This window comes from Bifidobacterium leontopitheci (assembly GCF_009193355.1).
Lineage (GTDB): Bacteria > Actinomycetota > Actinomycetes > Actinomycetales > Bifidobacteriaceae > Bifidobacterium > Bifidobacterium leontopitheci.
This window is the reverse complement of the sequence record NZ_WBVT01000010.1, coordinates 1-56,415: the sequence shown is the minus strand read 5'-3', so window position 1 is coordinate 56,415 and position 56,415 is coordinate 1. Positions and strand designations below refer to the sequence as shown.

General features: G+C 64.6%; 50 protein-coding genes and 5 tRNA genes (1 of these 55 only partly in view). 29 read left to right on the top strand and 26 right to left on the bottom strand.

Features of this window, described 5'->3' with window-relative positions; translation table 11 throughout:
• On the bottom strand, positions 1-323 hold the 5' end (the start) of the coding sequence (fucO, locus tag F7D09_RS04905; RefSeq protein WP_152234295.1) for a lactaldehyde reductase. It extends 829 nt beyond the left edge of the window; the window shows 323 of its 1,152 coding nt (coding positions 1-323); the start codon lies at positions 321-323; the stop codon falls past the left edge of the window.
• Between the two features lie 317 nt (positions 324-640).
• Between fucO and F7D09_RS04900 the strand changes: the two genes are divergently transcribed.
• From F7D09_RS04900 to F7D09_RS04875, 6 genes are all read left to right on the top strand, one after another.
• On the top strand, positions 641-1,054 hold the full coding sequence (locus tag F7D09_RS04900; RefSeq protein WP_152234294.1) for a hypothetical protein: 414 nt from the start codon (positions 641-643) through the stop codon (positions 1,052-1,054).
• A gap of 54 nt (positions 1,055-1,108) precedes the next feature.
• Positions 1,109-1,393, top strand: coding sequence for a hypothetical protein (locus F7D09_RS04895; protein WP_152234293.1), 285 nt, complete (start codon positions 1,109-1,111; stop codon positions 1,391-1,393).
• Positions 1,394-1,465: 72 nt separating this feature from the next.
• On the top strand, positions 1,466-1,807 hold the full coding sequence (locus F7D09_RS04890) for a hypothetical protein (protein WP_152234292.1): 342 nt from the start codon (positions 1,466-1,468) through the stop codon (positions 1,805-1,807).
• Positions 1,794-2,039, top strand: a complete 246-nt coding sequence (locus F7D09_RS04885) for a hypothetical protein (protein ID WP_152234291.1) — start codon at positions 1,794-1,796, stop codon at positions 2,037-2,039. Before F7D09_RS04890 ends, F7D09_RS04885 begins: the two co-directional genes overlap by 14 nt.
• 213 nt (positions 2,040-2,252) lie before the next feature.
• Positions 2,253-2,441 carry a hypothetical protein gene (locus tag F7D09_RS04880; RefSeq protein WP_152234290.1) on the top strand — a complete coding sequence of 63 codons (189 nt, stop codon included), beginning with the start codon at positions 2,253-2,255 and terminating at the stop codon, positions 2,439-2,441.
• A 275-nt stretch (positions 2,442-2,716) separates the two neighbouring features.
• On the top strand, positions 2,717-4,126 hold the full coding sequence (locus tag F7D09_RS04875) for a P-loop NTPase family protein (protein WP_152234289.1): 1,410 nt from the start codon (positions 2,717-2,719) through the stop codon (positions 4,124-4,126).
• Positions 4,127-4,504: 378 nt separating this feature from the next.
• Here F7D09_RS04875 and F7D09_RS04870 read toward each other — a convergent pair whose 3' ends face one another.
• The 4 genes from F7D09_RS04870 to F7D09_RS04855 form a co-directional block, all read right to left on the bottom strand.
• Entirely contained in the window at positions 4,505-5,926 is a 1,422-nt protein-coding gene (locus F7D09_RS04870; RefSeq protein WP_152234288.1) for a tyrosine-type recombinase/integrase, read from the bottom strand.
• A gap of 557 nt (positions 5,927-6,483) precedes the next feature.
• Positions 6,484-7,413, bottom strand: a complete 930-nt coding sequence (locus tag F7D09_RS04865; RefSeq protein ID WP_226835966.1) for a sulfite exporter TauE/SafE family protein — start codon at positions 7,411-7,413, stop codon at positions 6,484-6,486.
• 484 nt (positions 7,414-7,897) lie between these two features.
• Positions 7,898-9,052, bottom strand: coding sequence for a site-specific integrase (locus F7D09_RS04860; RefSeq protein WP_152234287.1), 1,155 nt, complete (start codon positions 9,050-9,052; stop codon positions 7,898-7,900).
• A 2-nt stretch (positions 9,053-9,054) separates the two neighbouring features.
• Positions 9,055-9,720 (bottom strand): hypothetical protein, encoded by a 666-nt coding sequence (locus tag F7D09_RS04855; RefSeq protein ID WP_152234286.1) that lies wholly within the window; start codon positions 9,718-9,720, stop codon positions 9,055-9,057.
• Between the two features lie 111 nt (positions 9,721-9,831).
• Here F7D09_RS04855 and F7D09_RS04850 point away from each other — a divergent pair, with 111 nt between their 5' ends.
• The 12 genes from F7D09_RS04850 to F7D09_RS04800 all read left to right on the top strand — a co-directional run bounded on the left by F7D09_RS04850 (position 9,832) and on the right by F7D09_RS04800 (position 16,183).
• A complete protein-coding gene (locus tag F7D09_RS04850) occupies positions 9,832-10,047 on the top strand; it encodes a helix-turn-helix transcriptional regulator (RefSeq protein ID WP_152234285.1) in 216 nt (71 codons plus the stop codon).
• Positions 10,044-10,340, top strand: a complete 297-nt coding sequence (locus F7D09_RS04845; protein WP_152234284.1) for a hypothetical protein — start codon at positions 10,044-10,046, stop codon at positions 10,338-10,340. Before F7D09_RS04850 ends, F7D09_RS04845 begins: the two co-directional genes overlap by 4 nt.
• Positions 10,327-10,545: a hypothetical protein gene (locus F7D09_RS04840; protein ID WP_152234283.1), complete on the top strand. Its 219-nt coding sequence runs from the start codon at positions 10,327-10,329 to the stop codon at positions 10,543-10,545. Before F7D09_RS04845 ends, F7D09_RS04840 begins: the two co-directional genes overlap by 14 nt.
• Positions 10,542-10,946, top strand: coding sequence for a hypothetical protein (locus F7D09_RS04835; RefSeq protein WP_152234282.1), 405 nt, complete (start codon positions 10,542-10,544; stop codon positions 10,944-10,946). The genes F7D09_RS04840 and F7D09_RS04835 overlap by 4 nt, the downstream gene beginning before the upstream one ends.
• A 5-nt stretch (positions 10,947-10,951) precedes the next feature.
• Complete coding sequence (locus F7D09_RS04830) at positions 10,952-12,091, top strand: AAA family ATPase (RefSeq protein ID WP_152234281.1); 1,140 nt, start codon at positions 10,952-10,954, stop codon at positions 12,089-12,091.
• Between the two features lie 361 nt (positions 12,092-12,452).
• Positions 12,453-12,659: a hypothetical protein gene (locus F7D09_RS04825; RefSeq protein WP_152234280.1), complete on the top strand. Its 207-nt coding sequence runs from the start codon at positions 12,453-12,455 to the stop codon at positions 12,657-12,659.
• Positions 12,656-13,063, top strand: a complete 408-nt coding sequence (locus F7D09_RS04820; protein WP_152234279.1) for a hypothetical protein — start codon at positions 12,656-12,658, stop codon at positions 13,061-13,063. The genes F7D09_RS04825 and F7D09_RS04820 overlap by 4 nt, the downstream gene beginning before the upstream one ends.
• 45 nt (positions 13,064-13,108) lie before the next feature.
• The gene (locus F7D09_RS04815; protein WP_152234278.1) at positions 13,109-13,288 is read left to right on the top strand and encodes a hypothetical protein; all 180 of its coding nucleotides are present in this window, start codon (positions 13,109-13,111) and stop codon (positions 13,286-13,288) included.
• Complete coding sequence (locus F7D09_RS11115; protein ID WP_193312333.1) at positions 13,285-13,458, top strand: hypothetical protein; 174 nt, start codon at positions 13,285-13,287, stop codon at positions 13,456-13,458. The genes F7D09_RS04815 and F7D09_RS11115 overlap by 4 nt, the downstream gene beginning before the upstream one ends.
• Positions 13,455-13,943 (top strand): hypothetical protein, encoded by a 489-nt coding sequence (locus F7D09_RS04810; RefSeq protein WP_152234277.1) that lies wholly within the window; start codon positions 13,455-13,457, stop codon positions 13,941-13,943. Before F7D09_RS11115 ends, F7D09_RS04810 begins: the two co-directional genes overlap by 4 nt.
• A 166-nt stretch (positions 13,944-14,109) precedes the next feature.
• Positions 14,110-14,997, top strand: coding sequence for a phage major capsid protein (locus F7D09_RS04805; protein ID WP_152234276.1), 888 nt, complete (start codon positions 14,110-14,112; stop codon positions 14,995-14,997).
• 565 nt (positions 14,998-15,562) lie between these two features.
• Entirely contained in the window at positions 15,563-16,183 is a 621-nt protein-coding gene (locus tag F7D09_RS04800) for a hypothetical protein (protein ID WP_152234275.1), read from the top strand.
• Between the two features lie 121 nt (positions 16,184-16,304).
• On the opposite strand, the gene F7D09_RS04795 is transcribed toward F7D09_RS04800, so the two are convergent.
• The 3 genes from F7D09_RS04795 to F7D09_RS04785 all read right to left on the bottom strand — a co-directional run bounded on the left by F7D09_RS04795 (position 16,305) and on the right by F7D09_RS04785 (position 17,248).
• Positions 16,305-16,380 (bottom strand) — tRNA-Phe (locus F7D09_RS04795).
• A 44-nt stretch (positions 16,381-16,424) separates the two neighbouring features.
• Positions 16,425-16,498, bottom strand: a tRNA-Asp gene (locus F7D09_RS04790).
• Positions 16,499-16,600: 102 nt separating this feature from the next.
• A complete protein-coding gene (locus F7D09_RS04785) occupies positions 16,601-17,248 on the bottom strand; it encodes a DUF4190 domain-containing protein (protein ID WP_226835964.1) in 648 nt (215 codons plus the stop codon).
• A gap of 243 nt (positions 17,249-17,491) precedes the next feature.
• Between F7D09_RS04785 and trmB the strand changes: the two genes are divergently transcribed.
• Positions 17,492-18,373 (top strand): tRNA (guanine(46)-N(7))-methyltransferase TrmB, encoded by an 882-nt coding sequence (gene trmB, locus F7D09_RS04780; RefSeq protein WP_152234274.1) that lies wholly within the window; start codon positions 17,492-17,494, stop codon positions 18,371-18,373.
• 62 nt (positions 18,374-18,435) lie between these two features.
• A tRNA-Glu gene (locus F7D09_RS04775) sits at positions 18,436-18,507 on the top strand.
• A 518-nt stretch (positions 18,508-19,025) separates the two neighbouring features.
• Here the strand turns inward: F7D09_RS04775 and F7D09_RS04770 are convergent.
• From F7D09_RS04770 to F7D09_RS04760, 3 genes are all read right to left on the bottom strand, one after another.
• Positions 19,026-19,547 (bottom strand): low molecular weight protein-tyrosine-phosphatase, encoded by a 522-nt coding sequence (locus tag F7D09_RS04770; protein WP_152234273.1) that lies wholly within the window; start codon positions 19,545-19,547, stop codon positions 19,026-19,028.
• A gap of 157 nt (positions 19,548-19,704) precedes the next feature.
• On the bottom strand, positions 19,705-20,367 hold the full coding sequence (locus tag F7D09_RS04765; protein WP_152234272.1) for a dihydrofolate reductase: 663 nt from the start codon (positions 20,365-20,367) through the stop codon (positions 19,705-19,707).
• 77 nt (positions 20,368-20,444) lie between these two features.
• Positions 20,445-21,245 (bottom strand): thymidylate synthase, encoded by an 801-nt coding sequence (locus F7D09_RS04760; RefSeq protein WP_193312335.1) that lies wholly within the window; start codon positions 21,243-21,245, stop codon positions 20,445-20,447.
• A 289-nt stretch (positions 21,246-21,534) separates the two neighbouring features.
• Between F7D09_RS04760 and F7D09_RS04755 the strand changes: the two genes are divergently transcribed.
• A complete protein-coding gene (locus F7D09_RS04755; protein WP_152234270.1) occupies positions 21,535-21,948 on the top strand; it encodes an OsmC family protein in 414 nt (137 codons plus the stop codon).
• Between the two features lie 188 nt (positions 21,949-22,136).
• Here the strand turns inward: F7D09_RS04755 and F7D09_RS04750 are convergent, their stop codons facing one another.
• The 4 genes from F7D09_RS04750 to F7D09_RS04735 all read right to left on the bottom strand — a co-directional run bounded on the left by F7D09_RS04750 (position 22,137) and on the right by F7D09_RS04735 (position 26,579).
• On the bottom strand, positions 22,137-23,174 hold the full coding sequence (locus F7D09_RS04750; RefSeq protein WP_152234269.1) for a universal stress protein: 1,038 nt from the start codon (positions 23,172-23,174) through the stop codon (positions 22,137-22,139).
• A gap of 310 nt (positions 23,175-23,484) precedes the next feature.
• Entirely contained in the window at positions 23,485-24,258 is a 774-nt protein-coding gene (locus tag F7D09_RS04745) for a C40 family peptidase (RefSeq protein ID WP_193312332.1), read from the bottom strand.
• Between the two features lie 359 nt (positions 24,259-24,617).
• Positions 24,618-25,415, bottom strand: coding sequence for an NlpC/P60 family protein (locus F7D09_RS04740; protein ID WP_152234267.1), 798 nt, complete (start codon positions 25,413-25,415; stop codon positions 24,618-24,620).
• Positions 25,416-25,568: 153 nt separating this feature from the next.
• Entirely contained in the window at positions 25,569-26,579 is a 1,011-nt protein-coding gene (locus F7D09_RS04735) for a CHAP domain-containing protein (protein WP_152234266.1), read from the bottom strand.
• 208 nt (positions 26,580-26,787) lie between these two features.
• Between F7D09_RS04735 and serC the strand changes: the two genes are divergently transcribed.
• Together serC and F7D09_RS04725 are read left to right on the top strand one after the other, a co-directional pair.
• Positions 26,788-27,930 carry a phosphoserine transaminase gene (gene serC / locus F7D09_RS04730; RefSeq protein WP_152234265.1) on the top strand — a complete coding sequence of 381 codons (1,143 nt, stop codon included), beginning with the start codon at positions 26,788-26,790 and terminating at the stop codon, positions 27,928-27,930.
• 45 nt (positions 27,931-27,975) lie between these two features.
• Positions 27,976-28,230 (top strand): hypothetical protein, encoded by a 255-nt coding sequence (locus tag F7D09_RS04725; RefSeq protein ID WP_152234264.1) that lies wholly within the window; start codon positions 27,976-27,978, stop codon positions 28,228-28,230.
• Between the two features lie 174 nt (positions 28,231-28,404).
• Here F7D09_RS04725 and F7D09_RS04720 read toward each other — a convergent pair whose 3' ends face one another.
• Complete coding sequence (locus tag F7D09_RS04720; RefSeq protein WP_152234263.1) at positions 28,405-29,778, bottom strand: sensor histidine kinase; 1,374 nt, start codon at positions 29,776-29,778, stop codon at positions 28,405-28,407.
• A gap of 211 nt (positions 29,779-29,989) precedes the next feature.
• Here F7D09_RS04720 and phoU point away from each other — a divergent pair, with 211 nt between their 5' ends.
• A complete protein-coding gene (gene phoU, locus F7D09_RS04715; RefSeq protein ID WP_152234262.1) occupies positions 29,990-30,670 on the top strand; it encodes a phosphate signaling complex protein PhoU in 681 nt (226 codons plus the stop codon).
• A gap of 457 nt (positions 30,671-31,127) precedes the next feature.
• Here phoU and F7D09_RS04710 read toward each other — a convergent pair whose 3' ends face one another.
• The 3 genes from F7D09_RS04710 to lysS all read right to left on the bottom strand — a co-directional run bounded on the left by F7D09_RS04710 (position 31,128) and on the right by lysS (position 34,855).
• Positions 31,128-31,868: a phosphoglyceromutase gene (locus tag F7D09_RS04710; protein WP_152234261.1), complete on the bottom strand. Its 741-nt coding sequence runs from the start codon at positions 31,866-31,868 to the stop codon at positions 31,128-31,130.
• 168 nt (positions 31,869-32,036) lie between these two features.
• Entirely contained in the window at positions 32,037-33,032 is a 996-nt protein-coding gene (gene menA, locus F7D09_RS04705; protein ID WP_152234260.1) for a 1,4-dihydroxy-2-naphthoate octaprenyltransferase, read from the bottom strand.
• Between the two features lie 125 nt (positions 33,033-33,157).
• On the bottom strand, positions 33,158-34,855 hold the full coding sequence (lysS, locus tag F7D09_RS04700) for a lysine--tRNA ligase (RefSeq protein WP_152234259.1): 1,698 nt from the start codon (positions 34,853-34,855) through the stop codon (positions 33,158-33,160).
• Between the two features lie 152 nt (positions 34,856-35,007).
• Here lysS and F7D09_RS04695 point away from each other — a divergent pair.
• The 4 genes from F7D09_RS04695 (at position 35,008) to F7D09_RS04680 (ending at position 40,158) form a co-directional block, all read left to right on the top strand.
• Positions 35,008-35,081: transfer RNA gene (locus tag F7D09_RS04695), tRNA-Pro, on the top strand.
• 330 nt (positions 35,082-35,411) lie between these two features.
• Positions 35,412-36,599 carry an MFS transporter gene (locus tag F7D09_RS04690; protein ID WP_152234258.1) on the top strand — a complete coding sequence of 396 codons (1,188 nt, stop codon included), beginning with the start codon at positions 35,412-35,414 and terminating at the stop codon, positions 36,597-36,599.
• A 288-nt stretch (positions 36,600-36,887) separates the two neighbouring features.
• Complete coding sequence (locus tag F7D09_RS04685) at positions 36,888-39,425, top strand: DUF4037 domain-containing protein (protein WP_376863463.1); 2,538 nt, start codon at positions 36,888-36,890, stop codon at positions 39,423-39,425.
• Positions 39,426-39,492: 67 nt separating this feature from the next.
• Positions 39,493-40,158, top strand: coding sequence for a DUF4125 family protein (locus tag F7D09_RS04680; RefSeq protein ID WP_376863465.1), 666 nt, complete (start codon positions 39,493-39,495; stop codon positions 40,156-40,158).
• Positions 40,159-40,870: 712 nt separating this feature from the next.
• Here the strand turns inward: F7D09_RS04680 and F7D09_RS04675 are convergent.
• Positions 40,871-41,389 carry a hypothetical protein gene (locus F7D09_RS04675; protein ID WP_152234257.1) on the bottom strand — a complete coding sequence of 173 codons (519 nt, stop codon included), beginning with the start codon at positions 41,387-41,389 and terminating at the stop codon, positions 40,871-40,873.
• A gap of 11 nt (positions 41,390-41,400) precedes the next feature.
• Entirely contained in the window at positions 41,401-42,432 is a 1,032-nt protein-coding gene (locus tag F7D09_RS04670) for a hypothetical protein (RefSeq protein ID WP_152234256.1), read from the bottom strand.
• Positions 42,433-42,560: 128 nt separating this feature from the next.
• On the opposite strand from F7D09_RS04670, the gene gndA reads away from it, so the two are divergent.
• Positions 42,561-44,009, top strand: coding sequence for an NADP-dependent phosphogluconate dehydrogenase (gene gndA, locus F7D09_RS04665; protein ID WP_152234255.1), 1,449 nt, complete (start codon positions 42,561-42,563; stop codon positions 44,007-44,009).
• Between the two features lie 759 nt (positions 44,010-44,768).
• On the opposite strand, the gene pgl is transcribed toward gndA, so the two are convergent.
• The 5 genes from pgl to F7D09_RS04640 all read right to left on the bottom strand — a co-directional run bounded on the left by pgl (position 44,769) and on the right by F7D09_RS04640 (position 56,212).
• On the bottom strand, positions 44,769-45,563 hold the full coding sequence (gene pgl / locus F7D09_RS04660; RefSeq protein ID WP_152234254.1) for a 6-phosphogluconolactonase: 795 nt from the start codon (positions 45,561-45,563) through the stop codon (positions 44,769-44,771).
• A gap of 191 nt (positions 45,564-45,754) precedes the next feature.
• Complete coding sequence (locus F7D09_RS04655) at positions 45,755-46,834, bottom strand: glucose-6-phosphate dehydrogenase assembly protein OpcA (protein ID WP_152234253.1); 1,080 nt, start codon at positions 46,832-46,834, stop codon at positions 45,755-45,757.
• Positions 46,831-48,384: a glucose-6-phosphate dehydrogenase gene (zwf, locus tag F7D09_RS04650; protein ID WP_152234252.1), complete on the bottom strand. Its 1,554-nt coding sequence runs from the start codon at positions 48,382-48,384 to the stop codon at positions 46,831-46,833. The genes F7D09_RS04655 and zwf overlap by 4 nt, the downstream gene beginning before the upstream one ends.
• A 290-nt stretch (positions 48,385-48,674) precedes the next feature.
• On the bottom strand, positions 48,675-54,773 hold the full coding sequence (locus tag F7D09_RS04645) for an alpha-N-acetylglucosaminidase TIM-barrel domain-containing protein (RefSeq protein ID WP_226835962.1): 6,099 nt from the start codon (positions 54,771-54,773) through the stop codon (positions 48,675-48,677).
• A gap of 1,351 nt (positions 54,774-56,124) precedes the next feature.
• Positions 56,125-56,212: transfer RNA gene (locus tag F7D09_RS04640), tRNA-Ser, on the bottom strand.
• Positions 56,213-56,415 lie beyond the last annotated feature (203 nt).

The window sequence follows — 56,415 nt, the reverse complement described above, 5'->3', positions numbered from 1 at the left end:
ATGCCGATGCCCTTGCAGGTGTCCTGCGGGGAGCCGCCGCCCAGGCCGATGAGGAAGTCGGCGCCGGCCTCGGCGAACTTCTTGACGCCGTCCTGGATGCACTCGACCGGCGGGTTCGGCTTGACGTTGTCGAAGACCTCGTACGGCATGCCGGCCTCGTCGAGCACGTCGGTGACCTTCTTGACGGTTCCCGTCTTCAGCAGGATCGGATCGGTGACGATGAACGCCTTGGTGAAGCCGTGGGACTTGGCGACGGTCGGAATCTCCTTGATGGCGCCGCGGCCGAAATACGCGGTCTGGTTGAAGATCATGCGATAGACCATATATATGCTCCTTTGCCTTGTCATTGTTGGGGTTTGCATCGCTTGGCTCGTTCCAAATGACACAATCAATGACACATTTTCTTGTTGTCGGTTCCAGTATAGCGCCGTGCGCGTACCTATCCCAGCATTTGCCATTGTGTGACGTAGCTCACATTTTTCGAGTGTGATGTATCTCACACTTTTCAAATCCGTTCGTCGGAAGGCGGTTTTTCGCGTTTTCCTCGTTGTACCGGGGTTTTCCGGGTTTTGCTCTCCTCGATATAGGGATAGTGACGCACGGGAAAGGCCCGTGAGTAGGTAGACAGAAAGGTTCTGACATGTCTGATGCTGTTTCCGCCGTGGTGTACCCCGGCAAGCTGACCCTCACTGCTGAGCAGTTCGAGCAGATCTTCGGATGGCGTTTCTCATCCAACAACCGTGTGGAGGCCACCAGCCCCGTTGTGGAGTGGGAGAACGGAGAGGCCACGCAGAAGAAGAAGCTTTTCGATGGGGCACCCGCGTATGAGGCTCGCGGCTTGGAAGCGTCCGCGTTGGATCCGACCACCGGTGAATACGAGCGACAGGTGCTGAGCGTCAAGGTGCGGGTGCGTCAGCCGATGACAATCCCCCGGCGTACCGACTTCGTGCCTGAAGGGAACGTCACGGTGACGTTCTCGGTCTACAAGGGCTATTTGAACTGCACGGTGTTGGTGGATGGCCTCGTTCCGGCCCAGAGGCCGCAGGGCAAGTGATGAGGCAAGGGAGGGGGCTGGCTGAGGCTGGCCCCTTCTCGTAGGGGAAAGGCTATGAAAATGGTCGAGTATGTTGCTTTGCCGTTCGATGTGAACAAGATCTACCCGCTGGCCGTCTGCCTCAAAGGCACTGGCGTTTCGGTGTCCGAGTTCGTTGAATGGGCCGATCGGAAGGGGATTGTTTCTCGTTCCTATCAGGCCGATGGCTCGTACATCGAGCGGACGGTTTCCGAGGATGCGTTTCAGGGGCTGTTCGAACCGGTGGGGGTATTGAACGCCGTGGAGCAATTGAAGGAGGAGCGCGGAGCGCGACTGGAAGATGTGGAGATCGAGGAATGACGCTGTTTCTGGTCGGGTTCGTGTGCGGTGCGATAGCCGCGTTGGTCGGTGTCGTTGTGGAAAGGAAGTGCCATGGGAAAACCAAGGCAGGACGGAAAGGAAGCCGTCAAGTTCTGGGTGGACTCGTCCCTGAAGGACGAGCTGTATCGGGACATAGGCCGGGGGCGTCGGTTCGAGACGCTGACGGAGTTGATGATCTGGCTGGTCGAGGGGTACGTGAACGGCCAGGAGGAGCAAGAAGCCCCTCAGCGCCGGGAACGGATGCCTCAGGGGAACCCGAACGGGTTGGAGTCGGTGATGCTCGATTCACCAGAGCTGGTTTCGAGCAGTGGAGAAAGGCCTACCGGGCAAGTACTGCGCAAGCCCCGGCGTCGCATGAGCTTCGGAGAGGAGAACGGCAATGAGTATCGGTGAGTGGCTGACGCACCCGCGTTGGTCCGATGCGTCGTGGTGGACGACGTGGGTCACGGTGCCTGTCCCGGGTTGGGTGCTGGGCCTGATAGCGCTTCTTGTTCTGGCCGTCGTTGTATGGGCTTGCATGGCCGAGTCTGAGAAGACCAAAAGGCTTGAGAAGGAGAACGAGAAGTATTGGGCCGATCGCGAGCGGCTTGAGGCTGAGGGGCGGGAGAAACCCTTCGGCTTGTGAGTCGGCTGGACACCTACGAGACTACGGCACTGCTGGTGGTGCTGTACGTATCCCCGCGCGTAGGTGGAGCGACCCGCTGTGTCGGTTCGCGCGTATTGGGGGAATGAGTTGGAAGGGGCCGGGTCATCGACGCCGGGGCTGTGCTGGTCTTTCGGGATTGGGCTGGTGTCGGGCCGACGTCCGGCCTTCGTCCTTGGAAAGGAGAACGACGGGATGTATGAGATTGACGGGGTGCTGTACTTGTCAGCGGCAAGCTTCGCGAGGCTTCTAGGCCGGGATCCGTCGCGGGTGAAGCAACTGCGGGTCGCGGGGCGTTTCGATGGCTGGTGCATCAAGCGCGGCGGTCGGTGGCTGTACCGGCTGGATGAGGCTCAGGCCTTTGCCCGGGAACGTGGGAAGTGACTACATGGATCCGGGTGGAAGTTGCCACGGAGCCGCCGCCGTGCGGCGGCTGGCCTGAAAGGCCTTGCTACGTGGCAACTTCATACACAAATGCTGAAAACCCTTGTGGGAGTAGGCCTCGCGGGGCATTGGAACTTCATACACATTTGCCCTGAACTTCATACACATTTGCTCAACTTCATACACAAAGAGGCCTCGATATAGGACTGGGCAACACAAGAAAAGCCCCTCGGAGATTGGGTCTCCGAGGGGCAACCAAACAAGAAAGGTTTGACATGAAGAAGTATATCCGGCAGGACGATGGATCAATCGTTGTGAAGCGCGTGGAAGGTCGCGGTAGGGGCAATACGGCATTCCCGGTGCCGTGGGATAGCCCGGAAGATGATTTCGATGATGCGGAGTCCTTGGGCTGGCGCTGGCTATATGCCGAGGGATGCCGTAGCGTATGCGACAAAGCGATGTTTCGTCCATCTGCATCTCAGGCCGCGATCTCGATGCAGAAGGATCTGGATGGCAAGGAAAATCCTCGCTATTTGGGCCGTCAGTGTCAGTCGTTCTTTCTGACTGTCCCGGTATGGACGCTGGGAGGGGCGGATGAGGCATACCCCGAGGATGATGAGCGTCGGTATACAAAGGCTGTTTCAAGGCTGAAGGCCATTCTCGATAGGGGCAAGGATTGGGAATGGGAACTCCAGATCGAGCTTGGGTCGAACGCTGAAGATGGGAAAGCCCCCTATGCTCATGCACAGATGGTTGTATACACGCCACGGATAGACGGCTCCAAGTTCCTGAAGTACTTTCCGTATGACATCTATTGTCGCAAGGTGTCGAAGAAGGAAGCCGCGGATCTGTATTGCCGCAAGGAGACTACACGAGTCGCTGGCCCGTACATGTCGGACGGGTTTGTGATGGGAGGCAAGCAAGGGCAGAGGGAAGACCTCGTGGCTCGTGATGAGGCACGGGAAAAGGCTTTCGAAGGCACGGATCCGGATGAGCTGATAGCTCAAGATCTGTCGCTGACCACCTACGCAAGGGACTTGGATCGGGCATTTGCCGCTGGCATGAAGCATCGGGCATGGAAAAGCGGTATGAGGGACGTGGACATTCTATGCCTAGTGGGGAAGTCGGGTGTGGGAAAGACGTTGTATGCTGGCTGTCTCGCAAAGCGTCGGGGACGGCCATACTTTGAAGCGCAGGGTGAGCATCCGTTCGATGACTATCTCGGTCAGGACACGGTCGTGTGGGATGATTTCGGTCGTGGCTGGGTACCGCCGCTGGGAGATGTTTCAAGATGGTACAACGGGCGACCGGGGACGAAACTCAGCGCGAGGTATCACGACAAATATGCCCTTTTCTCGTTGTTGATCGTTTCGTCCAATGCTCCTATGCGGGATTGGTATTCGGAAGAGGATCTGGCCCATGATGGGGATCGTGTTTTGGAGCGTCGAGTCTCGACGGTGGAAGTGATGCTGGATGACGACTTCGATACGGTGAGGTTCAAGCAGGTTTCGGGGCCGGTCTGGCCTGACCTACCGAAGGCGGAAAGCGTGCTGGGTATGATGCAGGAGCTGGGCTGTTCCGAAAAGCGGCTGGCCGAGCAGGTAGCGAAGCGGGATAGGCAGGTAGCGGATCTGCAAGCGAAACGAGCGAAGGCACAGGCTGATGGAGATTGGGATGAAGTGTGATGCCCGCTCGTAGCGGCTCCGATGTGCTGAGTGCGTTCGGTTTCTGCCTCGCCGGGTGTCGAGGTGCGGGATGCGCCCTCGGGCCGAGGAAAGGAACGAACGGACAAATGAGGTGGCCTTTGCCGGAGTCCTTGTTTGTCCGTTCGTTCCGTCGGCCCGTTTCGGGTGCGTCCGTGGCCTCGGCTGATCCGGGTGTGGCAGGGGCCGGGGTGCTGGTGTGTGGGGGCCGCAGACGAGCGGGGTTGAGGAACGCTGAAATCGAACTATCAACCAAGACCAAGCAGGTGCTTGATGCTGGTGAAGGGTCGGAACGCTGAGAAGCGATTCCGGCCTTTTTCGATACCCCGTACAGACATGAGCTGAAACCGGCTCTCAGGCTCAGGTGGTCTTCCTCCGGATGCGGCTCGTACTTTGCCTTGGCTTGAGACCATCTGCGAGTCTGCGTAGCTCCTTCGCTGTGTCTTTGGGCTGGACCGGTTCGGTGATGCGGATCGGCTGGGGTTTCGGTTTGCGCTGGTCTATCCATTGGGCCGCTATCCTGTCTTTGTTCGGTTCACCGTGGTAGAGCAGTGCGTCATCGACAAGCTCGATGGCTTCGCGTCGTTTCGCTTTCGTCGTCTGGGTATAGCGATCGGTCACGCTTGGCCGGGCATGTCCCAGTAGGTCTTGACGCACGGCAAAGTCGATGCCTTCCATCTCCAAAATCGATGCGAAGATGTGTCGATTGTCGTGCTGTCTCCATCGGTACGGGGTATAGCCTCCTTTGCTCCATTGGGTCTTGTCGAGCGGGTCAGCGGGATTCAATTCGCTGTTGTAGAAGGCTCGCTGGATGATGTTCCATTGCTCCCCCGTATAGCTGGGCTTGAGCGGGGTTCCTCGTTGGGTATGGAAAACGAGGTCGTTCGGGTCTGGATGCGCCGGGCGTATGGCACGTAGTGCATCCTCCACACGTCGGGGAATGTGAATCGTTCGCTGTGACGAGTCGGTCTTGCCGTAGGGCTGTTCTCGACGCTTCCCCCCTACCTCGATGACGGTACCCTCGACACGGATTGATTCGTGCGTGGCCCGCAGATCAACGCACCCCCATCTCAAGCCGCATACCTCACCACGTCTCAAGCCGCATACAAGCTCGATGAGAAAGAACGCATACCAACGTCGGTGGTAGGTATTGTTCGGGTCGCTGAGCCAGTAGAGCAGGTGTCCCGCATGACGGATCCAGTCCTCCACGTATCGCTCTTGGGAATCGCGTATCTTCGGCTTGCTTTCGACCCTGAGATACTGCGCGGGGTTCTTCCCCCTTGGCAACCATCCCATACGCTCGGCATAGCCCCAGATGCCCTGAATGAACCTCGCTATGCTGGGGTGGCCGTCCACGATGGCCTGTAGCTCCTCCGTCGTGTACTCCGCAATGGGCTTGTCTGGACGGTCTGCGTTGGGCCGTAGATGGTTGTCGATCTCGCGCCGGTAGATGTCGCGGCTGGAGTCCGCGATGTTCTTCAGATCCTTCTCGTCCCACCAACCATCAATAGCCTCGGATAGACGGTGCTTCCGGCTACGTACCGGTCGGGGGGTTTCGAGCCGTCGCTGGACGTTCCGTTGTAGGGCAAGGATAGCGGCCTGCCGCGCGGCGTCCTTCTCGATCTGCGGGGCGTCATCCGATGGACGAGGGGCGAACCCTGTGATGAAGCGACGCTGGCCGTTCATGTCGTAGTAGTACCGCACTGCCTTGTACACGGGTCGGTTGTTGTTCGTCGTCTCGATGATGCAGTCGTGCCCCGCGAGGCCATCCTTCTTTCGCATGGTTTGAGCGTACCACAATGACACAATCAATGACACAAAAAAGTTGCGCTTTTGCGCAACGTCAAGAAGAAGAAATGGCTATTTTTCAACGATTCAGTACATGGGATGCAAAATCATGCGATACACCATAATGGCTCTCCTTTGAAACGGTACACGGGAACTCAATCCCCGCTTCGTTGCTGTACGGCTCTTATCTTACCGCGTATGCTGGGAGAACGCTGGGAATGGCATCGCAATCATCTAGGCGTGTCGCCGATGCGGGACGGACCGTCATGACATGCCGCACACCATCATCCGCCTCACCACCCCGTCGTTGTCACAACGTGCACCTACCCGCTGTGACGTATCAGCGAAACCCCAATGATTGCAAGCTATCAGCGCTTGCTGTCACAGCGGGTAGGTGCACGTTGTGACAACAATGAGCCATGGAGGCAGCGCACATCGACCGAACGAGGCTGACCGGACGAGGCTGACCGGACGAGGCTGACCGGACGAGGCTGACCGGACGAGGCTGACCGGACGAGGCTGACCGGACGAGGCTGACTGGCACGACGTCATCAGGCGCCCCTACTCCCCCGTTGCAATGTGAGCGCCGTCCAGATGCCGCGGACAGCGAGCAGCGTCAGCCAGGCGGCGAACAGCAGCGAGCCAGCTCGCGGCGAGATCAGGCCTGCGATCATCGTGCCGAGCGGAGCGGTCACCACCGCGCCACAGCCGACGATCAGTCCGCTGCGCAGGTGCACGATGCCGCGCTTCCAGTTGGCAACGGTGCCGGATATCGCTCCGGGGAACATGACCAGCAGCGACGTGCCGCGGGCCATGAGGTCGCTCGCACCAAACCCGAACGAGAGCGCCGGCATCATGATGGCGCCGCCGCCGATGCCGAGCACACCTGCCAGCGAGCCGACCACCACGCCGAGCAGCACCAGCAGCGCGCCAGACCAGACGTGTAATACCAGATGACCGTCGCGCAGCGGCGTGTAGACGATCTGCTGCACGATGACGAACACCAGGAACGCCACCCATATCCATCGCAGCGCGATCTCCGGCAGCTTGCTGAGCAGCAGGCTGCCGAGCTGACTGCCGCCGATGACGCCGACGGCCAGCAGCGCCGCGGCAAGCCAGTTCACGTTGCCTTCGGTCGCGTATGACACCACGCCGGAGATCGACGTGGGCACGATGGCGGCAAGCGAGGTCGCCGCCGCGTGACGCTGGCTCAAGCCCAGCCAGACCAGCGCAGGGACGATGATCGTGCCGCCGCCGATGCCGAACAGTCCGGACAGGACGCCGCAAGCCAGACCGGTCGCCAGCAGCACCGCAAACTCACGCAGGGAGAACCGCTTGCCGCCGCCATGTCCCGTCGCCGCGTCGTCTACGGCCGGCGTGCCGGCTACGGTCGACGTGCCGTCTGCGGACATCCCATCGCCGCCGGGAGTCGTGTCACCCGCGGATGTCAAGGTCGTCTGTTCATGTTGCTTGGTTGCCATGGGCCCCTACTGTAGTCCGCACGCAGCCGCACCGCCCCCGCCATATCATCTGCCTTATGTCACGCGGGCCGCCCGGGCCACGTGACACACCACCCGCAAACCCACGTATTCCAAGGATTGCGGGAACCGCATCACCCGGGTCGGGCGGTCCGCGTGACACAAGCAAGGCACTGTGCGACGCTTCGCGGCGCGCTGCCTCACCGGCACGTGAAAGCCACGAAGCGTTGAAACCACGAAATCCGAGCACGAAAACCACGAAACCCCGCAAGTCTTGCGACCTGCGGGGTTTCCTTTGGTGGCTCCGAGCGGCATCGATCCGCTGACCTAGCGATTTATCCGAGCTTTTTGTTAACAGTTGTATGTAGATGCAAGTAGATGTACAAACGGCCGTCTTCCGGCGCCTATCCGCCTTCCGGTGATGTATTGGGGTGTAGTTGACTGTATCTAAATGTGGTGAGTTTATGGTTAGTGTGCGGATAGTCGGCTACAGCAACCCGTCGAGCCGTTGCTGGAGGAGCCGCGCGGAATCCGCCGTGCTCCGGCTGCGCTGCATGTACACGTCTTGGGTCATGCTCGGCTTGCTGTGCCCGAGGTAGTCGGCTATCTGCCGCGCGCTCAGGCCTGCGTCGTCCAGCATCGTCGCCACGCACTTGCGTAGCGAGTGGGACGTGACGCCCGGGAACCCGAGAGCGTCCCGCCGTTCCCTCAGCGCGCGCTCCACGTTGTTGGGGTCCACCACGCCGCCGTCCGCGTTGACGAACACCAGACCCAGATCACTCGGCAACCCCAGCGCCCGGCGCTCACGCAGCACGGCCATAACCGAGTCCGGTACCGTGATAGACCTTCTGCTTGCGTGAGTCTTGGGGAACCGCTGCAACACCGCGCCCTTGCCCTTCAGGTACTTGGCCTGCTGTACGGCATGGATCATGTTCTTCTCGAAGTCGATTGCATCCCACGTAATGCCCAATTGCTCGCCCATGCGCATACCGGTGCCGGCCATCATGCGGAACACGTCGGCGTACCCGCTCGCCTTCATGTGTTCGTCCTGGCATACGGCGTGGAGGAACCCGCCCAGCCGTTCCGGTGGTATGGGCGTGCTGCCTGGCCTGCCCGGCTTCTCTATCCGTTCGACCTCGCGCACCGGGTTGCGGTCTAGTGCGCCGTTGCGCACGGCCATGGCCATCATGCCGGATAGGACGCTCCGGCAGTTCTTTGCGGCGCCGTGCCCGTGGTCCTTGGCGACGCGGGTTATGAAGTCGTTCAGCCGTTGCGTGCTGCCGGCCTCGCGGATCGACAGGTCACCCAGCCCGGGTTTGATGTGCGCGTCTATGGCGACCTGGTACGTCTGGACGGTTCCGGGCGCGCGTCGCGCCTTCTTTTCCTCGATGAACAGGTCCGCAAGCCGTCTCATGCGCGTGTTCGGGCTTATCGACGCGCTTGCCGCGTCGTCCAGCTGCCCGAATGCGGCTTGCACCGCCAATCGCGCCTTGATCCTGCTCTTGCGCCATCGCGTGACCTGACCAAGTGTGCCGTTTGCCCTCCGATAGTTCGCCTTGGCGCGGTACATGCCGCGTTCGTCCGGCTGCTCGGTCACGCTGATGTTGCCGAGCGCGCCCAATGGGAGGCGTGGCCGTGCCATGGCTAGCCCCGCTTGCGGCCGGCCGCCACCGGCATGAGGAACAACGCCTTACGCGCAGCCGTCAACCACTTTCTAGCCGTGGATGGCGCGACCCCATTCAGTTCGGCCATCATCGCGCCGACGTCCTCGCCGGCGTGCCGTTCCTCCATAGCGTCGTACTGCCTTCCGACCTTGGCTAGAAACGCCTGGTCTGTGACGCGACCGTTCGGCAACGGCTTCAAGGGGTCTTCGTCAATAGCATTCCCGAGCACAAGGGCACGATTCAAGGCCACCGCGTTGCCTATCTCGCGCTTCGTATACGCGGCGCCTATGGCGGACACCGGCAGCGCGCGAAGCTGCGCCCCTGTGGTCTCCCTTCCATTCTGGAATGGCGAGATCACGGCGGACACGTACGCCTCTCGCGTCCCGTCGCCCTTGAACTGGAGACGCAGCACGAACTCGTCACCGGTATCCCGGTTGCGCAACCTCACCCAGCGGTGGCCCATAGCCCAACGCGCGCGCAACGACCTGGGGAACGACTGCGCGCCGTCTCTCGCCACGTCGTCGTCGGTCAGGTCCTCGTACGCGATCCGCGAACCGACCACGCGCTCCAAGGCGGCCTGTTCGTCGGTCGGCAGACCGTTCTCTAGCTCTTCCCATGGGGCCGGTAGGAAATCTTGATATCTCATGACATCCAATTATAAGACACGCCAACTAGATGCAACAATTTGCATTTTGCTCTATCTGAAGTTATGTTGTTTTACATCAGTATACAAATTGACATAGCTGGAGGTAATTGGATGCATCAGAAGACGGAGACGCTGCTGACCGTGGCGGATATCGCCAAACGCTACGGCAAATCGGTCAACGGCGTCTATCACATGACCTGCTACCGGCCCGGATCGCTGCCGCCCAGCATCAAGGTGGGCCGCGCCCTCCGCTGGAGGCCCGAAGACGTCGAGGCCTGGGAGAAATCACAGCACGCCGCCGACGACAGCGAGGAGGTGGAGCAATGAGCGCCGCATCGCTGTACCCGCCGCTCCCCGACCAGACCGTGGCAGCCCGGACCGTCAACGGCACACGCGGGATCACGGTAAGCAACCCCGAATTCCCCAACCGCCCGTTGCACGCGACGCGCAGCAGGGACGGCCGACACGTGGCGCTCGCCATGGGCGACGACCTGATCACCGCCACCGCGATCCGGCTCGACCCGCCCGCCATCCGCGCGCTGCGCCGCCTGCTCGAAGGCCTCGACCCCGAGACCGGGACCGTCATCGAAGACAAGGACGCCGACCATGAGACGCACTGACCCGCCAACCACGCCGAAACACAGCCCGGAACCGCCCGAGAACGCGCGTATGGCGCTCTCAGGCATCCTCTACCATGTCGCCGCCGTAATCCTGCTGACGGCGCTTCTGCCGCTCTCGGGCGGCGTGTTCCCTCCCGCGCTGCTGCTCGCCGGCACGGCCGCGACGCTCGAACTCATAGCCGGCAGACTGGAGCGGGAACAATGAACGCCATCCCCGCCGTCGAGACCACCATGGAACAGGTCACGGCCGCCCGGCAGCTGCCACGCCGCGCCACCGAGAACGTCGTCGCCGCCGTGCTCGGCCTGCCTCTCTCGACGCTGCGCACCTGGCGGCGCATGGGGCACGGGCCCGACCATGAGAGCCGACCGGACGGCACGCCCGTCTATGAACGCCGCTGCGTCATCGCATGGTGCCGCCGCCACCTCAAGGAGACCACGCTGCAGGACGCCGCCACTGCGGACTCCCCTGCCGTCCTGACCCGTGAGACGCCGGGCGGAGAGTGGCCGCAGGGCACGCGACACCTGTACGCGAACAAGTACACGGCCGCCTACAACGCCGGACTGGCCAAGGCGTTGGCGAAGGCCGCGACCGAAAGAAGGGGGTGAAGGCCATGACGCTCGCCATAGACGCAGGCGCGTACACCAGGCACATGGCCGACCGGATCATGAACGACACGCGACGATACGAGGAGCAGGCGTCACGCCGCCCCATGTTCACGCCCGCCCTGTCGGTGGCGAAACACCGGCCAAGGTTCCTCGACATGCCACTCATACCCGTGGGCATGATCACGCTGATAGCCGGACGCGCAGGCGTGTCAAAAAGCACGTTCAGCCTCTACAAGGCCGCACAGGCCACGCGCGGCACCCTCGCCGGCGACTGGAACGGCAACCCCGTGCATGTCGCCATCAGCTGCATCGAGGACAGCAAGAGCATGGTCCGCATGAGGCTGGAGGCGGCCGGCGCCGACCTCAACCGCGTCATGTTCCTCGACATCTCGTCAGGCACGGAAGGCACCCTTGGCGGCATCCGCATACCTGACGACCTGCACGACATCGAGACCGCCCTGGACGAATCCGACGTGCGCCTCTGGATCATCGACCCCATCACGTCCGCCATGGACGGCGACACCAACAAGAGGGACGACGTGCGCCGCTGCCTCGACCCGCTGGCGGCGCTCGCCGACCGCATGAACATCGCCGTCGTCGGCATCCTGCACTTCAACAAGGGCGCCGGCTACGCGTCCGACAAGATCAGCGGCTCCCATGCGTTCCGCGACGTGATCCGCTCGAGTATCCAGATCGCCAAGGACGACGACAACGGCGACTGCGTGCTCACCCTGGACAAGAGCAGCTACACGACCGCGCAGGGCGACTCGTACAGTTACGGGCTCATGGGCGTGGACGTGGCCGACGACGACGGCAACGTGTTCAGCGTGCCCAAGGTCACCGGCCTCATGCCCACGAAACGCAGCGTCAACGAGGTCATCAACCGCACGCAGACACCGCCGCCGTCCGAACCGAAGGAACGCGGCGAAGCCCTCGAATGGCTCACCGGCTACCTCGAAGAGCACGGGGCGACGCCGTTCCGGCAGATCGCCGACATGGCCGACGAACGCGGGTACACCGTCAAGCAGCTGCAGCGTCTGCGCGAACGGCACCCCGGACTCATAGCCTCGACCCCCGACCCCGAGCACACGGGACGCGGACGCGGCTACCTGTGGAGCCTGACCAGCACGGACGGAAGGGGGTAGTGAACATGCGCCCCGCAGCCCGAAACCGCGACCATGCGAAAACGTTGGAATTCCAACGATATCAAGCACCCGCCGACCGGCGATTACTACCCCGTTCCGGCACCCTGTGGGGTAGTGAACAACGTTGCAATTCCAACGGTTTAAGCCACCTTGGATTACTACCCCCCTGAGCATTCCCCCGCGCGCGCACGCGCGCGCGTGAATACGCGCCGCGGGGTAGTAATCCGAACCCGCGAAAACGTTGCAATACCAACGTTTTTCACTACCCCGGATTACTACCCCACCCAAAACGGCCGATAGCCTGAAAACCCAGTAATACCAACGGTTTAACCGTTACAAGAAAAACCATGGAGACAGCACCATGAACACTCCCCCCATAATCCACCTGGCAGCGCCCCGCACGCACGCCACCCTATGCGGTCTGCCCGTCACACGGCGACAGCACGCCACACGCCACGACCTCGCCGGCGCATGGGTGTCATGCCCGCTGTGCGAAGCCGCCAGCATCCTCTCCGACAGCAGGCTCGGCACCTGGACGCAACCCGACCTTCAGGAGGCCGCATCATGACCACCACCGTCACCACCACGGCAGCAACGACAGCCGGCACGCGGCCGGCGCTCGCGGACGGACGCCCATGGCCCGACCTGCTGCCACCACCGCCACGCCTGCAACTATCGCACACGCCCGGCTGGAGGTTCGAGACATTCGACATGCACGACCCGTCCCTCGTCGTGTTCGACAGCGAGTCCGACGCGTTCGGCCTCTCGTTCTCCCTGGACGTGTTCAGCGACGGGACGCTCTCGAACGGGCTATCCCCGGACGGCTGCGAAATGTACGCGGACATGACGCCGGACGAACTGGCCGACCTCGCCAACGAGACCGACCGTCTGCAAACCTGGCTGGACGACTGCGCGGAAGCGCTCGATTGGACGCGCCGCCACATCAAGGAGATCATCGGCACATGCTTGTGAGGATACCCGCCGCATACCGGCACCGCACAGAAAGGAAAAACAACCATGACAAGACGACGAAGGCACGGCACACGCTCGCCCGCATCCCTCGAAGCCCGATACCTGACGGAACTCGGCAACGGAGCGCAACGCGACGACATGCTCCAAGCACTATGCCGGATCGCCGACGAACTGAAGCGCCGCAACGACCTGACCCAACCACCAACCAAGGAGGAACACCGATGAGAACCATGAAACAGACCGCCGACAGCGGGATCCTGAACCCGTTCCAAGTGGACCCGGCGAACAACCCGACGCCGCGCGACCGGTTCGTCTACGAGGCCATGGCCCGCGCCGTGGACGCGCTCGAACGCATCGCGGACGCGCTCGAAGCACAGAACGGAGGCCAATCGTGAGCGACGAACAGAACCAGACCACGGACGCGCAGACCACGCCACCATCCCCGCCTTCCGAGACGGAAAGCCCGCAGGAGAACGAACGGATCGCCAAGCTCAGCCGTGAGGCGGCGAACTACCGGCGACAGCTGCGCGAAGCGCAGGCCGAACGCGACAGCCTCAAAGAGGCCGTGTCCATCATGCGCCGCGACGGCATCGCCGCCGCGTTGGCCGGCCTCAACCACAACGGCCTCACCAGTGAGGCCGCTCGCGACGTCGCCGCCGCCCTGACCGACGAACAGCTCGCCGAACTGTACCCGACCGGCAGCCCGGACGCCGACGCCGTGGCGGCGCTCGCCGCCGAACAGCTCAAGGCACACCCCTACATGTCCCGCGCCGGATCGCCCTTGGTCAGGTCACGCGCCCGGCCCACTGGCGGCACGGACCCGACCGCCCGCCCGCGCGGTTTCGACGCGGCGCTCGCCGACAGGTTCGGCAGCCTGTAGGATAGGGGGTACAGGCCGCACGCATCCCCGTGGGAGCGTAGGCCGGACTCTTCCGGGCGCTGGACGCCCTGGGCATTGATCCCCGTGGGATCGCCGACAAACGCAATTCATTCGTTTCAGGCGATCCCATAGTCATATCCGGTGGGATCGCGGAAAGGCCAAGACCATGGCAATCATCACCACAGACGACAACAAGGGCCTGTATTCCGACTCGAGCATGTTCCCCGTCGAAGACGTGCTCTCCGACGCGCTCGTGCTCACCCAGAGCACCAAGGGGCCCACCATCGAGGGCGACGAACCCGTCATGCACATCCCGTTCGTCGCCGACAACCCCGAGGCCAAGGTGTACGCGGAAGGCGACACGATCGACGACACGCCGCCGACCGTGAGCGAACTGACCGTGTACACGAAGAAGCTCGCCCTGCTCACCGTCCTATCGAACGAATCCACGAACTACAGCGGCGTGGAAACCCTCATGTCGGACTCGCTCAAGCGCGGCATCGTCAAGAAGGCCGACCAGATGTTCCTCACGAACACCGCCAAGGAGGCGGCCGGCAGCATCGAGGGCGGCCTGTACTCGCCGCCCCACGGCGAACCGGCCGGCCTCGTGAACACGCCCGGCATCGTTGACGGCGGCGCGATCACCTCAAGCATCAACCCGCTTCTGGAGACGCTCGGCACGCTAGGCGACAACGGTGCGACCCCCACCGCCATCATCATGGGATACGGCGCATGGGCCAAGCTGCTGCGCCTCGCCGACGCGAACGGCCGCCCCCTCATCGCCCAGGACATCGCCAACAGCCCGACCCCCGCACTGTACGGCATCCCCGTCGTGCTCAACGCCCAGGCGCCGAAGGATACACTGCTGATCATCGACAAGACCGAGGTGCTGTCCTCGTGCGGCACCGTCAAGCTCGCCACATCGCAGGACGTGTTCTTTGACCGCGACAGCCTCGCCGTGCGCGTGACCTTCCGGTTCGGGTTCGGGGTGCTGCACCCCAACCGCCTCGCCAAGCTCACCATCGGGACGAACGCCACAGGCACGGGCAAGTAGCCATGGGCACTGGCACCACCACGACCAGCGGGACGGATACAGGCGTCACGCGGGACACGTCCCCACGCCGCGTGTCGCCGCCCGACCCGCAACGGTTCGACATCCAGGAACAACAGCAATGCCCGTTCGACACGCTGCACTGCTACATATGGCAAGATGGAACGGTAACGATCCAGAAAGGCGGAGACCAGTCAAGAATCTGGCGGCTCAACAGCGACGAAGCGCAAACGCTCGCCGCCCTGCTAGCAGAGCCGGGGCCCGATACCCCTTTACGGGGGTGGGAGGGGACTCCCCGGCGTAGCCGGTAAGACCGCCGGATAGCACTTCCGGTCATACATACGCCTCAGACCCCTGTTTTCTCAACTGAGGCATTTTCCGTTAGGTTGATTGCGATAGCCCTTGTAGGCGGCGTTTACGCGGCCTACAAGGGCTATCTTCATTCGTGCGACAATCTCCAATTATAGCGTGCGCCACTGTTTTTTTACTGCGTTACAAAACGTGTTTAGCCTTGCAATATCAACACTTTCAAGTTGTTTTAGAGCCTGTTACGTTATAGTATTAGTGTATGAATCTCTGCGAACACTGCCGTAAGCCGCTGCCTGAGCCGCAAGGGCACGGCAGGCCTCGGCGCTACTGTTCCGACGCCTGCCGCATGGCCGCGCACCGGCTGCGCAAGGCAGTCGACTACCCGCTTGAAATGCGGCTTACCGTGCGCTGGTGCCGTTGGGCGAAGACCATGCGCGGCGGCAGCGCGACCAAACGGCCGATCATGGCTAACGGCTCCCCCGCCTCCACCTCCGACCCAACGACGTGGGATTGTCTGGGGAGCGTCGAGGCGTCCCGCGCTGGCGACGGAACCGGCTTCATGCTCGGTGACGGGTTCGCGTGCATCGACCTCGACCACTGCTATGACAATCGGCACCACCTGACGCCCTGGGCGAAAATGCTCATAGCCCCCGTCGCCGGCACTGCCTACATCGAGATCAGCCCGTCCGGCGACGGCCTGCACATCTGGGGGCGGATGGATGAACGCCCCGGCCTGAAGATCAGAAACGAACTTGGCATGAACATCGAGGCCTACAGCGTCGGCCGGTACATGACCGTCACCGGCAGACGCCACCCGTCCAGCGGCCGGCAGCTCCCTGATTTGGCGTTTCTTTGGAACGTCATCGAGCGACTCCGATAGCCGACCGGTTTATGTATCTAAATGTGGTGAGTTTATGGTGAGTCAACGGGTTTATGGTGAGTAAGTCAGGAGGGGAAAAACCACGAAACCCCGCAAGTCTTGCGACCTACGGGGTTTCCTTTGGTGGCTCCGAGCGGCATCGATCCGCTGACCTAGCGATTTTCAGTCGCTCGCTCTACCAACTGAGCTACAGAGCCAGTGAACACAAAAATCCAGCAAAAACCGAATCTTCACATTCAAGCGACCCCGGCCGGACTTGAACCGGTGACCTCCGCCGTGACAGGGCGGCGCTCTAACCAACTGAGCTACGGGGCCGTGTGCTTGTTTGAAGCAACGAATGAATATATTACAGGTTTCCAGCGGTTACGCAACTCGCGGCGTGTCGCCTGTGATTCCAACGATTTTGACCCACCACCATCAGAACGGCAGCACCGTGCGCAATGCCGTCAGACCGGCGAACGCAGCACTGAAATCGCTGTCCCCATAGTCCTTGTAGTGACAGTCGCCGTTCACGCAGTACGATCCGCTCCAGCTTTCCGGATGGTTCGCCACATAGATAACCGCAATCACCGCGATCACAATGGCAATCACCATGATGACCACGGCGATCGCACTGATGACGATGCCCGCGATGGCGAACGCCTTGCCCTGCTCACGGGTGCGGTTGATCTCACGCAGCGCGATGATAGAGAGAATCAGCCCCGCGGGAGCGAACACGAACGACAGCACGAACCCGATGATGGACATCGTGTTCCACTTGTTCACCGGCGCATAGTACGCCGGCTGCTGGTACTGGCCATACTGCGGATACCCGGCCGCCCCATAGCCGGCCGGACCGCCCGCATACGGAGCGGAGCCGTTGGCGCCGCCATAGCCGTAGGGCGGCACGTCACCCTGCTGGGGATACGGCCGCCCGCCGTATGGCGCACCCTGCCCCGAGCCGTCGGCCGCCCCATAGGACTGGGCCGCATAGTCCTGCGGGCCATACGGCGTCTGCCCCTGCGGCTGCGACTCCTGCGCTCCCCCATCGTCCGGCATGGGATTGAAATCGTTCGATGACATCATCGACCCCCTTGTGCGATTCGCTGACACGCCGCACGCATATCGGGCGGCGTGACGCGATGACAACTTCTACCGATACCATGGTATCCGCCGCGCCGTACCATGCCATCGCGCGCAACGCCGCAATACGACGCAGGCTCACGCGGCGGACCGGCGCATGCGGCACAATGGACGGCATACACAACGAACGCCGCCGCACCGTCCGGCGGGCGCGGCACACAGGAACCAGGGAGAAACGAGGAGACGATGTCACAGGAGTCAGACCAGCTGCACGAAACGGCACAGGACACGCCGACGCAGCCGGCGGAGAGCGCCGCCGCCCAAGCCGAAGAAACGACGCCGACGTTCACCCCGCGACCGGTCCTTTCGTTCGTGCGCCGCTCCGGCCGTCTCGACGCACGCCTGCAGCGCGCCTGGGACAACTTCGCCGACCACTATCTGCTGCGCCTTGACGAGCGCGAGGGCTCGCTCGACGTGGCCGACGGCTTCACGCTGGACGCCGATTTTGTTCGACGCACGTGGGGCAACGGCAATCCGCTCGTCATCGAAATCGGCTCCGGGCAGGGCGAGAACGTGGCGGCGGCAGCGGCGGCGCACCCCGACACGAACTTCCTTGCGCTGGAGGTGTACGATCCCGGCGTCGCGCACACGCTGCTGCTCGCCGGCAAGCACGAACTGGGCAATCTGCGCATCGCACAGGTGAACGCACCCGAGTTGTTCCTGCATTGCGCGCCGGGCGTGGCGGCCGAAGTGTGGACGTTCTTCCCTGATCCGTGGCCGAAGATGAAGCATCACAAGCGCCGCATCGTCCAACCGCAGCTCGCCGCGTCGATCCGCCGCACGCTTGTCGACGGCGGAGCGTGGCGCATCGCCACCGACATCGAGGATTACGCACTGCACGTGCATGAGGTGATGGACGGACTCGACGGCTGGCGCAACGCCGGCACGCTGACCGTCAGCCTGCCGACCGGTCACGTGGGCAAAGGCAACGCCGAGCTCGCCGCCGACATGCCGCATGCGGATTTCATGGAATCCGAGCGGTTTGACGGCCGCGTGCTCACCAATTTCGAGCGTAAGGGGCTCGAGGCGGGGCGCACGATCCACGATTTCACGTATGTGACATGCTGAGCCTCGCGACACGCCGATTTGCACATCAGTGACAACTCGCGTATTGTATATCAAGTTGTCACGCCCCCATCGTCTAACGGTTAGGACACCAGACTTTCAATCTGACAACGAGAGTTCGACTCTCTCTGGGGGTACTAATAAGAAAAGCCGGCCTTGGGGTCGGCTTTTTTCGTTACACCACGCCTCGAATATGGGGTTAAGGGGTTAAGGGTCAAAAACGTGGGTCTTATCCGCGTGTGTCGTCGGCACGGACGACCAATTTGAGCATCCGCCCCCGCTTTTCCACATGTCGGGTTCCTCGGGAAAGGGCGTCGCCAGCCTGTTCCGCGGCCGTTTGCCGCTAGAAGACAGCCGCTCTTAATCGAAAACGGACGCAAAACGGGCTTTCCGCGGCCGTTTCCCACTAGGAGACGACATGTCCTAGTCATAAAAGGCCGCCAGCCGGTCGATTTGCGTCCGTTTGCGACCAAGACCGGCCGGATTCTGGCCGCAAACGGACGCCGCCGCCTCCCGCAACTGCCGCTCCGCACCACGAGCAGCGGCATGGCATCCCATCCGAAATACGACAACGGGATGAAACCACCCCCAGGCTATTCTCCCGTGGCGGTTTCATCCCGTTTGCAGGCTTGCGGTCGCGGACTCGCTCGAAGGCTCACTCGCCGATCTTCTTGAGCACCCAGTCGACGATGTACGGCGCGACGTCCTGAATCTGGTCGATGGCGACCTGGAATTCGCGCGGGCCCCCATACCAAGGATCCACGAGGTCGATTTCGTCCTCGCGACCCGCCGCCGGCTTGGGCAGGTTCGGATCGAAGCTGCGGTACATGTGCACTTCCGTACGCTTCGCCGGCGGCAGCTGGCGCAGCAGCGCGCGCATGTGCGAGGCGGTCATAGGCAGGAACAGGTCGGTCTGCGCTATCTCGTCACGGGTGATGCGGTGCGCGAAGTGGTGCGCGGGAATCGCGTACCCGTCGGCCTTCAGCACGCGCACGGCGCGCGGATCGATCGGGTGGCTGTACTCCTCGTCGCTCACGCCGCTGGACATCACGAGGACCTGATCCTCGCCGACGCCACGCGACTCGAATTCGGCGCGCAGGATGATCTCCGCCATGGGCGAACGGCAGATGTTGCCGGTGCACACGGTCATCACCGTGTAGGGATGCTGCTGCGTCATGGTTGCCTTTCCGTAGGTTCTTGTGATTGGTTCTTGCGATTGATTCTTGTGCCCGATGACCTGCCGTGCCGGGCCTGGCCCGAACGTCGAACGGCCGGAGGCGGGCGGTGGCTGGGCATCCGCCCGCCTGTCGTCCGGCTCCGGCCGTCTCTCGCGTTCAGCCGATCTTGTGATAGGTGACGAAACGGTACCGCTTGATGGGACCGTCACTGTCACTCTTCGTGCGCATCCAATGACCAGGATCCGCGATCTCCCACAGTCCGGCGTCAACCAGCGCGTCCATGTCGGGCGCGTACGTATCGGCATCGACTTCGGCCTGTACCTTGGTGACGAACGCCTTGGTGGCGAACGGCATGGCCTCCTTGAAGATCTGCGCACCGCCAATCACCCAGATCTCGCTGCGGTCGAGACCGTCATCGGGAATGGCCTCCTGGCGGGCGATGTCGAGCGCGGCGTCAAGATCGGTGACCACGGTGGCGCCAAGCGCCACATACTGCGGATTATGCGAGATGACGATGTTGTCGCGGTTGGGCAGCGGACGGTACTTCACGTCCAGCGACTCCCAGGTCCGCCTTCCCATGATCACCGGGTGCGAGACGGTAAGCTCCTTGAAATGCTTCAGATCCTCCGACAGATGCCAGGGCATCCCGCCTTCGAATCCTATGGCGCCCGGTCGGCCTTCCTTGTCGTCGGCCTGCGCCCAGATGAGATTCACCGAAAACGTCTTGGGAAAGTCATCACCCCAATCATCGGCTTTCTCTTGCCCGGAAAACCCGGGCTCCGGTTCGTGATAGCCACTGCGGCTACTATCATGCTCCATTTCATTCACTCCTTGAATCGGACTGCGGTCAAGTGTATCGTCCGGTTCCGACCGTCACGCACGTTTTGGGGCGAAAGTCACACCGCCACCGGCGCCTTGATCGTCGGATGATGCCGGTAGTCCAGAATATGGAAGTCCTCATACCGGTAATCGAACAGAGAATCGGCCTTGTCGATCTCGATGCGCGGGTACGGGTACGGCTCGCGTCCCAGCTGCTCGAGCACCTGCTCGACGTGGTTGTCGTAGACATGGCAGTCGCCGCCGGTCCATACGAACTCGCCGGGCTGCAATCCTGTCTGCTGGGCCATCATCAGCGTGAGCAGCGAATACGAGGCGATGTTGAACGGCACGCCGAGGAACATGTCGCACGAACGCTGGTACAGCTGGCAGCTCAGACGCCCGTCCGCCACATAGAACTGGAACAGCGCGTGGCAGGGAGGCAACGCCATCTGCTCGACCTCGGCCGGATTCCATGCGGAGACGACCATGCGCCGCGAGTCGGGATGGTTGCGGATCAGGTCGAGCACGTTCGCGATCTGATCGATGGTGCGGTTAGGATCATCCGGGGTCGGCGCGGGCCAGCTGCGCCACTGCACGCCGTAGACCGGGCCGAGGTCGCCGTTCTCGTCGGCCCACTCGTCCCAGATGTGCACGTTGTGCTCCTGCAGCCAACGCACGTTGCTACTGCCCTTGAGGAACCACAGCAGCTCATAGGCAAGCCCCTTGAAGAACACGGTCTTCGTGGTGAGCAGCGGGAAGCTTTCGGACAGGTCGAAACGCATCTGCTGGCCGAACAGCGAAATCGTGCCGGTGCCGGTACGATCCGATTTCAGCGTGCCTTCGGTCATGATCCTGCGCACGAGGTCCTCGTACGGCATGGGGATGTCGGTCTTCGGGCGCGCCGGGATGCGGCGGCGGATGTCTGCAAGTTCTTCGGGTGTCAAAGCCATGCACCCAGTGTAACGTGCGATGCTCCGGGCGAACCATATGCGCCGGTTTTCGCACGGGCGGCGCAGTCCGCCGGCGTGTCGCGGGGCCGAGGCGACCGCGATGACCGGCGCGACGCGGTACCGACGGCGAAATTGGTCTACTGTAGACAGTGGGATTCCACGGCGCTCAACGGCACCGGTGGGTCACCGACCAACGACGACTATCGAGGGAGTGCATATGGGCAAGCGACTGTGGGTCGAGCGTAACAAGGATGGTTCGTGGGACGCGTTCAGCGAGGATGGCGCCCACATCAAGTTCGGCAAGGGCCGTGGCGTGTTCACGCCCGGCGACCTGATGAAGATCGCGCTGGCCGGCTGCGCGGCGCTGTCCAGCCAGTTCGCCGTCGAGCATGCGCTCGGTGACGGCAAGGGCGCGCGCATCGTGGTCGACGGCACGTATGACGCCGACGACGACGCCTACATCAACTTCAACGAGCAGGTCGTCGTCGACGCGCTGGACGCCGGTCTGAGCGACGCTGACGCCGACAAGCTCAAGGAGCGCGTCACACGGCACATCGACAAGGGCTGCACCGTCAAGCACACCTATGAGCAGGTGACGCCGGTGCGCATGGATGTGACGATCCGCCACTGATTCGCGGCTTACGAAGCGGGGGTGATGTCACAGCGGGTAGCTACCCGCTGTGACACCACCCCCGCTTTCGTCTGCATTCCAAGGATTTCGCCCATACGTCACAGCGGGTAGGTACCCGCTGTGACATGAAAGACGCGACAGCGCACGGCGCGGCGGCGAACCGCGGAGATACCGCGCGGCGGCCGGCGCTACTTGTGCTCGGGGTCGATGACCGCGTCAATCTGGTCGGCGACGTCCGGCGCGGCCGAAGCCACCGGCAGCTCCTCGACGCCGCCGATCTTCTCCAGCGGCTTCGGCTGCACGTCGGCGGGCGAACCGGGCACCGTGTCGAGCCGGGATTCGGCGGCCTCCACGTACTTGCGCGGCACCACGTAGACCGGTCCGACGGCGTGCTGGATCAGGCCCTGGCTGGTGGAGCCGAGCAGCAGGCCGGTGAAGCCGCCGCGGCCGCGGGAGCCGACGACGACGACATCGTGGTCGTAGCTGGCCTTGGTGAGCGTCTGCACGGCGTTGCCGGGCACGACCGTCTTCGTGATCTTCAGCGTGGGGTACGCCTCCTCGATCGGCTTGATGCGCACCTCAAGATCCTCCATGTAGGAGTCCATGACGGCCTTGTCGCCGTCGGCGCCCTGCACCTTCGGCACTGCGGAGATGACGTCGAGCTCGGCGCCCCACATATCGGCGAACTTGGCGGCGATGTCAAGCGCCTTGAGACCCCACTTCGACTCGTCCGAGCCGACCGCCACCTTGGTGATCGTGTTGTTGAGGTGCATGAGGTTGCCGTCGTCGTCGGTGTACGGCACCACGACGATCGGGCAGTATGCGTAGGCCGGCAGCGACGACGAGGTGGTGCCGAGCAGGCGCTCGGCGAGTCCGCCCTTGCCGCGGTTGCCGATGACGATGAGATTGTAGTTGCGGCTCAGTTCGACGAACACCGACGCCGGGTCGCCGGTGACGATCAGCGTGGTCGATTCGACGCCCTGTTCGTCGGCGATGGCCTTGGCCTTGGACAGGATCTCCTGGGCGTCGCTGTGCGCGGCGTTGTCGTCGCCCATGGCCGTATATGTGGCGTCGAACGACACCGCGGCGTAGCTGGGCAGCGAATATGCGCATACGATCTGCAGCGTCAGTCCTGCGTGCTTGGCGAAATTAGCGGCCCACCATGTGGCCTTGTAGCTCGCGTGCGAGCCATCAACCCCCACCAGAATGGCCTTCTCGTTGATCATGGCAACCTCCTTGCATGGTTCCCGATGCAGCGGCGCATCGGGTCGTACATTCAAGAATACCCCGGTTCGGCGGCAATGCATGGTCACGAATGCGGGTTTTTCTGTATGGCGGCGTAAGCCGTGTCACATTGGGCGGGCGCGAAACGGTGCGTCGCCATGCCAGACTGCGGACATGCACAGGCGACGTCGGCCATAACAGAAAACGCGCCGACCCCTTACGGAGCCGACGCGTCGCGTCTTGTTCACGGTATGTGCTGTGCGTCGCGCGCACAGGGGCCGACCGGTAACCGGCCGGCTGAATGACTGGCTATCAGTCGGAGAGGATGTGGTAGTACTCGAAGGACGACGAGTAGACCGGCACGATGGACACGCTCTTGCCGGGACGCGGCGCGTGGATCATCAGGCCGTTGCCCACGTAGATGCCCACATGGCCGGGCAGCCACATGAGGTCGCCGGGCTGCGGGTTGCTGACCCGGGTGCCGTGGGACTGCGCCCACGTACGCTGGTCGTTGTCGACGCGCGGCAGGCTGATGCCAAACTTCGCGTACACGAACTGCGTGAATCCGGAGCAGTCGAAACCGGCGGGCGTGGTGCCGCCGATCACGTACGGCACGCCCTGGAACTCGGCGGCGTACGAGACGACCGCGGAACCGCTGGCGGCGGCCGGAAGGTCAACGCCCTGCGACTGCGTGGTCGTCAGTGATGTTCTGCTGGACGAGCGAGACGCCGCCTGAGCCTCCGCAAGACGAGCCGCCTCCTGACGGGCCGCCTCCTCAGCGGCCTTGCGCTCCTCCTCCGCCTTCTTCGCCGCGGCCTCCGCATCACGCTCCGCCTGCGACTTCGTCTGCGGCACATCCAGGGAATCCACGCCACCCCACGACGCGCCGTCGCCATCGGTCGACACCGACTCCTTCAACACATCACGACGAGCCGTGTTCACCTTCGGGAACGAACGGGACGACGTGATCGTCACCCCCGAGGACGCAGCGGAACCAGCCGACGCGGCAGGAACCCCCACCACCGACAAACCGGCAGCCACCACACCAGCCACCAACACCGAAACAAAACTCTTTGATCTAATCATCGCATTCCACCGTACCATAAGGAACTTACCGCAGTATGCCGCGGTCCGCCACGAGCCGAACCGCCACGCGCGTCTGTGAACCATCTCACAGCCGTGCCGCCGTGCGTCCGTCGTCTGATATCGTGCGCGTCACACCCCACCGACTTGCGTCACTCCCCCACCGACCTGCGTCGTCCCCACTGTCGCGCGTCACACCGTCCGCGACAGTGCGTCACGCTGCCGCCCTTGCTCGGTGACGCACCGACGGAAACCGTTGCAAACATTGGGGTGAAACAAGAACGTCACGCTGCCCGGGCGAGCATCGTGACGTAAATGGACACCGAGATGCGCAGAACGGTGACGTATTGGGCAACCGCCGGTCAGATGATCGGACCGCCGCCCATGAAGTAGCCGCCGGACGTGACCGGGCGGATGGCGACGCCGCCATCGGGGGCGGAGTCCAGCATCACGCCGTTGCCGAGGTAGATGCCGACGTGGCCGGGGCTACGGCCGTCGTACTTGCCGAACACGAGATCGCCGTAGTTCAGGTCGGCGACGTCCATCTTGAGGTTGCTGCCGACTTCGGCGTAGAGGCTTTCCGGCCAGCTGGAGTTGGTGGAACGTCCCAGCGCATAGTCGACGACGCCGGAGCAGGTGAACGATGACGTGGACGGGTCGCCGGTCCACACGTAACCGGACACGCGGTATGCGGAACCCTGTACGGACAGCGCCTTCTTGACGAACGCGGCGACATCCGTGGGCGTGTCGGCCGACGCGGCCGGAGCCGTGGTCGTCAGTGATGTTCTGCTGGACGAGCGAGACGCCGCCTGAGCCTCCGCAAGACGAGCCGCCTCCTGACGGGCCGCCTCCTCAGCGGCCTTGCGCTCCTCCTCCGCCTTCTTCGCCGCGGCCTCCGCATCACGCTCCGCCTGCGACTTCGTCTGCGGCACATCCAGGGAATCCACGCCACCCCACGACGCGCCGTCGCCATCGGTCGACACCGACTCCTTCAACACATCACGACGAGCCGTGTTCACCTTCGGGAACGAACGGGACGACGTGATCGTCACCCCCGAGGACGCAGCGGAACCAGCCGACGCGGCAGGAACCCCCACCACCGACAAACCGGCAGCCACCACACCAGCCACCAACACCGAAACAAAACTCTTACGCATCATCAACAAGCAATGGTAACACAGGCGACATAGCCGAACCTGAGAAAATGCCATGAAAACGCCTGCGCCCCCTCCTCTTCAGAACAGCGATGCGCAGGCACACGAACGACGCGCCGCATAGGCCGGGCTCCCCCGGCGTGCGGCGGCAACGGCGAATCAGTAGTGGATGTAGCGGAAGTCGCTCACATTGGTGAACGTACGGTGGGCGATCTTGCCGTTCAGCGCGGCGCCGCACTCCGAAACGTACACGGAGCCGTCGGGGTTGATGCGCTCCACGATGGCGACGTGGCCGTACAGGGAGCTGGCGCCCTCCTGACCGGTGCGGAAGACCATGATGTCGCCGACGTGACGCGGCGTGTTGTCCACCCAATAGCCCATGGCGGCGGCGGAATCCGCCCACTGCGCGCCGTTGCCGAAGTACGAGCCGACCGGCAGGCCGAGCTGGTGACGACGGGTGTACGCCCACCACGTGCACTGGCTGAACGCGTACGCGAGGCCGCTGTCGCCGGTGGCGTGGTTCGGGTTGAAGTTCGCGGGCAGCTGGTCGCTGTCCTTGTCGACGAGCACGGCGACCTTCGGATTGTCGGCGAGGGAACGGGCGAGCTGGCTGACGTCGATGGTCGAGTTCTCGTCGTTGAGCTGCCACGAGCCGCTGTTCGACGACTGGGTTGCCGTCTGATTGTTTTCGGATGACGCCGCGGCGGTCGAATCGGACGTGGAGGACTGCGTGCCGTACGTGTCGGTCAGCGCGGTGCGCGACTCGGAACGGGAGACGGTGGAGCCCTGGATACGGGCCATCTGCGTGGTGGTCGTCGCGGGGTCCTGGGCGATGACGCCGGTGCCGCTGGCCTGCCGCATGTTGGCGGAGAACGCCAGCGCGGTGGCGGCGGTGCCCACCAGCGCCGCAAGGGACGCGGAGGACATCACGGCGGAACGACGCTGCGCGGCCTTCGCGGTCTGACGGATGGCGCGCCTCGTCAGCGGGGCGACTTCGTTCAGACGCGCGGCAAGCGCGGGATCGATGGCAAGCGCCACGGCATCGCCGTTGGCCGCCTGCACGGCGCGAACCACGCCTACGCTGTGGGATCCTCGTGAAGAGCGGAACAAATCCGCCAATCCGGTACGCTGAGCGGAACCTTTATTGGCTTTATGGGCCGCATGCTTCATAGATCCACTCCTTTTGATTGCGTACAAATCCAGTGCGGCGTATAACCATACACCACACTCACAATCCACCAGTCTACCTTAGGGCTAGGTCATCGGCAAAAACCGGCCGTTTCCCGGGTGTTCGCCTCCGCGCGCGCATCCGACACGCGCAGTCCAGCAACCGGGCGAAGCCACGCACCCGGCAACCGCACGAACTAGGCTGAAGGGCATGACAAACATCGTGAACATCCCCGAATCCCTGTTGCCCGAGGACGGACGCTTCGGCTCCGGCCCCAGCAAGATCCGCCCCGCGCAGGTCGAGGCGCTGGAACGCGGCGGCCGCACGCTGCTCGGCACATCGCATCGTCAGGCACCGGTCAAGGCGCTTGTAGCGTCAATCCGCGAAGGCCTCTCCTCGTTCTTCCGTCTTCCTGACGGCTATGAGATCGCGCTGGGCAACGGCGGCGCCAGCGCCTTCTGGGACATGGCGTGCGCGTCGCTGATCAGCCGCAAGGCGGCGTTCGGCACTTATGGGTCGTTCAGCACGAAGTTCTCCGCGTCGGCCGCAGGCGCGCCGTTCCTCGAGGAGCCCGTGCTCTTCAAGGGCGAGCCGGGAACCTACCGTCTCCCCGAACTCACCGAAGGCGTAGACGCCTATGCGTGGGCGCACAACGAGACCTCCACCGGCGTGTCGGCTCCGGTGCGACGCATACCCGGCAGCGAGGAGCAGGACGCGATCGTCCTGGTGGACGGCACGAGCGCCGCCGGCGCGCTGCCGGTCGACGTCTCGCAGACCGACGCCTATTATTTCTCGCCGCAGAAGGCGTTCGGCTCCGACGGCGGCCTGTGGCTCGCCGTGCTGTCGCCGCGCGCCATCGCCCGAGCCGAGGCGGTGGAGCACAGCGCGCGGCTTGAGGGGGCGCGCCGCTGGGTGCCGCCGTTCCTGTCGCTGACCTCGGCGCTGGCCAACGCGCGCAAGGATCAGACGCTCAACACGCCGTCCGTGGCGACGCTCGTCATGCTGGAGAACCAGGTGCGTTGGCTCAACGAGAACGGCGGCATGGACTGGGCGACGGCCCGCTGCGCCAAGTCGGCGTCCATCCTGTACGGCTGGGCGGAACGCAGCGACTACGCCAAGCCGTTCGTCACCGATTCGGACGCGCGCTCGCACTCGGTGGTCACCATCGACCTGGACGATGCGGTCAGCGCCCAGCAGGTCGTCGGCGCGCTGCGCGAGAACGGCATCGTCGACACCGCCGGATACCGCAAGCTGGGGCGCAACCAGCTGCGCGTCGGCGTGTTCCCGTCGGTGGAGCCCGCGGACGTGGAGGCGTTCACGCAGTGCGTCGACTACGTTGTGGAGCATCTGTGAACGCCCGGAGACGGTTCCGTCCGAGCACGCGGTACAGTAACTGATATGAAATTCGCGGCGATTCTGAACCCCGAGGTGCGCAAGCCGGCCCCCAAGCCGGTGCGCGTGGACCTGCGCAAGACGTTCCTGATCGGCGTGACGCTGTGGGTCGTCGCGCTGATCGTCTGCGCCATCCTGCTGGCATGCGGGATGCATGTGCTCAAGCTGACGATCATGTGCGCCTGCGGGGTGGTCATCGGCCTGATGATGCTCGTCTGGGAGCATTTCGACCGTTGGGACTACCGCCGTCTCGGCAAGTGAGATTCGCAGCCTGATGCGTATGCCGGGCGGCGAGTCCGGATGGTTGGGGGTGGATGTCTGTGGTCACGATAGGCCTGACGACGACCACCCCCAGTCAGCTACGCTGACAGCCCCCGACAGCGGGGGCGAGATATATGATCGGTCATGCTTCCCGGCAGCGGGGCGGGAAGCTGATCAGCTGACCGGGGCCGCGTCATCGCACGGCAGGCTGAACGTGAACGTGCACCCCTGACCGGGGGCGCTCCACACGGTCACGTCACCATGATGGGCAAGCGCCACATGCTTGACGATGGCCAAACCCAGGCCGATGCCGTCCTCGGTGCGTTCGCTTTGGTTGGTTCCACGGTAGAACCGCTCGAAAATACGCGGCAGCTCCTTCTTCGACACGCCTACGCCATGGTCGATGACGCGGACCATGGCGCGTCCCCCATCCGCCGAGCGCGACACCGATACGCCGACCGCACCGCCGCGCGGCGAATACAGGATCGCGTTCTCGACCAGTTTGCGCACGGCAAGACGAAGCTGGTCGTCCTCGCCGTGCACCATCACCGCCGCGTCGCCGCCGACACGCACGGTAACGCCGCAACGGTCCGCCAACGGTCCAAGACCATCGACGGCGGAAGTCACCTGATCATACAACGGGCAACGGTTCGCCGCGGAGGCGGTCACCGGCTCCTGCGCCTTGATGAGCATGAGCAGGTCGGAGACCATGCGGTTCAGCTTCGTGCAGGCGTGCCGCACCTTGCCGGCGTCATCACGGACCTGCGCCTCGCTCACGCCGGGCTGCTCGAGCGAATCGGCCAGCTGCTCCAACGCCTTCGTCGGCTGCAACAGCTGCTCGGAGACGTTGGAGATAAAGGAATCACGGATCTGCGCGAACCGGATCGACTCGCTGACGTCATCGATGAGCACGACGACAAGGTGACGGTCGATCCTGCCGACCGTCACCTTCAGCCAGTTCGGGCGTGACAGCGGACGGGAACCGGCACCCTCGACGTCGCGTCGCCCATCGTCCTCGCCGCCATGCGCCGCATCCCCATCCGGACGTGACGGCGGGACCGCAGCACCCGCCAGACTGCCGGACTTCACGCCGAACCCGGCGCCGGGCTCCCCCAGACCGGCGTACTGCTCGGGCGTATCGGTCATCAGGTCGAACGAACGCCGCGAACCGTCGGCCATGACCGCGCGCACCGCCTGCAGCACACGGTCATCGACGATCGCCTCGTCGCGCACCAAGCCAAGCCGGTAGGAGGCAGGGTTCGCACGCAGCACCTCGTCGTTGTCCCCCACGACGATCGAAGCGAGCGGCAGCATGGACAGCAGCACCTGCGTGCGGTCGTCAAGATCGTCGCCGTCATCGTCGTCGTCATGCGATTTCCTACGCATCGAAGCCAGCCGCGCAGACAACGTACGCACCAGCATGCTGCCGTTCCACATCCTGACGATCACCGGCTGAAGACGGTCGAACAGCAGAAATCCGACCCACACCAGCACCGCGAGCGCCAGCAGCAGGAACACCACGAAAATCCAGAGAGACGGTTCAGGCATGTCTTCCATTGTCTCACAGCCTGCCCGTAGCGCCGTGCGACATGCCGGCAGAGCGACAACAACGTGAATGGATGGTAAACGGGGCAATGAATTTTAAGCCAATTCCAAGCCGCGCCCCGCCGCGTTACTGGTCAAACCGCTGTAAGGAAGATTACACTAGAGTGAGGTTCCTTGATAGGGGTCCAACTACATAGCAGGAAAGGCTACAACAATGCGCGTAATTTTTGACGAGGAGCTCAAGGCTGTCGCTGACGACCTCGACCGCATGGTGCAGGACGTGCGCAAGGCCATCAACGGTGCTGGCGAGGCCCTGCTCAAGCAGGATGTCGAGGCGGCCCAGAGCGTGATCGACGGGGACATCGAGATCGACGCCCTCGAATCCAGCATCATCGACCAGTGCGTCCGTCTGCTGGCCAAGCAGAACCCGGTCGCCACCGACCTGCGCGTGGTCGTCTCCACGCTGCGTCTGGCCGCGACGTTCGAGCGTATGGGCGACCTGGCCAAGCACATCGCCGAGTCGGCCCGCCGGGCGTACCCGGAGTCCCCGCTGCCGGACGAGGCGAAGGAGCTGTTCGGCGAGATGTACCAGTTCCTCTCCAAGACCGCCGACCGTCTGGTCGCCATGCTGCAGGACCGCGACGCGAAGACCGCCGAGCAGATCATCCTCGACGACGACGTGCTCGACAACCTGCACCACAAGACCTTCGAGCTGGCGCTCTCTGACCAGTGGACCGGCACCCGCCAGCAGCTCATTGACGTGGTGCTGCTCGGCCGCTTCCTGGAGCGTCTCGGCGACCATGCCGTCTCCGCTTCCCGCCGCGTGGTCTACATCGTCTCCGGCTTCGACCCTTCCAAGGCGCCTACTCGCGACGAGGATGGCGCAGTCGAGTGACACCGATGCCGGACGTCCGCGCGTTTGACTGACGTTGCCGCCGGACGGTTTGGCGCACCAGTAACTCCGATATGTTTGGGGCCTTCCGTGACGATCTCACGGAAGGCCCCAAACATATCTTGTCACTTCTCAACGGAACGTACTCGTAGAGCTTTGTCCGGGTACGTTCCGTCATTTTTCCACAACGGACCGTACCCGTAGCACCCCGTTCGAGTACGGTCCGTTGAAATTTCCCGACCGACCGTACCCGTATCATCACGTCCGGGTACGGTCCGTTGACATTTCCCAACCGACCGTACCCGGACGACGGGGTACGGGTACGGTTCGTCAGCGATGACGACCGCGCGCGGCACAAGGCCGCCGACAAACCCACAGCACCGTCAAATCCCCAGCACCGACAAAAAACGGGGGACGTACATGACGTACGTCCCCCGAAAACAGCCGATGAAGGCTCAGATCACTTCTGGCCCTGGGCGGCGACGGCGGCGGCACCGGCGGCGGCGGCCTCCGGGTCCAGGTACTCGCCACGCGGCTTGACCGGCTTGAAATCGTCGTCCAGCTCGTAGAGCAGCGGGATGGCGGTCGGGATGTTGACCTTGGCGATCTCCTCTTCGGTCAGGTTGTCAAGCATCTTGACGATGGCGCGCAGGGAGTTGCCGTGAGCGGCGATCAGGACGGTCTTGCCGGCCTTGAGCTGCGGCTCGATGTCGGACTTGAAGTACGGCTCGACGCGCTTGACGACGTCGGCCAGGCACTCGGCTTCCGGAACCGGGTCGCCGGTGTAGCGCGGATCATGGTTCTGCGCGTACTGGTCGTCCGGATCGATCTCGGGCGGCGGGGTCGCGTAGGAGCGACGCCACAGCATGAACTTCTCGTCGCCGTACTCCTCGCGGATCTCGGTCTTGTTCTTGCCCTGCAGAGCGCCGTAGTGACGCTCGTTGAGACGCCAGCTACGCTCGACCGGAATCCACAGACGATCCGCGGCATCCAGCGCGAGGTTGGCGGTGTTGATGGCACGACGCAGCAGCGAGGTGAAGACGATGTCCGGAAGGACGTTCTTCTCCTTGAGCAGCTCGCCGCCGTGCTTGGCTTCCTCTTCACCCTTCTCGGTCAGCGGGACGTCGACCCAGCCGGTGAACTGGTTGGTTTTGTTCCATGCGCTCTGTCCGTGACGGAGCAGTACTAGTTTGTAAGTCATACCTCGCAGTTTAGCGCCCAGCACGGCCAAAATCGAGCATTTCCGCGCCGCGGGTTCCGGCAGATGGGACAACCGCCGGCGGAAGGCCGTCCTTACCCCGGTTTTCTCCCGCCAGAAACCTCGCGAATGGGAGAAAACCGGGGATGAGGCCACGCCGCGTCAGCAGGCTCACACCATCAGCGAAATCAGCAGCACCACGGCGAAATACGGCGGCTGGAAGCAGGCGTCGGACAGCGCCGTGCGGAACCGCTTGCCGGACTCCTCGTCGTCACGGCCGGCGGCGGCGAACACGCTGGAGATCATACGCCATGTCACGCCGAGCCCCGACAGCAGGAGCACGCCGCCCCACGGCAGCCACAGCATCATCACCAGCCATGCGGCGATCAGGTAGGCGACCACGCAGCACACGACGAGCAGCACACGCGCCGCACGCGGCCCCATGCGCACGGCGAGCGTCTTCTTGCCGTGCGCCGCGTCGTCACGCACGTCACGCAGGTTGTTCACCATGAGCAGCTGGCAGCACAGCAGGCCGGAGACGACCGCGCACAACGCGCCGAACAGGCTCGTCGTGCCGCACAGCGCGTACTGGGTGCCGAGCACCGCGGCAAGGCCGAAGAACAGGAACACCGCAAGCTCGCCGAAACCGGCGTATCCGTACGGATGCCGGCCACCCGTGTAGAACCAGGCGGCGAGCAGGCATGCCGCGCCGACCGCGAGCAGCCACCACGCCTGTGTGATCAGCACCACCGCCAGACCGCTGGCGCAGGCGAGCGCCGCGCAGACGATGGCGGCGGTCAGCACCTGACGGGGCGTGGCTAGGCCGGCGGCGACGAGACGCTGCGGCTTGCCGGTGACCTTCTCCTTGCCGCCGCGGCCGGCATCGGCGCCGCGCACGCCGTCGGCATAGTCGTTCGCGAAGTTGGCCGCCGCCTGCAGCAGCACGCCGACAGCCAGGCACAGCAGAACGACCAGCCAGAAACGGGACATCATCGTCTGCGCCTGCGCCTCGACCGCCGGGCACTGCGAGGTGTCGGTGCGCACCTTCGTGCAGTACAGGCCTCCGGAGATGACGGGGTACGCGCTGCAGGCGCCGACGATCACCGATGACACGGACAGCCACAACGTCTTCGGGCGGGCGCCCTGAATCCACTTGTTCACACTCATGGGTCTTCAGTGTAGTCGGGCGGGTGCCGACGAGCGCATATGCGAGCGGGCCCGCTCCCCCATGCAGGGGTCGGGCCCGCGATTCGTCCGGATGGACCTGATACGCCGGACAGGCCGGCGGAGGGTCAGCCGACGAGCGGCTTGACGAGCGGGAACGTGATGGTCTCGCGGATCGTCGCGCCGGTCAGCGCGATGAGCAGTCGGTCGATGCCCATGCCCATGCCGCCTGCCGGGGGCATGCCCACGCCGAGCGCCTCGAGGAAGTCCTCGTCGATGTCGCACGCCTCCTCGTCGCCGGCCATGGCGTCCTTGGCCTGGGCGACGAAGCGCTCGCGCTGCACGACCGGGTCGTTGAGCTCGGAGTAGCCGGTGGCCAGCTCGAAGCCGCGCACGTAGAGGTCCCACTTCTCCACGACGCCGGGCTTGGTGCGGTGGCCCTTGACCAGCGGGGAGGTCTCGACCGGGAAGTCGCGCACGAAGGTCGGCTCGTAGAGCTTGTCCTCGTAGAAGTGCTCCCACAGGTGCTCGACGAGCTTGCCGTGGTTCTCCACCTCGTCGCGCTCGACGCCCAGCTTGTCGGCGATCTCGCCCAGATGCTCGACGGAGGTGCCCGGGTTGTCGGGGCCGCCGTTGGGGATGATCTCCTCGCCGAGGGCTTCGGAGAGGGAGCCGTACATGCTCATGGTCTTCCATTCGCCGCCGAAGTCGTATTCGGTGCCGTCGAGCAGCGTGACCTTGTGCGAGCCGTAGACGTCCATGGCGGTCTTCTGCACGAGCTCCTTGACGAGCTGGCCGATGGTGTCGTACGTGCCGTATGCCTGGTACGCCTCGACCATGGTGAACTCGGGGGCGTGCGTGGCGTCGACGCCCTCGTTGCGGAAGTCGCGGTTGATCTCGAACACGCGCTCGATGCCGCCGACGAGGCAGCGCTTGAGGAACAGTTCCGGCGCGATGCGCAGGTAGAGGTCAAGGTCGAACGCGTTCATGTGCGTGGTGAACGGACGTGCCGCGGCGCCGCCGTGGATGGTCTGCAGCATCGGCGTCTCGACCTCGAGGAAGCCGTGGTCGTCGAACGTGCGGCGCAGCGAGGCGACGGCCTTGGAGCGGTTGCGCACCATGTTGCGCACTTTCTCGTCGGCGATCATGCCGATGTACGGCTTGCGGGTGCGGGTGTCGTCGTTGAGGTCCTTGTGCAGGGCCGGCAGCGGCTGGAGCGCCTTCGAGGCGATCGCCCATTCGGTGGCGAACACGGAGAGCTCGCCCGTCTTGGAGGCGATCACGCGGCCGCGCAGGTACAGGTGGTCGCCGAGGTCGACGAGCTGCTTGAACTTCTTGAGCGACTCGGCGCCGATCTCCTTCTTGGAGATCATGCCCTGCAGCTTGGTGCCGTCGCCGGCGGCCAGCTGCACGAAGCACAGGCCGCCGCCGTTGCGCAGGAACAGCACGCGGCCGGCCACGCCGACCACATCCTCGGTCTCCTGGCCGGGCTCGAGCTTGCCGTCGTACTTGGCGCGCACCTGCTCGATGGTGTCGGTCACGTCGAGGTGCACCGGATAGGGCTGCATGCCTTCCTTGAGCATGATGGCGCGCTTGGCGACGCGCATCTGCACCTGCTCGGGGTGCGCGAGCGGACCGAACTCCTTGTTGGACGGGTCCACGGTCTCCTCCAGCGTGGCGCCCTCGTTGATGCGCGCGCGGATGGCCTCGTCCTGCCGCAGCAGCATCTCGGCATGCTCGACCGTGGTCATCGCCGTGGGGGCGGACTGGGCCTCCTCCGCGGTGGTTTCGTTGAGAGATTGGGTGTCTTCTTGCGTCTGACTCATAGTCCTTCAGTGTACCGAGGTGCCGATACAGTCACGGGCGATAATAACGACACGCCGATAAACCTTATGCTTTCCAACGGTTTTCACCCCGTTAACCACCCTCGGTTTGCATTGCCGACGGAATCGTCGTAATATTTCCGTCGTTGCCAAAACGGGCTGTAGCGCAGCTTGGTAGCGCGCTTCGTTCGGGACGAAGAGGCCGCGGGTTCAAATCCCGCCAGCCCGACGCAATATAAAGGTATCGCTGGTTTCCAGCGGTACCTTTTTCTTTTTCTCGGCGCCGCACGCCTCACTCTCCTGGCATCCCCACTAACGAAACGTACCCGAACAACCTCTACGAGTACGTTCCGTCACGATTTATCGACGGACCGTACTCGGACACTTCCTACGAGTACGGTCCGTCAACCGCCCGCCAACGGAACGCACCCGAACGGCCCGTCACGAGTACGGTCCGTCAGCGAGAGGGCCTTACATGGTCGACACGGGCTGCTGTTAGGGTTAACAACCGGTACGGCGCCCGTCCGGGCGCACGTTCATGCAGAGAACAAGGGGAACCATGAAGAAAAGCCTGCTCGCCCTGGCGTCAGGGGCGTTCATCCTCGGCGCCGCCGAATTCGTGATGATGGGCATCCTGCCCGAAGCCGCGGCGGCGATGCACGTCAGCATCCCGACCGCCGGCCATTTCATCTCCGCATACGCGATCGGCGTGTGCGTGGGCACGCTGATCCTCGTGTTCGGCCGACGCATCCCGCCGAAAAAGCTCATCATCATCTTCATGGTCATCGCGTTCGCCGGCAACGCGCTGTCGGCCGCATCCGTCAGCGCGCCGATGCTGCTGGCCGCACGGTTCATCTCCGGACTGCCGCACGGCGCGTTCTTCGGCACGGCGACGCTCATCGCGAAGACGGTGGCCGACAAAGGCAAGGAGGCGCAGTCCGTCTCCGTCATGGTGACCGGCCAGACGGTCGCGAACATGCTGGGCGTGCCGGCCGGCACGCTGATGGCCGAGTTCATGTCGTGGCGGCTCGCGTTCATGGTGCTGAGCCTGTGGGCGGCGGCGACCGTGCTGCTGTCGCTCGCGTGGATCCCGCAGATCGCCCCGGTCAAGGACGTCGGCCTCGCCGGGCAGTTCCGTTTTCTGAAAAAGCCCGGTCCGTGGATGATCCTCGGCGCCGTGTTCACCGGCAACGCCGGCGTGTTCTGCTGGTGGAGCTACGTTTCGCCGTGGCTGCAGCATACCGGCGGATACTCGTCCGACATGGTGCCGTTCCTGATGATGCTGGCCGGCTTCGGCATGGTGGTCGGCGGCATCATCGGCGGCCGCATCACCGACAACTGGCGGCACGCCGGCACAGCCGCGCTCGGTCAGGCGATATCCGGCATCGGCCTGCTGATGGTGTTCCTGGTGCCCGGTTCGACCGTCAGCTGCGCGATCTTCACGTTCTGGATCGCGTTCGGCCTGTTCTTCATCTCCGCGCCGCAGCAGCTGCTGATGACCGAATCCGGCAAGGGCGGCGGCGAGCTGCTGGCCGGCGCCGCCGTACAGGTGGCGTTCAACTTCGGCAACGCGGTCGGCTCGGTCGTCGGCGGCACGATGCTGACGATGTCCGGCATGAACTATCATTTCACAGCGCTGGGCGGCCTGCCGCTGGCGGTCGCCGCCGTGCTGCTGCTCACGTTCTACTCACTGCGTCACGAGACCCACACGGATGCGCTGGAACGCATGCGCGAAGTCACGGTCTGACCTCGGTGTGTCACACGGTCCGGGCGGGCCACGTGACACACCCCGCAAAAACCGCAACATTCCAACCATTTCGAGCGACACGTCACACGGGCCGGGCGGACCGCGTGCCGCACTCCACGAAAACCGTCATATTCCGCCAGACTTGAGTCATGTGTTATATGGGCCGGGCGGACCGCGTGACGTGTCGGGAGACGTGCATGCCGCGTGTCACGGCCGCGGACGCCAGCCGGGCCGATGCGGCTAGACTGTCATAGTGGAACCGGCACGGTCTTACAGGCGGGAGATGGCATGGATACGGACGCATTGATGGCGAAGCTGATGGCGACGTTCGGCGACGGGGCCGACGCGGAACCGCTGACGGACGCAGAAACGGATCTCGACACGGCCGGCGACGACCAAGGTGCCGTTGCCGCCGGTGACGTCACAGCCGATAACGCCGCCACCGACACCATGGATGGCGACCAGAACGCGCAGACGTTCGACGTCGACAAGTTCCTCGCCGGACTCGACGCGATCTTCGACGCGCATCAGGCCGCCACCAAGGCCGGACCGTATCTGGAACAGGCCATGGTCGATGCCGAGAACGCCGGCGACGCCGCCGGACTGCTCACCGTGCTCAACGAGACCATGGGATTCTACCGATCGCAGGGCCGGCACAAGGAGAACCAGTGGATCGTGCAGCGCGCGCTGGAACTCGCCGCGCGCATGGGCATCGAGGGCACCGACGCCTGGACGACCACGCTCATCAACGCGGCGACCGCGATGCGCGCCGCGAAACAGTACGATCAGGCCGAAGACCTGTACCGTCAGGCCTTGGATTCCAGCGAGCGCACGCTCGAACCGACCGACAGGCGACTCGCCGCCCTGCACAACAACCTGTCGATGGTGTACAGCGAGACCGGACGGCAGCGACGCGCGGAAGACGAGCTGCGTACGGCCTTGCGGATCCTTGAGCAGTCCAGCCCGGACCCGGAGTCGGACCTCGACGTGGCGTCCACGCACACGAACCTGGCACTGGTGCTGCTGGACGAAGCCGGCGAGACCGCTGCCGCGCAGGGCGGCGGCACGGCTGCCTGCGGCCATGATGCTCCTGCGTCCGTCCAGCCGGCGGCGACGGACGACGACAAGCCCGGAGCCACGCAGACCGACGCCGACCGCGCAAGCCTCATCGACCAAGCCGACCGTCATGCGGCGAAGGCGCTGGAGATCTACCGCAACGGACATCTGGAGCACAGCGCGCATTACGCCTCGGCGCTGGCCGGCTACGCGCAGGTGCGGTTCCGCGCGGGCGACTACGCGCGCGCCGTGGCGCTGTACCGGCAGTCGCTGGCGGTGATCGCCGAATGCTACGGCACCGACACCGACTACTACCGCATCACCGAGCAGAACCTGCGCGAAGCGGAACGCCGGGCACGGGAGGCCGGCATCGACGTTGGCGAGACGAATGGCGGCGGTGTGCGTCTCCCTGGCGCGGCGGCATCCGGTATGACGGCATCGTCCAGCACGACGACGTCCGATATCACGACGTCCGATATCACGACGTCCGATATCACGACGTCCGGTATCACAGCGTCCGACACGGCAACATCGTCGTCCGAAACGGCGTCGCGGCCTGCCGCAACACCGCAGCCGGCAACACCGCAGCCGACAACGACGCAGCCAGCAACGACGTCGGGTGCAACGCCGGCAGCCGCAACGCAGCCGTCCGACGTTCCCCACACCCCCTCACATGTTTCACGGAATGTTTCACGCGAAGATGCGGCGGCCTCCCCGCGCACGCCGATGACCGGGCTGAAACTCGCCCGCGCCTACTGGGAGGCGTTCGGCAAGCCGATGATCGCCGAACGATACCCGAAATACCGGGGCCGCATCGCCGCCGGTCTTGTGGGCCACGGGTCGGAATGCTACGGATTCGACGACGCGACCTCGCAGGACCATGACTTCGGACCACGCTTCTGCCTGTGGCTCACCGACGAGGACTATGCCGCGATCGGCGCGCAGCTGCAGGCCGACTACGAGGCGCTCCCCCGTGAGTTCATGGGGTACGTGCGCGGCGACGCGGACCGCACGACGCCGCGCGCGCAGGGCAGTCAGGCCTCCGCCGGCAACGCCGGTGGCCGCCGCGACGGCGTGTTCGCCATCGGCGACTTCTTCGAGTCGATTACCGGGTATCGCAGCGCACCGGCCGCCGACAGTCCGCACGAATGGCTGATGCTTGACGAGGCGACGCTCGCGGCCGCCACGAACGGCGCGGTGTTCGCCGATCCGCTGGGCGCGTTCCTCGCGGCGCGGCAAGGGTTCAAGCAGATGCCGGATGACGTCCGGCTCTCGCTCATCTCACGCCGTCTCGGCATGATGGCGCAGGCCGGGCAGTACAACGTGCCGCGCATGCTGGACCGCGGCGACGGAGCGGCCGCATGGCTGTCGATCGACGAGTTCGTCAACGCCGCCGCCTCGCTCGTGTTCCTGTTCAACGATCCGCTCACCGCCGGGTACCTGCCGTACTACAAGTGGCGGTTCGCCGCGTTGCGCCGGTTGTCGGGCCGCATGGCGACCAGGCTTGCCGACGTGTGCGGCCAACTGGAGACGCTGTTGCGGCTCAGCTCGGCGGCCTGCTTCGGCGGGGCCGGCTTCGGCGAGGGCGGCAAGGGCGCGGCTCCGGCCGTCCGGCAGGTCGAGGCAACCATCGAGACGATCTGCGGCGAGGTGGTGGCCGAGCTCACACGTGACGGCCTCACCCGCAGCGACGAGACGTTCCTCGAATGGCAGCGGCCGTACGTGGAGGAGCATATCGTCGGCGACGCGGCCTGCCTGCGTTCGCTGTAGGCGTCACGTTCGCCGTACACGTTCACCGTGGCCGGCACAATGGATGATACGAGACACAGGGAGGTCGATGATGACTGGGCAGACGACGGATCAGACGGACGGCGGCAGCGCGAACGACACTGCACGTGCCACGGTGAGAGACATCGTGCGCAAGGAGTGGAGCCAGTTCCAGCGCACCAACAACGAAGGCGGACGCGCCGCCTGCCAAGGCAACTGGCCGATGTTCGAGCAGATGCGCTCCAGCCAGTTCCTCACCTGGCCGCAGCCGCTGCTGGACAGTTACAGCCATGACCTTGACGAGGCGGAGCGCGTCGGCCGCAACCTCATCACCGAAAAGTACGGCCGTATGATGGCGTCCACCGCGCCAACCGAGTTCCACGCGAACATCGAACCGTACATTCCGCGGCTGTCTGGCGAGCGGATCGCGTTGCAGGAGCGCATCATCGCCATGCAGGTGGCGTGGGCGGTGGACTTCCGCGAGCGGTATCCGAAGCTGGGACGTGCGATGCGCGTGCTGCGCACCGGCGAGGACATGGCGACGGCGACATCGTTCGAGACGTATCTGCGCGGCGAGCTGGGCACGTATTCGGCCCGCACGCTCGACCTGTACGCCGGGTTCGTGGATGGGCTGGCGGCGCAGGGTCGCAACCTCACCGAGGAGACGATCGGCAACACGGTGCGGCTGGGCGGGTTCGCGGACCTTGCCGAGGCGGAGACCGCGCAGGCCGCCTAGGGAGAGGCAGGGGGATTTCGGGGTTTCTCCCGTTCGACGGGGCCGGGAGGGATTGCCTCGGATGGTGCATAACCGGCATCTTCGCGTCACTCTGCTCGCCCGAGCACAGTGACGCAAGTGCGAAAACCCAGTGTTTGCAAGGGGTTTCGGCGGTGCGTCACTGTGCTCGGGCGAGCAGAGTGACACGGCGTACGCCACGGCCCTTGGCAGCCGTATCCCACGCGCTCCTGTACACACCCCGGGATGGGAGAAAACCCGGAGTCGGGGTGCGTCCGGCGTCCGTTTTCGACTGGCCCGGCTGCCGGATTGGTCGGAAACGGACGCAAAACGGCTCCGCAGCGTCCGTTTCCGACCAAGAACGGCGGGCTGCTTGTTGCAAACGACCGCGAATCGGGCTTGTGGCGTCCGTTTTCGACTGGGAGTCGGCGGCTACAGGTCGAAAACGGACGCGGAACCACCCCCACCCGTTGCACGGGAGCCCCCGCCAGCGGGGGCGGCGCTCCCGCAGGACGATCCGCTCATCGCCGACCATGCGCAAGTTGCACGGGAGCCCCGCCAGCGGGGGCGGCGTTCCTCGAGCCAGCTACGTTGGCGGTCCCTCCACCGAGGAGGCCAGCGGCCGCGACCGTCGCCCGGTTCGCCCGCGTCAGGAACGCGGCGCCGGGTGCCACGGGTGCGGATGTCGCGCTGGTCGGCATGCGGTTCGCCCGCGTCAGGGTTCCGGCGTCGGGTGCGTCATGTTGTAGATGATCGTCGCCACCGACCAGATGACGGCGATGATGATGACCACGACGCTGACGAGCGAGAGGATCACTACGCCCAATATGCGCGGATCGGACCGCATCCAAGTCAGCGCAAGGTCAGGGAACGGCAAGCCGATCATCACCGCGACGCCGCCCACCACGAACAGGCATGCGGCGAGCGCGATGGTGCCGACGCTGGGGCCGCGCGGACGGCGCGAAGCCGGAGCGTCGGCGACCGCTGTGCCGACATCGCCGGGCTTTGCGTCGCCGGGCATCATGCTGCCGGCGACTGTATCGCCGCGGCCTCCGGCGTCGTCAGGCACCGCGGCATCACCGCCGGTCATGACGCCGACGCCGGGAACCTCGGCCGGCGCCGATGCCGGCGACGCACCACCGGATGCCGCTGCCGGCAGCATACCTCCCGACGCCATGTCGCCCGACGCCACGCCGTCAGTCATCACACCGTCAGTCATCACACCGTCAGTCATCGCATCCCCCGTCATCGTATGACCCATTCCACCGGGCATGGTCTCACCTCCTCGGGCGCGTATCGAACGGCGACCTGGCCGTCGACGGTGTACGGCACGTCGATCATCAGCTCGGGACCATTGACCGGCGTGTTCGCATTCGACATCATCATGCCGGACGCATCGTTGCCGCACAGCGCATCATCCGAGCTGAACGTGCCGTCATGGATGCCCCACCGCAGGTCCGTGACGCCGAATTCGCTGAGATTGCGGCTGATCCCGTATCGTCCGCCGATGCTGTTGGCGCCGGTCAGGACATACTCGTCGCGCTCGCCGAAGCCGAACGTGCACCCATACGGCACGGTGATGATGACGCGCGACTGCCGGGCGGTGATCCGCAGCTGCTCGACCGGACAGGTGGAATTGCGTAGCGTCTCGTTGCCGTCCTCGTCATACACCGCCACGTTGTGCTGTTTGCGCCACACGTCGCCGGTCAGGTCGATGGTGACGATGTCGTCGTAGCGGCTCCCCACGAACCGCACGCCCGAGCGCAGCCGCTGCCGCTGCAGCTTGGTGACGCCGTACGTCCGCCCGCCGCTCGCCTGCTCGATCACACCGCTTTCGGCGACGGTATCGAGAAGGAACGCGTACGACACGTCGACCAGCAGAATTCCGCCCGCCGCGAACGCCGCAAGCCAGGCCAGCGGCATCAGGCCCCCCGACCGGCGGCCCATGAGGCCAAGCGTGAGGATCACCGTGCCCAGCGTCAGGCACACGCCGGCAATCCAGAATGTGGACAGTCGGATGAGCGGCGTGAGCGACAGGGACGGCGCCATCAGCAGCATGGCCAGCGCGGACGCCGTCACCAGGCCGACCACCGTCGCCACCAGCGGTTTGCCGGCAGGGCGTCGGCGCGCGGCTTTCGAGCGCACGGGCCTAGGCAGACGGGGCACAGCGGCAACGGACTCAGCCGGCGGCATGGCGGCGGCTTGCGGCTCGGCGGCAGGCGGCCGTCCGCCCGACTGCGCGGGAGGGCGCTCGGTTCCGTCATCGTGATGCATCATGGGTTCCATTACAGCAGCGCGGCGGGAAAACGGCCATCCGTCGCGTGGATGATTGGCCGGCTTCCGTAGACCGTTCTCCCTACACTGGTACACGAATGATTGTTTTTCCGATTTTGGAAGGAAGCAGCATGACCGCAGAAGCAAACGTCGGCGTGGTCGGTCTGGCCGCCATGGGTGCCAGCCTTGCACGGAACCTCGCCCGTCACGGCAACAAGGTGGCGGTGTTCAACCGTCACTACTCGCGCACCGAGAAGCTCATCACCGAGCATGGTGACGAGGGCCAGTTCTTCCCGGCGAAGACGATGGCCGAGTTCGTGGCGTCGCTGAAGAAGCCGCGCACGGCGATCATCATGGTGAAGGCCGGCGAACCGACCGACGACATGATCAACCAGCTGGCCGACCTCATGGAACCGGGCGACATCATCGTCGACGCGGGCAACGCGCACTTCCCCGACACGATCCGCCGCGAGAAGGCGATTTCGGCGCGCGGCATGCATTTCGTGGGCTGCGGTGTGTCCGGCGGCGAGGAAGGCGCGCTGCTTGGACCCTCGATGATGCCGGGCGGCTCCGAGGAGTCGTGGCAGACGCTCAAGCCGATCTTCGAGTCGATCGCCGCGAAGGCCGAAGGCGAGCCGTGCGTGACGCACATCGGCGAGAACGGCGCCGGACATTTCGTGAAGATGGTGCACAACGGCATCGAGTATTCCGACATGCAGCTCATTTCGGAAAGCTACGACCTGATGCGTCGCGCGCTGGGCATGACGCCGGCCGAGATCGGCGACGTGTTCGAGGAGTGGAACAAGACCGAGCTGGAGTCGTACCTCATCGAGATCACCGCCGACGTGCTGCATCAGGTCGACAAGAAGACCGGCAAGCCGCTGGTCGACGTGATCGTGGACCATGCCGGCATGAAGGGCACCGGTACGTGGACCGTGCAGTCTGCGCTCGACCTGGCCGTGCCGGTGACCGGCATCGCCGAAGCCGTGTTCGCCCGTGGCCTGTCCGGCCAGACCGAGCTGCGCGCCGAAGCCCAGAAGCAGGACTTCGAGGGGCCGAGCGGCGTGGTGCCGATGGCCGAAGAGGACAAGATCGCGTTCATCAACGACATCCGCGAGGCGCTGTACGCGTCCAAGATCGTCGCGTACGCGCAGGGCTTCAACGAGATCACCGAAGCGGCGAAGCACTACGACTGGAAGATCGACCTGGCTGCGGTGGCCCGCATCTGGCGTGGCGGCTGCATCATCCGCGCGAAGTTCCTCAACCGCATCTCCGACGCGTTCGAGTCCGGCGAGGCGAACATTTCGCTGCTGTTCGCCCCGTACTTCAAGGATGCGATCGAGACGGCCGAGAAGTCGTGGCGCCGCGTGGTCTCCCGCGCGATCACGTTCGGCATCCCGGTGCCGGTGTTCGCCTCCTCGCTCGAGTACTTCGACGGCCTGCGCTCGCCGCGCCTTCCCGCCGCCCTGATCCAGGGCCAGCGCGACTACTTCGGCGCCCACACCTACCAGCGTGTCGACATGCCCGGCGCATTCCACACGTTGTGGGCCGAAGACGGTCGCCCGGAGATTGAAGCGTAGCGGAAATCGCAGGGCGAGGGCACAGCCCAGTGGGCTGTGCCCAGTCTTCGGCCTGAGCGAGCCGGTAGGCGAGCGAAGGCAGCATTGAGCCTCGCGCGTAGCGCGAGTCCGTAATTGCAGGACCCGAAGGCGAGCCTGGTAGCCATCAGCACGCATATATACGTGAGTGCCCCTGAGATGTTCATCGCATCTCAGGGGCACTCACGTTTTCAGACTCTGCTCACACACTTCGTTCTCAACGGAACGTACTCTCAGCGCTCCTTCGAGTACGGTCAGTCAGGAAAATCCAACGGACCGTACTCGTAGGGGGCACTTAGAGTACGATCGGTCGCGTATGAAATCCCAACCGAGCCCGACCCGCTCTCGCCCCCTCGGTGGAGGGGGCTGTCGGCGAAGCCGACTGGGGGAGCGCCCCCGCTAGCACAACGGAACGTACTCGTATCGACCGGCCCGAGTACGGTTCGTCAGGAAAATCCAGCAAACCGTACTCTCAGCGTCTCTACGAGTACGGTCGGTCGAAGGAAACACAACGGAACGTACTCAAGAAACGTAGGTGGTTCCGGATCCATGATCGACGGAAGCGCCGTCGCTCCCCCAGTCTTCGCTCCGCTCAGACAGCCCCCTCCACCGAGGGGGCCAGGGCACCGGGTCAACCGCTGCCGCAGCATCCCTCCGGCCCCACCGAGGGGCCGGGGTGCCGGGCCAATGCTGCCGCCGTCTCCGAACTCAGTCTCCACCGTGGCCGGAGGCGGCGAAGTGTCACAGCTTGTCGGGGGAGGCGGCTTCGTCGAGGAACCAGATGAGCTCCTCGCCGTCGGCGAACGAGCTGGGCGCCTGCGGGTTGCGTGGCTTGGCGAAGGCGGCGGTCACCGCGTCCGCCTTGCGCTGGCCGGAAGTGAACACCCACGTGTGCCGCGACCGGGCGATCATCGGCACGGTCAAGGTCACACGCAGCGGCGGCGGCTTCGGCGAATCGCGCACGCCGGCGGTCAGCACATGCGGATCGTCGATCAGGACCTGCGGCAGGCCGGGGAACAGCGACGCGAAGTGCGCGTCCGGTCCGACGCCGAACATCGCGATGTCGAGCGTCGGCTCCTCCCCCAGCTGGTCGTGCAGTTCCTGCTGGTAGCGCGCGGCGGCTTCGGCCAGCACGGCGTCGTTCTCCTCGGGGGTGGCGGCGGCGACCTGTGCGGCGCTGCGCGTGTCAGCCGGCATCTCGTGGATGTTCGCCTCGGGCAGCAGGCCTTTGCCGACGAGTTCGTCGAGCAGCGCCTCACGCGCCTGCTTGGCGTTGCGGTCGTCGCTGTCAGCGGGGACGAACCGTTCGTCGCCCCACCAGATGTGCACGCGCGAACAGTCGATGTCGTCGGACAGCGGATCGTTGCCGATGGCCCGCAGCACGCGGTTGCCGTCGGTGCCGCCGGTGAGCGCGATGTCAACGCGCGTGCGGCCCGGATGGTCGAGCAGGGTTTTCACAGTGGTCAGCGTGCGCACGGCGACGGCCTGCGCAAGCACCTCCGGATTCGGATAGGTGATGGTTTTTCTTTCGGACATCAGACCACTCCTTGGGTTGGTTTCGTGTGATTCCCATACGGAATCACGCACATGTATGTCATGGTACGGCTTGGGACTGCCATGCGATGTCGGGTGACGCCCCCGCCGTCAACGTCCTGCAACCGAGGACGGCCGGACGGCCCGCTCCATGCGAGACCGTCCGGCCGTCAGACGCGATACTGCAGCCGCGTTCAGCCTTGCGGGTGGATGAGGTCCCAGCCGCGGCTGAGCACTTCGGCGTACACCTCATCGGGGTCGAGGCGGCGCAGCTCCTCGCTCAGGCACTCCTCGAGCGTGCGCGCGGGCACCGAAATCGACTGCGGCGTCTGGCCGGGCGTACTGATGACGGCGATGGCCTGCTGCGTGCTCGGACGTTCCAGCGACAGCACGCCGTCGGCGCGCGTCAGGTACACGCCGGTGACCGCATCCGCGTTCGGATCGTCCTCGATGGCGACGGACACGCCGAGCTTGAGGCGCAGCCATGCGGCGAGCATGTCCATCGGCAGGAAGTCCTTCGGCCCGGTCACCTTGGCGGCGATGATCGGCAGGTGCGGCGGCTGGTCGAGCATCGTGGCGAGCATGGCGCGCCAGACGGTCAGTCGAGTCCACGACATGTCGATGTTCTTCGGCGAGCGGTTGCGGCGCAGGTCCTCGATGGTGCGCAGCGGATTGCTGGAGCGCATCGCGTCTGTGATGCGGCTGCGGGCCATGGCGCCGAGCAGGTCCTTCGACGGGTTGGCGGGCGCTTCGGTCGGCCACCAGGCCACGACCGGCGCGTCGGGCACGAGCAGCGGGATCACCAGCGTGTCCGGATGGTGGACAAGTCCGCCGTGGGGGCGCAGCACGATGATCTCGCCTGCGCCCGCGTCGGCGCCGAAGCGCACTTCAGCGTCCAGGTTGGAGGCCGCCGGCTCGCTGGCCAGGTCGGCCGCCATGCCGCCGTTCGGGTCGACGGCCGCAAGCTGAGCCGCGGTCAGGCCGGTCTTGTCCTCGGCGGCCTTGTCGGCCTCGGATTCGACCGGAGCGGCCGGAGTCCCGGCTTTCGCGCCGGCGTTCTTGCTGCCGGACTGCGGCACGATGGCGATCACGCGGCACGGATGCTCACGGCTGGCGCTGTTGGCGACCTCGAGCGCATGCTCGAGTTCGTCCTCGGTGGTGGAGATGAGCAGGGTGAGCACGCGGCCGGTCGCCGACTCGCCGCGCTCCTCGTGCAGTTCGTCGATCTTGCGCGAAATCTCGCGGGTTCGGGTGTTGGGCAGTTCGATGATCATGGCATCCTCCATTGGCGTCCGTCACGGGCCAGCATCTCGTCGGCCTCCTCCGGCCCCCACGTGCCGGCGCGATACGGCTGCGGCTGGCCGAGCGTGGACCAGAACTCCTCGATCGGGTCGAGGATCTTCCAGCTGAGGTTCACTTCCTCGGTGGTGGGGAACAGCGGCGGGTCGCCGAGCAGCACGTCGAGGATCAGCCGTTCGTAGGCTTCCGGCGAGCTTTCGGTGAAGGACCGGCCATAGCTGAAGTCCATGGAGACGTCGCGCACCTCCATGGACGTGCCGCCCGGCACCTTTGCGCCGAAGCGAATGGTCACGCCCTCGTCCGGCTGCACGCGGATGACGATCGCGTTCTTGCCGAGCTCGCGCGTGGCGGTCGACTCGAACGGCAGGTGCGGGGCGCGCTTGAACACGACGGCGATCTCGGTGACGCGCTTGCCGAGGCGCTTGCCGGTGCGCAGGTAGAACGGCACGCCGGCCCAGCGCCGGGTGTCGATGTCAAGACGGATGGCCGCATACGTTTCAGTGGTCGAGGCGGGGTCGATGCCTTTCTCGTCCAGATAGCCGACCACATCGTGAGAACCCTGCCAGCCGGCGGCGTACTGTCCGCGGGCGGTGTGCGCGGCCAAATCCTTGGGCAGACGCACGGCGGAGAGGATCTTGGTCTTCTCGGCGGTCAGGTCGGAGGCGGTGAAGCTCACCGGCTCCTCCATGGCGGTCAGCGCGAGCAGCTGGAGCAGGTGGTTCTGGATGATGTCGCGCGCCGCGCCGATGCCGTCGTAGTATCCGGCTCGGCCGGCCACGCCGATATCCTCGGCCATGGTGATCTGCACATGGTCGACGTAGTTGGCGTTCCAGATCGGCTCGTACATGGCGTTCGCGAACCGCAGCGCCATGATGTTCTGCACGGTCTCCTTGCCAAGATAATGGTCGATGCGGAACACGCTCGACGGGTCGAACACTTCGGAGACCACGCGGTCAAGCTCCTTGGCGCTGGCGAGGTCGTGGCCGAACGGCTTCTCGATGATCACACGACGCCACGCGCCCTCCTTGGACTTCGCCAGGCCGCAGTCGGCGAGCTGACGGGAGACCTGCGGGAACGCACGCGGCGGCACCGACATGTAGAACGCGTGGTTGCCGCGCGTGCCGCGGTCGCGGTCGAGCTCGGCGACCGTGTCGCTCAGCCGGGCGAACGCCGCAGGATCGTCGAACGTGCCCTGCACGAAGCGGATGCCGGCCGCAAGTTGCGTCCACGTGCTCTCACGGAACGGCGTGCGGCAGTGCAGCTGCACGTTCTCTTTGACGAAGTCCTTGAAATGGTCCTCGCTCCAGTCACGGCGGGCGAAACCGGTCAGGCCGAAGCTCGGCGGCAGTAGGCCGCGGTTCGCGAGGTCGTAGATGGCGGGAAGCAGCTTCTTGCGCGACAGGTCGCCGGTCACGCCGAAAATCACGATGCTGCACGGCCCGGCAATGCGCGGAAGCCGCAGATCGCGCGGGTCTCGCAGGGGATTGACCCATGCTCCGCCCGTGTTGGAATCGAAATCAGTCATACCACCATACTAATGGCCGCCGAAACCGTCGCGCCGATTCCTCTCATAACGAAACCCCGGCGGCGGCCGGAGTGTGGCGTATGCCGCACGGCCGTGTGCGTGAAACACATCCGAGGAATCCGGCATTCCTTGGATTCCGCACTCTTGTCCGCCGTCCTTTGTCACAGCGGGTAGGTACCCGCTGTGACGCGCAGTCGAAAAACCATGATATTGCAAGCGTTATGACGTCCTCTGTCACAGCGGGTAGGTACCCGCTGTGACAGAAAGAGGGCAGCGGAGGATTCGAGATATCAGAGGAGCCGGCGACGGCGTGCGAGGGCGAGGGCGGCGCCGGCGAGCAGTAGACCTGTTGCGGCAACGGTCAGCGCGAGCGTTTCGGCACCGGTGTGTGACAGGCCGGGGATGGGCGACGGGCGGTCGTCCGGCTTCGGCGTGGGCGGAACGACGCCGGCGCCGGAGCCGTTGCCGGAACCATTGCCACCCGGCTGGCCGGAGCCGTTGCCGTTGCCGCCGTCACCGCCCGGCTGATCTGAGCCATTGCCGCCGCCAGGCTGGTTGCCGCCGTCACCGTCACCGCCGCCCGGGTTCTCGCCGGAACCCGGCTTATCGGGGTCCGGCTTATCGGGGTCCGGCTTATCGGGGTCCGGCTTATCCGGATCCGGCGTCTCGCCGCCGCCCGGCTGCTTGCGTTCCAGCCCCTCGCGCGCCTCAGCAAGCACCGCAGCGGCGTGGTCGAGCTCGCCCTGCGTGGTGGAGACCTTGGCGTGCGCGTCCACGGCGGCGGCGAGCGCCTCGGCGAACGGTTTCCACGTTTCGGCCGTGTAGTCGCCCTCCTGCAGCTTCTGCGCGGAGGCGATGGCCTCGCCCAAAGTCGCCCGGTCGAGTCGCGCGTCATCCAACGCCGCAACGGCATCGTTCAGCGTGCGAGCGGTCGCATCGAGGTCGGCCTGCGAGATGTGCGTGACGTCGACTGCCTTCGCCGCGGCGAGCGCGCGCTGCATGGCCGCCCACGCGTCGCGGTCGTACTGGGATTCCTCGAGTCCGGCGGCCTGGTCGATCGCGGATTCGAGCGCGCTCGCGTCGATGTGCACGACCGTCTCGTTGAACGTGGTGGTCGCCTTGCGCAACGTCTCGGCGGCGGCGTCCACGGCGTCAGCGTCGCCGGCGGCCGCGTCGTGCGCGGCTTCGGCGGCGGCGATCGCCTTGTTCAGCGCGTCGACGGCGGCTTGCGGATGCTGGCCTTCGTATTCGCCGATCGTTCCGGCGTCGGCCGCGTCGCTCAGCGTCTTGCGTGCCGCCTCGAGCACCACTTGGTACCGTTCTTCGGCGTCGAGCTGGTCGAGCGCCTTGTCGATGGCGGCGGTGAGCGTCGCGGCGGCCTCGTCGACGTCGCTCTGCGTGACCGTGCGGTAGGCGTCGGCGGTCTGCTTGGCGGCGGCGCGTGCGGTGGCGAGCGTCGTTGCCGGCGTGGTCAGGCCGTGTCCGCGCAGCGAGTCGATGAGTCCGGTGGCATCGTCGAGGGCGACGAGCAGCTCGTTGCGGTCGACCGACACGTAGCCGTCGCGGTAGAACGCGGCGAGCGCGTCGGCGACCTTCGCGGTCCACTGTGCGACCTCACGCGAGTTGAGTCCGGTCTCTGCCGCCTTGCGTGCCTTGGCGAGCACCGCGTCGAGCGTGGCCTTGGCGGCGGCCGTGTAGTCGCCGTCGACCTCGCCGATGGTGAGTTTGGCGAGCGCCGCGTCGACCGACGTCAGGTACGTCTCCAGCGTGGAGCCGGCGTCCGTGCGGTACAGGTAGATCTCGTTGATGGCCGTATCGCCGTCGTTGAGCACGGTGAAACGCACCGCATCGGTGAACACGGCGGAGGCGAGCCGCTTGACGAGCTCCGGTTTCATCTGCGTGTTGCCGGTGAAGTCGGCGAGCGTACGCCACTGGTCGGCCGTGTCAGCCGCACCGTCAGCACTGTCAGCCGCGCCGCCGTCAGCCGCGCCGCCGTCCTCCGGCACGACCCGGTATTCGGCCTTGAACCGCAGCGGCTCGCTGTTCTCGCCGCCGAGCACGCCGAGGATGCCGATGTCGGCGGCCTTGCCGAGCGCGACCGTGAACGTCTTGTCGCCGGCGTTCTTCAATGTCACGCCGCTGTCGCGTTTGCCGTCGACGAGCCGCTTCAGGTCGTCTGCGCTTGCGGACGCGCCGTCGCCGGCGGTGACTGTCGCCCCGGCCGCGGCGTTCTCGGGCGTTGCGTACACCTCGATTTCGGAGACGAGCGGCCATGCTGGATCCCCGCTGGAGGGGATGCGCGCGGCGGCGATGTCCATGCGGATGCGTGTGACCGCCATGCCGACCGGCACGTCCATGGTGATGCCCTGCTGTTTGGCGAGGTCCGCTTCGGTGCGTTCGGCCACCGTGTGCTCCTTGCCGTCCGCGTCGGTCACCTTGAGGGTGAACTGCATGCTGCGGTCGGGCTGGCCCTCCTCGAACTTGAGGCGGATGGAGTCGACGTCGCGCGCCTTCACATAGTCGAGCTGGAACCATGCGGGCGCGGCGCCGTCGCGCGACACCCATGCGGTGGCCTTGCCGTCGACGAGCGCGCCGGCGTCCTCGGGCGCGTCCTTGGTGGGCGACGAGGTGATGGTCGCGGCCGGCGCGATGTTCGTGCCTTCGATGGTGTCGCTCGCCTCCTGCAGGAGTTCGAGTTCGGCGAGCGCCGGCCATGCGGTGCCGCCGACCGAGCCGGTGAACTCGACCTTCACGTAGTTCACTTCGGCGCCGAGGTTCGCGGCGTACACCTGCTCGAGCGGCCCCTGGTTGCCGGTTTCGTCGACGAGCGTGCGTTCGGTGCCGTCGGCGAGGCCGGCGACGATGCGGAACTGGAAGAGACGGCCGGCGGTCTCGAAGACGAGCCGGACACGGTCGACGCGCTGCGCGGAGGCGAGGTCGAGCCGGTACCAGTTGGGTTCGCTGCCGTAGCCGACCCACAGGGTGCCATCGTCGCCGTCGTTGCCGTTCGTGGCCGGACGTTCGCTGTCGCCGGCGCTCGGCGTGGCGCCCAACGCGAGGTTCGTGTAGTCGGGTTGCGGCTGTGCGGCGCCCCACACGGCGAGCTCGTAGATGCCGGTCAGGTCCTTGCCGTTCGTGGAGTGCAGCCTGAAGCGCACTTTGGAGGCGAGAATGTCGGCGTCGATCTCGTTTTTGGAGCTGACCGTGTCGGCTTCGCTGCGGCCGATCTCCACCCAGCCGGTGCCGTTGTACGCTTCGATCTCGTATTTGAGCGGGAAGTCGGCGGCGATCTGCTGGAGGGTGATGCCGGCGCCGGTGACCGAGTAGGTGCCGCCGAGGTCGATGACCAGGCTGGCGTCGGTCTTGCCGGTGTCGGTCCAGCCGGTGTCGGTGTTGCCGTCGGTCATGTTCGGCAGGGTCGCGCCGGTCTGCTCGTCGGTGACGTCACGGCCGAGCGCAAGGTTGGTGCGCTCGCTGCTGCCGCCGCCGTCCGTGTACTCGCCCATCGCGGTGACCGAGTACTTGTCGAGGATGGTCTTGCCGAGCGCCTTCTGGTCGACGCTCGTGTCGGCCTTGGTCGCGAAGCCGTAGCCGTCCTCGTCGCTCTTGCGGTTGGCCCACTGCCAGCCGTAGTCGAACCAGTCGGGGTCCTGGAAGTCGGTGCCGTGCTCCAGCTTGTTCAGCCGGTTCTTCACATAGGTCTCCCAGCGGTGATAGTAGTAGTCGCCGGTCAGGCCTGCCCACTGGCGGTTGGAATAGTCGATGAGCGAGCCGTTCTTGTTGAGTCCCCACGTGGTGATGAGCGCGCGGGCGTTGAGCTCGAACAGGTCGGCGGTCCAGTCGTCGGCGTCGTCGAGCATGGTGCGGGCGTCCTCGATCCACGTGCCGACGAGGAAGTCGTCACTGCTGGAAAGCAGCTTGTCCTGTGCCTTGATGATGGCGAGCATCTGGCTTGACAGCGTGCGGAACGACTCCAGGTCGCCCGTCTTGTACGCGTTGCCGGCGAGCGGCTGGTACTCCTGGAAGCTGTTGGCGAGCACCTGGCGCATCACGTCCACGTAGTCGTAGCGGAAGCCTGCGGAATCCTTGTACGTGTCGTAGGCCTGCTCGAACAGCGCGGCAGCCTTCTCGAACTGCGTCTTGCTGTAGTCGATGTCGCTGTGGCCCCACGTGGAGGCCGAGCCGATCGCGTTGTCGGAAGGCCGCGCGTTGATGATCGACTCGCTGGCACCCTGATAGTATTCGCCGTCGGTGTGCTTGTACGCGGTGTCGAGCAGGATGTCCCACGCCTTCTCGATGGTCTTGTCGGTGCCGCCGTAGCGACGCTCGGCGTACTCCTGCGTCCACTCACGCCAGTCGAGCGGCGCCTGCTCCCAAGTCATGTCGAACAGCATCTCGTAGACGACCGGAGAATTGTCGATCGCTTCGGGCGTGATGCCGATGCCGCGCATGTACCGGCTGTTGTTGTACGCGTCGGTGATCTGCTGGGCGATGACCTCGGGGACGCCGTCCATGCCCATGCGGCCGCCGAAGTTGTGGAGCATGTTCCACACCCACGGCACGCCCTGGTTCTCCATCGGGCCGGACTGCGAGCGCAGGTCGCTCTGCAGGTCGAGCACGAGCGCCTTGCTTTTGTCCGCGAGCCCCGAAAGCTTCGTCTCGTCGATGCCCCACTGCCACTGCTGCATGACCCACACGGCGTCCGCGTCGTAGTCGAGCATCTTCTGCTGCACGGTGCGGTAGATGTCGACGATGTTGAAGCCGTCGGGGATCGTGCCGCCCTCGTGGAACGGGTCGACCGCGTAATAGTGCGACACGTTGCCGAACACGCGCTCCTGCGCCGCGTAGAACGAGTCGCCGACCTTCTGGAAGTAGTCCTCCTTGCCTGCCGCCTTGTCGGCGTCGGTCAGGTACGTCTTGATCATGTACGGACGGTCGAAGCCGGACCATGTGCCGCTCGAGGCGGCCACGGACTTCGGGTTCTTGGTCTGGAAGTCGGTCGGCACCTGGCCGCCGAAACCCTGGATGACGGGCGTGATGCCGTACGCCTGCATGCGGTCGTGGATGCGGCGGCCGAGTTCGACGCGCTGCTCGAACCATTTGGCCGGCAGCGGGCCGCCCACCGAATACAGGTTCTGCATGTAGAACCATGCGTAGTATCCCGGTCCGGACAGGTATTCGCGCACTTCGTCGTCACTGTAGCCGTACTGGGTGAGCGTCTCGCGCAGCACCTCCTCCTGGCCGACGATGTCGAGCATGAGATTGACGCCGTTCATGGCCGCCCAGTCGAGGAACTGCTCGTAGTTCTTCCAGTTCCAGAACGCCATCGTGTACGAGTACGTGCAGAAGTTGAGCGCGTAGCGGTACTCGTACTGCGTGTACTTGAGAATCTTTTTGCCGACCGCCGGCAGGCTCTTCGGCATGGTCAGCTGGGAGCCGAACAGCGGATTGTAGTCGACCTTGCACCAGTGGCGCAGATAGTAATTCAGCCCGGAGGCGAGCGAGACGCCGTTGTTGCCGCGGATGAGGATACGGCCCTCGCCGGCGTCGGCAATCTCGAACACGTCCTTGCCGTCGGCCTTGCCGCGCAGCTGGAAGTCGAACTTGCCCGCCCACTGCTCGCCGATCACGCGCTTGACGAGGTTCTTCACCTCGGTGACGGTCTTCTGCCGCGCGTACTCCTCGTCGGTTTCGACGCGGTTCCACTCCTTGCCCCAGCTGCTGGACGCGAAGTCGGTCACGTCGATCTTGCCGGGCTTGGGCTGGGCGTCGGAGACCTTGGTGCCGTGGAACGTGACTTCGGCGAGGTTCACCTGCTGGGCGGCGGAGTTGTAGCTCACGTTGATGCGCGCGTAGGCGGCTTCAGTGGCGTCGATGGCATGCTCGTCCGGCTTGGCCGGGTTGGCTGCGGCGTCGTCGGCCTTGTAGGCGACCTTGTTGTAGTTCGCGCCGTCCTTGGACAGGTAGACCTCGTAATGGTAGTAGGCGTTGCCCTGCGCGAGGTTGGCGACGTCGATCTGCGTGATCTTGTAGGTGCCGTGCAGGTCGAAGTCAAGGAAGCGACGGTAGTCCTGCATGGACGAGTCGGCGGGCGACTGCCAGTAGGTGGCGGTGTCGCCGTCGACCGCGGCCGCGGCGGCGTGGGCGCTTGAGGCCGACGCGCCGGACGCGGTGACGCCGGCGATGGCAGGTTCGACTGCGCGGGCCATCGTGGCGCTGGTGATCATGCCGCACAGCAGGGTCGCCATCGCGGCGAACAGGGCGATGAGGGCCTGCATGGCGCGCTTGGAGGTGTGGGCGATGGTGTCGGATGCGGGGCGGGTGGCGTGCGCGTGCCGCGGCTCGGTTAGGGATGGGGCGTCGTCGCGGCGCCGGGATGGAACCGTCATTGGTCTGTCCTTCGTTCTCTTCATAGGCCGGCTGGGGCCGGTCTGGGCTTCTCGGGGGAACTGCGTTGATTACGAGAGGCTGACAGGTGCGCGGCCGTCTGCCGTCATTGCGGATGGCTGCGCCCCGTATTTGTTAACTATATTTACATAAGATAGTCAGGCAAGACGACATCATCGGGGATGCGGGAAGCGGGTGCGGATGCCGAATCGGCAGCGGGTCGGAGCTGGTGCGGGAGTTGGAGCGGGGTCGGGAGGCGGAGCGGGAGCAGGCGAGAGCCGGGTGAAGATCGGATGGAAGCCGGACGCGGGAAGCTGCCAAAGCGGTCGTTTCGTTGCCGACAGCAGTTGATCCTCGTAGGAAACGGACGAGTATCGGCCGTTCAGAGGTCGTTTTCCGCCAAGCGCCCCGCGGTCCTTGTTGAAAACGGACGCAAAACACCCCGAAAGCGGCCGTTCCCGACCAAGAGGCTTGCGGTCCTTGTCGAAAACGGACGCAAAACGGTCATCCAGCGGTCGTTTCCGACAAAGTGCGCCGCGGCCCTTGTCGAAAACGGACGCATATGGGACCATCCCGTTCCGGTGTAGCAGGCGTTTTCCTGCTACACGGTCACCATCACCGCCCGTGTTCCCATCATGCCCCGCACAGTCTTCGACATTGCTTCACAGGTGCAACGGCCGTATGGGATGGTCACAAGTCGACCACATGGCCCTTCCGGTCGACTTGTGATACAGCGGCAGATGAACGAGGACCGATTTCGGGGTGGTGTTATGCCACAACTTGCGCAGACAGCCCTTCTAGCCGACTTGTGATGCAGCGGATGGACGGCAACCGGCACCGCACCCGCCCTTGAACGTGCATGACACCGTATCTGCGGAATAGCCTTGTGCCATATCTGATTCGCGGTTTCCCTGTTCGTTCCCAGCGGACGCGACATCTCGCATGCCGCGGTATCCCCTACGTCACTCTGCTCGCCCGTGCACAGTGACGCATCAGTGGAACACACTGCAAACACTGGGGTTTCAGGTGTGCGTCACTGTGCTCGGGCGAGCAGCGTGACGCGGAGTACGCCCAACCCTTGACAGCCGTACCCCATTACGCCCCTTTACGTACCCCATTACGTACCCCATTACGAACCCCTCACTGCACTTCCGAACGCTATTCACCGTATCCCGGACATTGTGACGCACCGTCATCACGCTGCTCGCCCGAGCACAGTGACGCAAGCATGAAAACCCAGTGTTTGCAAGGTATTTCACGGGTGCGTCACTGCGCTCGGGCGAGCAGCGTGACATATGGGGGCATATGGGTAGCAACGAAAAAGGGTTTTGCGGGGATGCCGCAAAACCCTGATGGCGGATAGGGCGAGATTCGAACTCGCGGTGGGTTGCCCCACAACGGTTTTCAAGACCGTCTCCTTAGACCGCTCGGACACCTATCCATGCGTACGCCGAAAAGCGCACGATATTCGATTATACATCAGTCCGGTACAGCGCGACGCGCTGACGGCCGAGACAGACCGTGTTTGTTGTTTTGATGGGTGGGTTGATATGACGAGAGGCTTCTAGGCAGAATGGGTGGTGCCTTAAACCTATCCGTTCTAGCGAAGGAGCCTCCATGGTCAAGGGTAGCAGTGCCAGTGTT

What these genes read in the sequence shown, in the direction of transcription:
- F7D09_RS04875 (WP_152234289.1), top strand. Translation starts at nt 2,717, where the DNA reads ATGAAGAAGTATATCCGGCAGGACGATGGATCAATCGTTGTGAAGCGC.
- F7D09_RS04645 (WP_226835962.1), bottom strand. Translation starts at nt 54,773, where the DNA reads ATGACGGTTCCATCCCGGCGCCGCGACGACGCCCCATCCCTAACCGAG.
- F7D09_RS04670 (WP_152234256.1), bottom strand. Translation starts at nt 42,432, where the DNA reads ATGATGCATCACGATGACGGAACCGAGCGCCCTCCCGCGCAGTCGGGC.
- F7D09_RS04740 (WP_152234267.1), bottom strand. Translation starts at nt 25,415, where the DNA reads ATGATGCGTAAGAGTTTTGTTTCGGTGTTGGTGGCTGGTGTGGTGGCT.
- F7D09_RS04725 (WP_152234264.1), top strand. Translation starts at nt 27,976, where the DNA reads ATGAAATTCGCGGCGATTCTGAACCCCGAGGTGCGCAAGCCGGCCCCC.
- F7D09_RS04760 (WP_193312335.1), bottom strand. Translation starts at nt 21,245, where the DNA reads ATGCCGTACGAGGACCTCGTGCGCAGGATCATGACCGAAGGCACGCTG.
- F7D09_RS04885 (WP_152234291.1), top strand. Translation starts at nt 1,794, where the DNA reads ATGAGTATCGGTGAGTGGCTGACGCACCCGCGTTGGTCCGATGCGTCG.
- F7D09_RS04720 (WP_152234263.1), bottom strand. Translation starts at nt 29,778, where the DNA reads ATGCCTGAACCGTCTCTCTGGATTTTCGTGGTGTTCCTGCTGCTGGCG.
- trmB (WP_152234274.1), top strand. Translation starts at nt 17,492, where the DNA reads ATGTCACAGGAGTCAGACCAGCTGCACGAAACGGCACAGGACACGCCG.
- F7D09_RS04755 (WP_152234270.1), top strand. Translation starts at nt 21,535, where the DNA reads ATGGGCAAGCGACTGTGGGTCGAGCGTAACAAGGATGGTTCGTGGGAC.
- F7D09_RS04710 (WP_152234261.1), bottom strand. Translation starts at nt 31,868, where the DNA reads ATGACTTACAAACTAGTACTGCTCCGTCACGGACAGAGCGCATGGAAC.
- F7D09_RS04690 (WP_152234258.1), top strand. Translation starts at nt 35,412, where the DNA reads ATGAAGAAAAGCCTGCTCGCCCTGGCGTCAGGGGCGTTCATCCTCGGC.
- F7D09_RS04750 (WP_152234269.1), bottom strand. Translation starts at nt 23,174, where the DNA reads ATGATCAACGAGAAGGCCATTCTGGTGGGGGTTGATGGCTCGCACGCG.
- F7D09_RS04815 (WP_152234278.1), top strand. Translation starts at nt 13,109, where the DNA reads ATGACAAGACGACGAAGGCACGGCACACGCTCGCCCGCATCCCTCGAA.
- F7D09_RS04900 (WP_152234294.1), top strand. Translation starts at nt 641, where the DNA reads ATGTCTGATGCTGTTTCCGCCGTGGTGTACCCCGGCAAGCTGACCCTC.
- F7D09_RS04825 (WP_152234280.1), top strand. Translation starts at nt 12,453, where the DNA reads ATGAACACTCCCCCCATAATCCACCTGGCAGCGCCCCGCACGCACGCC.
- serC (WP_152234265.1), top strand. Translation starts at nt 26,788, where the DNA reads ATGACAAACATCGTGAACATCCCCGAATCCCTGTTGCCCGAGGACGGA.
- F7D09_RS04850 (WP_152234285.1), top strand. Translation starts at nt 9,832, where the DNA reads ATGCATCAGAAGACGGAGACGCTGCTGACCGTGGCGGATATCGCCAAA.
- menA (WP_152234260.1), bottom strand. Translation starts at nt 33,032, where the DNA reads ATGAGTGTGAACAAGTGGATTCAGGGCGCCCGCCCGAAGACGTTGTGG.
- F7D09_RS04805 (WP_152234276.1), top strand. Translation starts at nt 14,110, where the DNA reads ATGGCAATCATCACCACAGACGACAACAAGGGCCTGTATTCCGACTCG.
- F7D09_RS04820 (WP_152234279.1), top strand. Translation starts at nt 12,656, where the DNA reads ATGACCACCACCGTCACCACCACGGCAGCAACGACAGCCGGCACGCGG.
- lysS (WP_152234259.1), bottom strand. Translation starts at nt 34,855, where the DNA reads ATGAGTCAGACGCAAGAAGACACCCAATCTCTCAACGAAACCACCGCG.
- phoU (WP_152234262.1), top strand. Translation starts at nt 29,990, where the DNA reads ATGCGCGTAATTTTTGACGAGGAGCTCAAGGCTGTCGCTGACGACCTC.
- F7D09_RS04835 (WP_152234282.1), top strand. Translation starts at nt 10,542, where the DNA reads ATGAACGCCATCCCCGCCGTCGAGACCACCATGGAACAGGTCACGGCC.
- F7D09_RS04855 (WP_152234286.1), bottom strand. Translation starts at nt 9,720, where the DNA reads ATGAGATATCAAGATTTCCTACCGGCCCCATGGGAAGAGCTAGAGAAC.
- gndA (WP_152234255.1), top strand. Translation starts at nt 42,561, where the DNA reads ATGACCGCAGAAGCAAACGTCGGCGTGGTCGGTCTGGCCGCCATGGGT.
- F7D09_RS04800 (WP_152234275.1), top strand. Translation starts at nt 15,563, where the DNA reads ATGAATCTCTGCGAACACTGCCGTAAGCCGCTGCCTGAGCCGCAAGGG.
- F7D09_RS04770 (WP_152234273.1), bottom strand. Translation starts at nt 19,547, where the DNA reads ATGACGCAGCAGCATCCCTACACGGTGATGACCGTGTGCACCGGCAAC.
- F7D09_RS04785 (WP_226835964.1), bottom strand. Translation starts at nt 17,248, where the DNA reads ATGATGTCATCGAACGATTTCAATCCCATGCCGGACGATGGGGGAGCG.
- F7D09_RS04865 (WP_226835966.1), bottom strand. Translation starts at nt 7,413, where the DNA reads ATGGCAACCAAGCAACATGAACAGACGACCTTGACATCCGCGGGTGAC.
- zwf (WP_152234252.1), bottom strand. Translation starts at nt 48,384, where the DNA reads ATGACTGATTTCGATTCCAACACGGGCGGAGCATGGGTCAATCCCCTG.
- F7D09_RS04830 (WP_152234281.1), top strand. Translation starts at nt 10,952, where the DNA reads ATGACGCTCGCCATAGACGCAGGCGCGTACACCAGGCACATGGCCGAC.
- F7D09_RS04860 (WP_152234287.1), bottom strand. Translation starts at nt 9,052, where the DNA reads ATGGCACGGCCACGCCTCCCATTGGGCGCGCTCGGCAACATCAGCGTG.
- pgl (WP_152234254.1), bottom strand. Translation starts at nt 45,563, where the DNA reads ATGTCCGAAAGAAAAACCATCACCTATCCGAATCCGGAGGTGCTTGCG.
- F7D09_RS04890 (WP_152234292.1), top strand. Translation starts at nt 1,466, where the DNA reads ATGGGAAAACCAAGGCAGGACGGAAAGGAAGCCGTCAAGTTCTGGGTG.
- F7D09_RS04675 (WP_152234257.1), bottom strand. Translation starts at nt 41,389, where the DNA reads ATGACTGACGGTGTGATGACTGACGGTGTGATGACTGACGGCGTGGCG.
- F7D09_RS04870 (WP_152234288.1), bottom strand. Translation starts at nt 5,926, where the DNA reads ATGCGAAAGAAGGATGGCCTCGCGGGGCACGACTGCATCATCGAGACG.
- F7D09_RS11115 (WP_193312333.1), top strand. Translation starts at nt 13,285, where the DNA reads ATGAGAACCATGAAACAGACCGCCGACAGCGGGATCCTGAACCCGTTC.
- F7D09_RS04745 (WP_193312332.1), bottom strand. Translation starts at nt 24,258, where the DNA reads ATGATTAGATCAAAGAGTTTTGTTTCGGTGTTGGTGGCTGGTGTGGTG.
- F7D09_RS04895 (WP_152234293.1), top strand. Translation starts at nt 1,109, where the DNA reads ATGAAAATGGTCGAGTATGTTGCTTTGCCGTTCGATGTGAACAAGATC.
- F7D09_RS04765 (WP_152234272.1), bottom strand. Translation starts at nt 20,367, where the DNA reads ATGGAGCATGATAGTAGCCGCAGTGGCTATCACGAACCGGAGCCCGGG.
- F7D09_RS04840 (WP_152234283.1), top strand. Translation starts at nt 10,327, where the DNA reads ATGAGACGCACTGACCCGCCAACCACGCCGAAACACAGCCCGGAACCG.
- F7D09_RS04880 (WP_152234290.1), top strand. Translation starts at nt 2,253, where the DNA reads ATGTATGAGATTGACGGGGTGCTGTACTTGTCAGCGGCAAGCTTCGCG.
- F7D09_RS04735 (WP_152234266.1), bottom strand. Translation starts at nt 26,579, where the DNA reads ATGAAGCATGCGGCCCATAAAGCCAATAAAGGTTCCGCTCAGCGTACC.
- F7D09_RS04680 (WP_376863465.1), top strand. Translation starts at nt 39,493, where the DNA reads ATGATGACTGGGCAGACGACGGATCAGACGGACGGCGGCAGCGCGAAC.
- F7D09_RS04845 (WP_152234284.1), top strand. Translation starts at nt 10,044, where the DNA reads ATGAGCGCCGCATCGCTGTACCCGCCGCTCCCCGACCAGACCGTGGCA.
- F7D09_RS04685 (WP_376863463.1), top strand. Translation starts at nt 36,888, where the DNA reads ATGGATACGGACGCATTGATGGCGAAGCTGATGGCGACGTTCGGCGAC.
- F7D09_RS04655 (WP_152234253.1), bottom strand. Translation starts at nt 46,834, where the DNA reads ATGATCATCGAACTGCCCAACACCCGAACCCGCGAGATTTCGCGCAAG.